At 58.1% G+C, this 57671-nt stretch carries 51 protein-coding genes and 2 tRNA genes (2 of these 53 running past the window's edge); 36 read left to right on the top strand and 17 right to left on the bottom strand.

What is annotated here, in order from left to right; translation table 11 throughout:
* Positions 1–2051, top strand: the 3' portion of a protein-coding gene (locus G6N80_RS08650; RefSeq protein WP_165133074.1) for a ligase-associated DNA damage response DEXH box helicase. Its footprint begins 472 nt before the window's first position; the window shows 2051 of its 2523 coding nt (coding positions 473–2523); its start codon lies off the left edge, out of view; the stop codon is at positions 2049–2051.
* A 39-nt stretch (positions 2052–2090) separates the two neighbouring features.
* Positions 2091–2804: a ligase-associated DNA damage response endonuclease PdeM gene (pdeM, locus tag G6N80_RS08645; protein WP_246251528.1), complete on the top strand. Its 714-nt coding sequence runs from the start codon at positions 2091–2093 to the stop codon at positions 2802–2804.
* Here pdeM and G6N80_RS08640 read toward each other — a convergent pair whose 3' ends face one another.
* Both G6N80_RS08640 and G6N80_RS08635 read right to left on the bottom strand, forming a co-directional pair.
* On the bottom strand, positions 2805–3524 hold the full coding sequence (locus G6N80_RS08640) for an anti-sigma factor (protein ID WP_165133068.1): 720 nt from the start codon (positions 3522–3524) through the stop codon (positions 2805–2807).
* Entirely contained in the window at positions 3521–4066 is a 546-nt protein-coding gene (locus G6N80_RS08635) for a sigma-70 family RNA polymerase sigma factor (protein ID WP_062555487.1), read from the bottom strand. Before G6N80_RS08635 ends, G6N80_RS08640 begins: the two co-directional genes overlap by 4 nt.
* Before the next feature lie 189 nt (positions 4067–4255).
* On the opposite strand from G6N80_RS08635, the gene G6N80_RS08630 reads away from it, so the two are divergent.
* A complete protein-coding gene (locus G6N80_RS08630) occupies positions 4256–5044 on the top strand; it encodes a DUF4394 domain-containing protein (protein WP_165133065.1) in 789 nt (262 codons plus the stop codon).
* 9 nt (positions 5045–5053) lie between these two features.
* On the opposite strand, the gene G6N80_RS08625 is transcribed toward G6N80_RS08630, so the two are convergent.
* The 3 genes from G6N80_RS08625 to G6N80_RS08615 all read right to left on the bottom strand — a co-directional run bounded on the left by G6N80_RS08625 (position 5054) and on the right by G6N80_RS08615 (position 10949).
* The gene (locus tag G6N80_RS08625) at positions 5054–5872 is read right to left on the bottom strand and encodes a TIGR02186 family protein (protein WP_082547215.1); all 819 of its coding nucleotides are present in this window, start codon (positions 5870–5872) and stop codon (positions 5054–5056) included.
* Entirely contained in the window at positions 5869–6795 is a 927-nt protein-coding gene (locus tag G6N80_RS08620) for a sulfite exporter TauE/SafE family protein (RefSeq protein WP_137135947.1), read from the bottom strand. Before G6N80_RS08620 ends, G6N80_RS08625 begins: the two co-directional genes overlap by 4 nt.
* 254 nt (positions 6796–7049) lie before the next feature.
* A complete protein-coding gene (locus G6N80_RS08615; RefSeq protein WP_165133062.1) occupies positions 7050–10949 on the bottom strand; it encodes a peptidoglycan-binding protein in 3900 nt (1299 codons plus the stop codon).
* 562 nt (positions 10950–11511) lie between these two features.
* Here G6N80_RS08615 and G6N80_RS08610 point away from each other — a divergent pair.
* From G6N80_RS08610 to G6N80_RS08590, 5 genes are all read left to right on the top strand, one after another.
* Entirely contained in the window at positions 11512–13305 is a 1794-nt protein-coding gene (locus G6N80_RS08610; RefSeq protein WP_062555285.1) for an acyl-CoA dehydrogenase C-terminal domain-containing protein, read from the top strand.
* Positions 13306–13430: 125 nt separating this feature from the next.
* Positions 13431–14639 (top strand): acetyl-CoA C-acetyltransferase, encoded by a 1209-nt coding sequence (locus G6N80_RS08605; protein ID WP_062555286.1) that lies wholly within the window; start codon positions 13431–13433, stop codon positions 14637–14639.
* A 14-nt stretch (positions 14640–14653) separates the two neighbouring features.
* Positions 14654–16867, top strand: a complete 2214-nt coding sequence (locus tag G6N80_RS08600; RefSeq protein ID WP_062555287.1) for a 3-hydroxyacyl-CoA dehydrogenase NAD-binding domain-containing protein — start codon at positions 14654–14656, stop codon at positions 16865–16867.
* A gap of 240 nt (positions 16868–17107) precedes the next feature.
* Entirely contained in the window at positions 17108–17602 is a 495-nt protein-coding gene (locus tag G6N80_RS08595) for a hypothetical protein (protein ID WP_062555288.1), read from the top strand.
* Positions 17603–17728: 126 nt separating this feature from the next.
* Positions 17729–18862: a sensor histidine kinase gene (locus tag G6N80_RS08590; RefSeq protein WP_062555289.1), complete on the top strand. Its 1134-nt coding sequence runs from the start codon at positions 17729–17731 to the stop codon at positions 18860–18862.
* 55 nt (positions 18863–18917) lie between these two features.
* On the opposite strand, the gene G6N80_RS08585 is transcribed toward G6N80_RS08590, so the two are convergent.
* The gene (locus tag G6N80_RS08585; RefSeq protein ID WP_062555290.1) at positions 18918–20129 is read right to left on the bottom strand and encodes an OpgC family protein; all 1212 of its coding nucleotides are present in this window, start codon (positions 20127–20129) and stop codon (positions 18918–18920) included.
* Between the two features lie 175 nt (positions 20130–20304).
* Positions 20305–23808 carry a PAS domain-containing hybrid sensor histidine kinase/response regulator gene (locus tag G6N80_RS08580; RefSeq protein WP_062555291.1) on the bottom strand — a complete coding sequence of 1168 codons (3504 nt, stop codon included), beginning with the start codon at positions 23806–23808 and terminating at the stop codon, positions 20305–20307.
* 199 nt (positions 23809–24007) lie between these two features.
* Here G6N80_RS08580 and mscL point away from each other — a divergent pair, with 199 nt between their 5' ends.
* From mscL to galE, 3 genes are all read left to right on the top strand, one after another.
* Complete coding sequence (mscL, locus tag G6N80_RS08575) at positions 24008–24433, top strand: large conductance mechanosensitive channel protein MscL (RefSeq protein ID WP_062555292.1); 426 nt, start codon at positions 24008–24010, stop codon at positions 24431–24433.
* A 99-nt stretch (positions 24434–24532) separates the two neighbouring features.
* On the top strand, positions 24533–25699 hold the full coding sequence (locus G6N80_RS08570; RefSeq protein ID WP_165133059.1) for a pyridoxal phosphate-dependent aminotransferase: 1167 nt from the start codon (positions 24533–24535) through the stop codon (positions 25697–25699).
* A 158-nt stretch (positions 25700–25857) separates the two neighbouring features.
* Entirely contained in the window at positions 25858–26889 is a 1032-nt protein-coding gene (gene galE / locus G6N80_RS08565) for a UDP-glucose 4-epimerase GalE (protein WP_165133056.1), read from the top strand.
* A 19-nt stretch (positions 26890–26908) separates the two neighbouring features.
* On the opposite strand, the gene G6N80_RS08560 is transcribed toward galE, so the two are convergent.
* Both G6N80_RS08560 and G6N80_RS08555 read right to left on the bottom strand, forming a co-directional pair.
* Entirely contained in the window at positions 26909–27379 is a 471-nt protein-coding gene (locus G6N80_RS08560) for a chemotaxis protein CheW (protein WP_062555294.1), read from the bottom strand.
* A 215-nt stretch (positions 27380–27594) separates the two neighbouring features.
* Positions 27595–27669, bottom strand: a tRNA-Thr gene (locus G6N80_RS08555).
* Positions 27670–27821: 152 nt separating this feature from the next.
* Between G6N80_RS08555 and G6N80_RS08550 the strand changes: the two genes are divergently transcribed.
* From G6N80_RS08550 to G6N80_RS08495, 12 genes are all read left to right on the top strand, one after another.
* The gene (locus G6N80_RS08550) at positions 27822–28022 is read left to right on the top strand and encodes a hypothetical protein (RefSeq protein ID WP_165133053.1); all 201 of its coding nucleotides are present in this window, start codon (positions 27822–27824) and stop codon (positions 28020–28022) included.
* Positions 28023–28256: 234 nt separating this feature from the next.
* Positions 28257–29549: a UDP-N-acetylglucosamine 1-carboxyvinyltransferase gene (gene murA / locus G6N80_RS08545; RefSeq protein ID WP_165133050.1), complete on the top strand. Its 1293-nt coding sequence runs from the start codon at positions 28257–28259 to the stop codon at positions 29547–29549.
* A gap of 105 nt (positions 29550–29654) precedes the next feature.
* Positions 29655–30089: a DUF2948 family protein gene (locus G6N80_RS08540; RefSeq protein WP_062555493.1), complete on the top strand. Its 435-nt coding sequence runs from the start codon at positions 29655–29657 to the stop codon at positions 30087–30089.
* A 45-nt stretch (positions 30090–30134) separates the two neighbouring features.
* Positions 30135–31430, top strand: a complete 1296-nt coding sequence (hisD, locus tag G6N80_RS08535; protein WP_165133019.1) for a histidinol dehydrogenase — start codon at positions 30135–30137, stop codon at positions 31428–31430.
* A 6-nt stretch (positions 31431–31436) separates the two neighbouring features.
* Entirely contained in the window at positions 31437–31910 is a 474-nt protein-coding gene (locus tag G6N80_RS08530) for a UPF0262 family protein (RefSeq protein WP_062555320.1), read from the top strand.
* A gap of 2 nt (positions 31911–31912) precedes the next feature.
* Entirely contained in the window at positions 31913–32389 is a 477-nt protein-coding gene (locus tag G6N80_RS08525; protein WP_062555321.1) for an arsenate-mycothiol transferase ArsC, read from the top strand.
* Positions 32390–32540: 151 nt separating this feature from the next.
* Entirely contained in the window at positions 32541–32759 is a 219-nt protein-coding gene (gene infA, locus G6N80_RS08520; RefSeq protein ID WP_007759621.1) for a translation initiation factor IF-1, read from the top strand.
* Positions 32760–32807: 48 nt separating this feature from the next.
* The gene (locus G6N80_RS08515) at positions 32808–33428 is read left to right on the top strand and encodes a Maf-like protein (protein WP_062555322.1); all 621 of its coding nucleotides are present in this window, start codon (positions 32808–32810) and stop codon (positions 33426–33428) included.
* 1 nt (position 33429) lies between these two features.
* On the top strand, positions 33430–33639 hold the full coding sequence (gene yacG / locus G6N80_RS08510) for a DNA gyrase inhibitor YacG (protein WP_165133016.1): 210 nt from the start codon (positions 33430–33432) through the stop codon (positions 33637–33639).
* A gap of 195 nt (positions 33640–33834) precedes the next feature.
* Positions 33835–33910: transfer RNA gene (locus tag G6N80_RS08505), tRNA-Phe, on the top strand.
* 121 nt (positions 33911–34031) lie between these two features.
* Positions 34032–35129 (top strand): DUF4214 domain-containing protein, encoded by a 1098-nt coding sequence (locus G6N80_RS08500; RefSeq protein ID WP_062555324.1) that lies wholly within the window; start codon positions 34032–34034, stop codon positions 35127–35129.
* A 100-nt stretch (positions 35130–35229) separates the two neighbouring features.
* The gene (locus G6N80_RS08495; protein ID WP_165133013.1) at positions 35230–35394 is read left to right on the top strand and encodes a hypothetical protein; all 165 of its coding nucleotides are present in this window, start codon (positions 35230–35232) and stop codon (positions 35392–35394) included.
* Between the two features lie 43 nt (positions 35395–35437).
* On the opposite strand, the gene G6N80_RS08490 is transcribed toward G6N80_RS08495, so the two are convergent.
* From G6N80_RS08490 to mprF, 4 genes are all read right to left on the bottom strand, one after another.
* The gene (locus G6N80_RS08490) at positions 35438–36664 is read right to left on the bottom strand and encodes a TIGR03862 family flavoprotein (RefSeq protein ID WP_165133010.1); all 1227 of its coding nucleotides are present in this window, start codon (positions 36662–36664) and stop codon (positions 35438–35440) included.
* A 48-nt stretch (positions 36665–36712) separates the two neighbouring features.
* Positions 36713–37345, bottom strand: coding sequence for a TerC family protein (locus G6N80_RS08485; RefSeq protein WP_062555327.1), 633 nt, complete (start codon positions 37343–37345; stop codon positions 36713–36715).
* 142 nt (positions 37346–37487) lie between these two features.
* Entirely contained in the window at positions 37488–38861 is a 1374-nt protein-coding gene (locus G6N80_RS08480; RefSeq protein WP_165133008.1) for a virulence factor family protein, read from the bottom strand.
* Entirely contained in the window at positions 38858–41458 is a 2601-nt protein-coding gene (mprF, locus tag G6N80_RS08475; protein ID WP_165133006.1) for a bifunctional lysylphosphatidylglycerol flippase/synthetase MprF, read from the bottom strand. Before mprF ends, G6N80_RS08480 begins: the two co-directional genes overlap by 4 nt.
* A gap of 855 nt (positions 41459–42313) precedes the next feature.
* Between mprF and G6N80_RS08470 the strand changes: the two genes are divergently transcribed.
* The 13 genes from G6N80_RS08470 to visR all read left to right on the top strand — a co-directional run bounded on the left by G6N80_RS08470 (position 42314) and on the right by visR (position 54415).
* On the top strand, positions 42314–43933 hold the full coding sequence (locus G6N80_RS08470; RefSeq protein ID WP_165133004.1) for a globin-coupled sensor protein: 1620 nt from the start codon (positions 42314–42316) through the stop codon (positions 43931–43933).
* An 84-nt stretch (positions 43934–44017) separates the two neighbouring features.
* Positions 44018–44317, top strand: a complete 300-nt coding sequence (locus G6N80_RS08465; protein ID WP_062555330.1) for an STAS domain-containing protein — start codon at positions 44018–44020, stop codon at positions 44315–44317.
* Entirely contained in the window at positions 44314–44679 is a 366-nt protein-coding gene (gene cheY1 / locus G6N80_RS08460; protein WP_062555331.1) for a chemotaxis response regulator CheY1, read from the top strand. The genes G6N80_RS08465 and cheY1 overlap by 4 nt, the downstream gene beginning before the upstream one ends.
* Positions 44680–44695: 16 nt before the next feature.
* A complete protein-coding gene (locus G6N80_RS08455) occupies positions 44696–46999 on the top strand; it encodes a chemotaxis protein CheA (protein ID WP_062555332.1) in 2304 nt (767 codons plus the stop codon).
* A 4-nt stretch (positions 47000–47003) separates the two neighbouring features.
* A complete protein-coding gene (locus G6N80_RS08450) occupies positions 47004–47471 on the top strand; it encodes a chemotaxis protein CheW (RefSeq protein ID WP_062555333.1) in 468 nt (155 codons plus the stop codon).
* Positions 47468–48376 (top strand): protein-glutamate O-methyltransferase CheR, encoded by a 909-nt coding sequence (cheR, locus tag G6N80_RS08445; RefSeq protein WP_062555334.1) that lies wholly within the window; start codon positions 47468–47470, stop codon positions 48374–48376. The genes G6N80_RS08450 and cheR overlap by 4 nt, the downstream gene beginning before the upstream one ends.
* Positions 48373–49413 carry a protein-glutamate O-methylesterase CheB gene (gene cheB, locus G6N80_RS08440; RefSeq protein WP_062555335.1) on the top strand — a complete coding sequence of 347 codons (1041 nt, stop codon included), beginning with the start codon at positions 48373–48375 and terminating at the stop codon, positions 49411–49413. Before cheR ends, cheB begins: the two co-directional genes overlap by 4 nt.
* A complete protein-coding gene (locus G6N80_RS08435; protein ID WP_062555336.1) occupies positions 49414–49803 on the top strand; it encodes a response regulator in 390 nt (129 codons plus the stop codon).
* Complete coding sequence (gene cheD, locus G6N80_RS08430) at positions 49800–50354, top strand: chemoreceptor glutamine deamidase CheD (RefSeq protein WP_062555337.1); 555 nt, start codon at positions 49800–49802, stop codon at positions 50352–50354. The genes G6N80_RS08435 and cheD overlap by 4 nt, the downstream gene beginning before the upstream one ends.
* A gap of 11 nt (positions 50355–50365) precedes the next feature.
* The gene (gene cheT / locus G6N80_RS08425; RefSeq protein ID WP_062555338.1) at positions 50366–50755 is read left to right on the top strand and encodes a chemotaxis protein CheT; all 390 of its coding nucleotides are present in this window, start codon (positions 50366–50368) and stop codon (positions 50753–50755) included.
* 116 nt (positions 50756–50871) lie between these two features.
* On the top strand, positions 50872–52566 hold the full coding sequence (gene fliF / locus G6N80_RS08420; RefSeq protein WP_062555339.1) for a flagellar basal-body MS-ring/collar protein FliF: 1695 nt from the start codon (positions 50872–50874) through the stop codon (positions 52564–52566).
* Between the two features lie 396 nt (positions 52567–52962).
* Positions 52963–53664, top strand: a complete 702-nt coding sequence (visN, locus tag G6N80_RS08415) for a transcriptional regulator VisN (protein ID WP_244484767.1) — start codon at positions 52963–52965, stop codon at positions 53662–53664.
* 109 nt (positions 53665–53773) lie between these two features.
* Complete coding sequence (visR, locus tag G6N80_RS08410; protein WP_165136981.1) at positions 53774–54415, top strand: transcriptional regulator VisR; 642 nt, start codon at positions 53774–53776, stop codon at positions 54413–54415.
* Between the two features lie 122 nt (positions 54416–54537).
* Here the strand turns inward: visR and G6N80_RS08405 are convergent, their stop codons facing one another.
* The 4 genes from G6N80_RS08405 to fliN form a co-directional block, all read right to left on the bottom strand.
* Positions 54538–54975 carry a hypothetical protein gene (locus G6N80_RS08405; RefSeq protein ID WP_062555342.1) on the bottom strand — a complete coding sequence of 146 codons (438 nt, stop codon included), beginning with the start codon at positions 54973–54975 and terminating at the stop codon, positions 54538–54540.
* 5 nt (positions 54976–54980) lie between these two features.
* Positions 54981–56057, bottom strand: coding sequence for a flagellar biosynthesis protein FlhB (gene flhB, locus G6N80_RS08400; protein ID WP_062555343.1), 1077 nt, complete (start codon positions 56055–56057; stop codon positions 54981–54983).
* A 104-nt stretch (positions 56058–56161) separates the two neighbouring features.
* Entirely contained in the window at positions 56162–57205 is a 1044-nt protein-coding gene (fliG, locus tag G6N80_RS08395; RefSeq protein ID WP_165133002.1) for a flagellar motor switch protein FliG, read from the bottom strand.
* Between the two features lie 27 nt (positions 57206–57232).
* Positions 57233–57671, bottom strand: the 3' portion of a protein-coding gene (fliN, locus tag G6N80_RS08390; RefSeq protein ID WP_062555345.1) for a flagellar motor switch protein FliN. It continues 140 nt past the right edge of the window; the window shows 439 of its 579 coding nt (coding positions 141–579); its start codon lies off the right edge, out of view; the stop codon is at positions 57233–57235.

Here is a 57671-nt window from a genome sequence, read left to right as displayed (position 1 = left end):
ATCTGAAATATGTGGTCCTTGATGAACTGCACTCGCTTGTCACATCGAAGCGAGGCCACCTGCTGTCGCTTGGTCTGGCCCGGTTGAGACGACATGCGCCTGGTCTTCGCACCATCGGGCTCTCGGCCACGGTTTCCGATCCCATGGATCTGAGGCGTTGGCTTGTCCCGCAGAATACGCCGCAGGATGATGGGCCGGAAGCACCGGCCGGTCTTGTGCATGTGACGGGCGGCGCGGCACCGGACATCACCATCATGACGACGGAGGACCGCATACCCTGGTCCGGGCATGTAGCCACCTATGCCATTCCGGCCGTCTATGAAGAGATCCGGAAGCACAAGACGACGCTGATTTTCGTCAATACGCGCTTTCAGGCTGAGCTCCTGTTTCAGGAGCTTTGGACCATCAACGAAGATAATTTGCCGATCGCGTTGCATCATGGCTCTCTCGATGCGGGACAGAGGCGCAAAGTGGAAGCTGCCATGAGCGCGAACAGACTGCGCGCGGTGGTGGCGACCTCGACGCTAGACATGGGACTTGATTGGGGCGATGTGGATCTGGTGGTGCATGTCGGCGCGCCAAAGGGTGCATCCCGTCTGGCGCAGCGCATCGGTCGTTCAAACCACCGGATGGACGAGCCGTCAAAAGCGATCCTTGTGCCTGCCAATCGTTTCGAGGTCATGGAATGTCAGGCCGCGCTCGATGCCAATTATCTGGGCGCACAGGATACGCCGCCCGTTGGGGAAGGCGCGCTTGATGTTCTGGCCCAGCACGTTCTTGGCATGGCCTGCGCCGAACCCTTCGATGCCTTGGAGCTCTACGGCGAAATCACCAGCGCTTCACCCTATTCCGGGCTCACCTGGGAGCTGTTCGAGCGTATCGTCGATTTCGTTGCGACCGGCGGCTATGCGCTGCGCACCTATGAACGCTATGCCAAGATCCGCAAGACAAAGGAGGGCCGCTGGCGGGTTTCCAATCCGCAGGTCGCCCAGCAGTATCGGATGAACCTCGGTACGATTGTGGAGGCGACGGAACTGAACGTGCGCCTCGTCAAGCGCAACCAGCTGGGTTCAGTCGGGCGCGGCGGTATGTCGCTTGGCAAGGTCGAGGAATATTTTCTGGAGCAATTGGTGCAGGGCGATACCTTCCTGTTTGCGGGCAAGGTACTGCGCTTCGAGGGTATTCGGGAGAACGAATGCCTTGTCACCAATGCCTTTTCGCTGGATCCCAAGATCCCTGCCTATGCCGGCGGCAGGTTCCCCTTGTCCACCTATCTTGCCGATCAGGTGCGGGCCATGCTGGCTGATCCGTCCCGCTGGCATGTGCTTCCTGATCAGGTGCGGGACTGGCTGGCAATCCAGCGCGACAAATCCATGCTTCCGGCGCGTGACGAGCTTCTGATCGAGACCTTCCCACGCGGAAACCGCTTCTTCATGGTCGCCTACTGCTTCGAGGGGCGGCTTGCGCACCAGACGCTGGGCATGCTTTTGACACGGCGGCTGGAACGGGCAGGGGCAAGACCGCTCGGCTTCGTGGCGAATGACTATGCGCTGGCCATCTGGTCGTTGAACGATATGGGCGGCATGATCGAGAGCCGTCGTCTCTCGCTGGGTGATTTGTTCGACGAGGACATGCTGGGCGATGATCTGGAGGCATGGCTGGACGAGAGCTTCATGCTGAAGCGCACGTTCCGGCAATGCGCGGTGATTTCAGGCCTGATCGAGCGCCGGCATCCGGGCAAGGAAAAGACGGGGCGGCAGGTCACCGTTTCGACCGATCTCATCTATGATGTTTTGCGCAGCCATGAGCCGGATCACATTCTGCTGGAGGCGACGCGGCGCGATGCCGCATCGGGTCTTTTGGATATCGGGCGTCTTGGCGCTATGCTGGCACGAATCAAGGGGCATGTGATTCACCGCCCGCTGGAGCGCGTATCCCCGCTCGCCATTCCGGTGATGCTGGAAATCGGCCGCGAGCCGGTTGCTGGCGAGGCGCAGGACTACGTGCTGGAAGAGGCGGCGGATGACCTGATTGCCGAGGCCATGGCGTGAGGCAACCCTCACGGGTAGATGAGAATGATGAATTATAGAATGGCGCTCGCCGCGTCACAGACAGCCGGTCCGGTGGCCAGCGCGGAAATCATGGTCAATGGCGTCGCCGCGCATTGCGACCCGCTGGGCGCGCTGTATCTGCCGGATCTATCCTGCCTTGTCGTCTCGGATCTGCATCTGGAGAAAGGCGCTGCCTTCGCGCGTCGCGGCATGATGCTGCCGCCTTATGATACGCTGGCAACTCTCAATCTGCTCTCCGCCGTCATCGCTAGATATGATCCCAAAACAGTGATTTCGCTGGGGGATAACTTTCACGACAGGCGTGGCTCGGAACTCATGCCCGCAGCATTCCGCGAAACGATCGGCGCTCTCGCCCGCGGACGTGACTGGATCTGGATCAATGGCAACCATGATCCGGACGGCATTTTCGATCTGCCCGGCCAGTCCCTGGATGAGCTTTTGCTGTCCGGGCTTGTTTTCCGGCACGAGCCAAGCCTGATTGCAGGACGGGGCGAAGTGGCTGGTCACCTGCACCCTTCCGCCACTGTCGCGCGTCGCGGCAAATATGTCCGCCGCGCATGCTTTGCCACCGACGGCGCGCGTCTCGTCATGCCTGCCTTCGGCGTGCTCACAGGCGGGCTGGATCTCAAGCACCGTGCCATGCACGGCCTGTTCGATCATGCGGCACTGATCGCACACCTCTTGGGACGCGATCGCATCTACTCGGTCCGTTTCGGCAATCTCATCGGCTGATTACCGCGTTACTTTCGCAAAGCCCTTGGCGAGAATTGGACCCGTGGGTCGACCGGTCGGCGATCCGCCTGCCGGCTCAAGCGTGATCTCGTACAACTGCGCATCCTTGGGCGTGGGGAGGCTTGGCGGAACCAGCCTTGCAGACCGGGCCTGGGGCAGTAACCCCATGGAAACGGGTCCGGTCTCCTTGCTCGGGAGTGTCCAGACCTGCATCGTCCGGTCTCCTGGCACGGAAACATCCGCCAGAAGGCGCACCACGGCTCGCTCGGTGCCGAAATCTTCGACAACGGCCTGAACCTCGCCTGTTTCATTCACCAGCACTGCGACGACCAGCGGCTCGGCTGTTCGTGTCAGGTTCCAGCCAAGGGCAACCGCCAGAACCAGGCTGGCAGCGAGGCCTGCAAAACTTGTGACACGCCAGAAACCGGCATTCTGGATTGAGCGATTGTCGTTGGCGACAACTGGCTCAACCTCTTTCTTCTGCTCCGGCACCTCCTGTTGTTGAAGATCTTTCTCGATCCTTGTCCAAAGATCGTGCGAAATCTCAGCAGGTTCGGCTGTCATATCCAGCGGAAGAAAACGCTCTCGCGATTGTGCCACAGCTTGTCGCAGAGCGGCGTTACGCTCCAGCTCGGCCTCCACGGTCTGTATGTCAGCTTGCTCCAGAAGCCCCAGAACATAGTCGTCGGCAACAGCATCCGGCTTTGTCAGATCAATCATGCCATGCACTCCCGCAGGGAGGCGAGCCCTCGGCGTATCCAGCTCTTTGTCGTGCCGAGCGGGAGTGAAAGCCGCCCGGCAATTTCGCCATGGCTGTAGCCGCCGACATAGGCCATCAGAATGCTTTGTCGCTTTGGTTGATCGAGACCCTCAAGGCAGGAGCGCAGCCGCGACGTACGATCGAGCGCCGCCCAGGCGGTCAGAACGCTTTCAGGTTGGTCGGCTTCCTGCAGGCTCTGGATCGCGTCTTCGCTGAGGAGATCCTCGCGGCTTCCGTCTCTCAGCATGTTGAGGGCGCGGTTGCGAATAATGGCATGGATCCAACCGCGTGCGCTGCCGCGATCCGGCGCATACTGATGCGCCTTGGTCCAGATGGCAATGAAACCGTCCTGGACAACTTCTTCTGCGAGGTCGCGTCGCTTCACGATTCTCTGGGCAATGGCAACGAGGCGGCCTGCTTCCGCGTCGAAGATACGCTTCAAGGCCTGCCGGTCGCCGCGCGCACATGCGCCAAGCTCTGTCCCCAAAGGATCTGCCGTCATATCCGCCAAGGTGTTCGTACTCCTAATCTCTTTGTATCCTAATATGGTTCTGCTGAAGATTTGGATGCGAGAGGACAAAAATTTGAAAAATATTTTTTGGCTCTGCATCCAAAGCGCTCACCTCCCGTGTCTCATGGTCAGGAAGCGCAAAGTGAAGCGTCTTCCCCAACCGTTGAATGGGAGAACGAGATGACGATGTTCAAGACACTGATGGCAGCGACTGCACTTCTCGGTGCGTCGGCTGCACCATCTCTCGCGGCGCAGGCTGTTGGCCTTGTCGGAGACAAAACGCTGGTCATGTTCGATACGGAGAAGCCCGCTGTTTCCAAGACGGTGGAAGTTCAGGGCGTGACGAAGCTTGCGGGCATCGATCTTCGCCCGTCGAACAAGATGCTGGTTGGCGTTACCTCCGAGAACGTCATCGTCACCATTGACCCGGCCACCGGCAAGGCAACCGAAGTTGCCAAGATGGACAAGCCGCTGATGATGGGCGAGACGCCAGTTGTCGTGGACTTCAATCCCGCCGCCGATCGTCTGCGCTATATGACCGGTACGACAAATCATCGCGTCCATCCGGATACCGGCGCTGTGACCGTGGATGGCAGCCTTGCCTTCGAAGAGGGCGATATGCACAAGGGCGAAAAGCCGAACATTGTCGGTGCTGCCTATACGAATTCATTCGGCAAGCCCGAAAAAACGGCCATGTACAACATCGATGCCACCATTGGCGGGCTGATCCAGCAGACGAAGCCGAATGATGGAACGCTGAAGGCCGTCGGCAAGCTGGGCGCCGAAAAGAAGGCGGCAAGCTATGCCTTCGATGTTCACACCTCTGCAGAAGGAAAGAACACGGCCTGGCTGGTCGCAGACAATGTGCTGCACACAGTCGATCTTGAAACCGGCAAGGCGATGAAGACGGCAGAAGTCACCGGGACCAAAGGCATGATCCGCGACATCACCTTCATGCCTGCCATGTAATGCTTGCCGTCAGTCCTTGCGGAACAACAGGCTGGCCCCCCAGCCTGTAACGACCGCGACCATGACACAGAACAGGCCATAGGCCAGCGGCTTCTCATGCGCCGCATCGGTAATGGCCTGTTCGAGACCAGTCTTGACCACGCGAAGGGGAAGATCCTTCTGCGCGATCAGCACGCCGCTCTTGAACAGATATGCATGCACCAGATGGACGCCGTCCGGTACATTGGCAGGTAGCCGGAGCGAAGCACGGAAAAGACTGGAGCTGACGAAGCGAACACCGGTCGTATCGTTCTGGTAGAGCCCCCCGCCAACTTTCAGGCGTCGATAGGCTTCACGAAAATCCGTCAGCTGCGCCGCATTCCCGAGATAGCCGGTTGGTGAAAGCGTCAGATGGCTGATACCGAGACCAAGCCGGTTGAGTTGTGCGACAGGCTGAATGTCGGCCAGCGGCTTTGTACTGGCGATCGAGTAAGATTCGGGCGTCTGCTCGAAGGTCATCGATTGCGTGTTCATCCAGATGCCGAAGACGCGCTCCTTGCGCCGAACGGTGGCATAGTCCCGCGGTCCCTCAAGCGTTACCACCACGTCATACTGCCCGATGGCTAGGAACAGTTCGTCGGCATTGGTCAGGGCGCCGAAGACTGTGAGATCTGCACCGCGAAAATCGGACGTGATCGCGATTTCCGTTGTGGATGTGCCGATTTCCAATCCTTCTTTCACCGGAGGCAGCGCTCCCGGCAATCCCTGGGCTTTTGCTGTTGTGAATGGCAGAGCCAGCAGGCCAGCCATCAACAGGTGTCGGACGAGCGGAAGGAGGAACTGTCTCATCCGCGGCCTCCGCCTATCTGCAGCGAATAGAGATCGGCTGGGGTTATGATGAGATCGATTGCGAGGCGCACGCCAACCGCCAGAACGAGAAGGGCAAGGAGGGCGCGCAATTGCTCGCCACGCAGCTTCTGGCCCACGCGAACACCATATTGTGCACCGATGACGCCTGCCACCATCAGAATGGTCGCCAGCACGATATCGACGGAATAGTTCGTCGCAGCCTGCACGATGGTCGTGTAGGCGGTCACGAAGATGATCTGAAACAGTGATGTTCCAACGACCACATTGGTTGGAATGCGCAGCAGATAGATCATGGCCGGAACCATGATGAAGCCGCCGCCCACACCCATCACGGATGTCAGGATGCCAATGCCGAACCCCAGGCCAATGACCGGGATCGCAGAAAGGTAGAGCTTGGATTTCTTAAACCGCATTTTCAGCGGCAATCGGTGCACCCAGTTGTGCTGGCCGGGTCGCTTCAAGGTTACCGGCTGGTTCTTGGCCGCCCGACGCATGGCTCGAAGGCTTTCCATCAGCATCAGGCTGCCGATGGTCCCGAGAAAGACGACATAGAGAAGCGAGATGATGAGGTCCAACTGGCCGAGTCGCCTGAGCCATGAAAAGATCCAGACGCCGACGGTCGCACCTGCCAGACCGCCGATCAAGAGCACGCTGCCGAGCTTCACATCCAGCGTTCCACGCCGGAAATGGCTGATTGCACCGGAGATCGACGAGGCGACGACCTGGTTTGCGCCGGTAGCGACAGCGACGACCGGAGGGATATTGTAGAAGATCAGAAGCGGGGTGATCAGGAAACCGCCGCCGACACCGAACATGCCGGACAGAAAGCCCACAGCTGCGCCCATGCCGAGTATGATGAAGATATTCACCGAAAGCTCTGCGATTGGCAGGTAGACTGTCACTGGAACGCCCCTGAAAACGAAAAAAGCTCCGCCGTCGCGGGCGGCTTCGCGTTAAAGCATAATCCGACCGGAGTGAACGAAGATCGACAAGATTATGCTTCACACACAGAAAGTGGAGCGCCCGCTGCGGCGTAGCGAAAAGTCCAAGTGGCCTGCGGCGCGATCTGGGCGCCGCTAGCCTTGTTCGTCATGCGTCCTGCCGGGTGGCAAGTCAAATCAAACAACTCAAAAAACTGAGATTTGTCGATTTGTCCTTAACCGGTCGATCCGCTGACCTTTGCCTGATGCTGTTCCAGCAGCTTTCGAACAAGTTCCTCGGTAATATTGCCGTCGTCAGACATGCCGTTGCTCTTCTGGAACGACTTGATGGCGGCAATCGTCTTCTTGCCCATAAGGCCATCCGGCTGTCCCGCATCATAGCCATTCTTGTTCAAGATAGCCTGAATGTTGCGGATAGCCTTGCCCATATCGATGGAGCCGGTCGAAGTCTGCGCGCCGCCGGACCATTCGGTGGGGATGTTCACGCTATTAGCGCGCTGGTCGAGAGGCTTGACCGTCCAGCTATCGGCAGCGGCTTTGGCCTTTGCAAGCTGATCCGGCTTCAGTGCCCGACCGACTTCTTCGCGCTTGTCCGCAGCATCCTTGTCTCCAGCTTTGGCCGCTACCGCAAACCACTTGTAGCTTTCCTCCAGGTTCTGGGACGTGCCGTTGCCGCGCGCAAAAAGAATGGCGAGGTTGAACTGGCTGTCCGCGATACCGAGATCGGCGGCCTTCGTGAACCAGTTGACGGCTGCCTTGTAGTCAGCGGTTCCCGTTGCGCCCGACGCATAGAGAACGGCGAGATTATGCATTGAGCTTGCATTTCCGGCGTTCGCGGCCTTCTGATACAGGCTCATCGCCTTCGCCAGATCGCGCTCGACGCCGGTGCCTTTTTCGTAAAGACTGCCAAGACGATATTCTGCAGGCGCAAAGCCACGTTCGGCCGCCATCTGGTACCAGCGCGCCGCTTCCTTCGGGTCCTGCGGGACGCCGTTGCGGCCCTCGGTGTAGCGGGCAGCGATCTCGAACAGAGCCTGAGGATCGCCAGCTGCCGCTGCGTCGGCCAGAGATTTCTGCGCAATGACGGTCGGCACTTCGATCAAGGCTGTTGATTTCGCAGGGGATGCAGTCTGCGTCATCGGCGAGGCCGGAACTGCCTCGACGGGTGTGGTCGGCGCCGCCTGTGCAAGTGCCGGGGCTGGTTCCGTCACCGGAGGGAGAGGCTTTTGCGCATTTTGCTGGAGCGCCGTGCCGTCGACTACGTTGCCCGCGCTCGCTCCACTCTCGGACGAAGCGACTGTGCTGCTGGTGGCAGGTGGCAGGCTCATCTGTGCCGATGGGGTTGTCTTTGTGACAGGTGGAGGTGGCGTAATGACCTTGTCCCCGCGGGTGAGGGTATTGATCAACGGTACGGTCATCAAGACGAGCAGAACCGCACCGATAGCCATAAGAATCGGACGGCGATGACGGGTGAAGGTGCTGCGCAAGCCGCCACTCGCGGCGGACGTCGGAACCGCGGATTTGCTGCGTGCTGTCTGGGCCGGCTTCGCTCTCGATTGACCCGCCTTGGCAGGATCGGTTTCCTGCGCCGCGGCCTTTGCCGCGCGCCGCGCAGCAGCGATATAGTCAATTCGCTCATTGTCGCCGCCGGATGACGCTGTGTTGACAGCCTGGCTTGCGCGCACCCGCTCAAGGATCTTGCGGACGTCCGGCTTGCCGGAGCCCGGCTCGAGAAGATCGTTCTCATGTTCCTGAGGTACGACATCGACCGGATCGATGGAGGGCGCGGGTTCAACGAAGGTGCGTTCCGGCTGGGCAGAACGCTTGCTTTCAGTCTTGGAAGCAGGCTTCAGGCGCTTGGAAAGACTGGAGAGAAAGCCGGACTTGCCTTTCGCTTTGCCGTCTGTTTCCACCGGCTCCAAGAGGTCGTCAGTCTCGGGCTCATGATAAACCGGCGCGGTTTCGCGCATCAGTTCTTCCGTATTGCGCGCAAGAACTCTGGGCTCTGGTTCCACCGGGGATGGCGCAGCCATTGGCGCACGGATAGCGGACTGCGGTTCGAAAGCCCCTGGCGACGAGTAGGAGGACGCCGCGCGCGAAGAGAAGTGGTCCTCCATCTTGTCCAGACGGCCCGCGATCTGAACCAGCGTGCGATGCAGGCTGTCGAACGTGGTTTGCGTGCGTTCATCCGAGGCGCGAGCAAGTTGTTCCAGATGCCGCAGATCCTCTGCCAGCCCCAGGAACTGCGCCGGGTCTGACCCAGTGCCTCCCGCCGTCGTTCCCGCGGGCGTTTTGCGATAGGCTTCCACCACTGTTTCTGCAGCCTGGCGGGCAGCCTCGAGAATGTATTCGTCGCTGGTCGCCAGATAATTCTCGATGGAGGCCATGCGCTGATCGAGATCGGCAGGCAAGCCGGCCTGCTCACGCGGAGCCCTCTGCATCATGCTGGTCAGATCGGCGATCTGCTTTTCAAGATGGGAAAGACCCCGCATGTCTCCAGCGGGACTGCGCGCAGTCTCGCTTAGACGCTCCGCGATTTCGTCCAGACGCTGCTCCAGCCGATCAATGGAGCTGCCGTCATTCAGCAGGCTCCGGTTACCGGATTGGGCGCGGTGCAGATGGTCTATGCGGGCGGCGAGATCGTCGAGGCGCGCCACCAGCTGATCCGCTGGCTGCTCGTGCATTGCATCGATGCGGCGGGAAAGATCGGCCAGGTAGCCGGTCAATTCGGTCTGGTTGTTACGGCCGAGGCTGGCAACCACTTCCTCCAGCTTTTCCTCGATCCGCTGGGTTTCCTGAACCTGCGAAAGGCTTTCAAATTTTTCCGTCAGGTAGCTCATTCGCTCTTCAAGACGACGGAAGGCAGCCTGTTCTTCAGCGCTATCGCGCACCCGACTGTTGCTGGCAACGGCCCGGCTGATTTCGTCCAGACGCTGGTCGACCTGCGAAAAATGATCATAGACCGTGTCCGGCAGCGGCGAGCGTGTGCCGAGATCCTCGATCACGGCTGCCAGCATCAGCACTTTGTCTTCCAGTGCGCGCAGGGCAGGGCTGTCCGACATCGTGCCGAGTTCGGCCTTGATGCCGTCGATGCGGTAAGCGAGCGCGATGAGCTCTTTCTGGATACCTTGCGTGTCGATGTCCTGGATACGATCCTCAAGCTCGTTCCAGCGGACTTCCATGCGGTGGACGCTTTCCTCGCGCGCCAGCCCATCCATCATAGCGCGAAGCTCATAGAGTTCGCCTTGAAGGCGCTGTGAACCTTCCGGCGCCTGATGATGCATGTCCTCTACGATCTGGGCCAGACGGGCCAGTTCGCTCCGCAGTTCATCGGGAAGGCGCCGATCGGCGGAGAGATCGCGGATCGCGTGGATTTCATGGCGCACATGCTCCATCTCGCGGGAAATTCCCTCGGAGATGTCCTGCTTCAAATCCTGACGCAGCATTTGCAGCGCACCGACAAGATCGCCCACGCTATACTCCGGTGCAGCCGCCGTACGATGACGACGGTGCTCTTCCGGGTGGTGAGCCTCAGAACGACGTTCCTCGGTCCGCCGCGGCTCGCGGTGCCGCTGCTCGGAGGGGGCTTCGCGGTAGGCCTGCGGTTCTCTGTAGTCGCGCTCGCTCGCTCGCTCGTCTAGATGTCTTGCGGGGCTGCGCATTGCCGGTGCTTCCGGCTGACGCTGAGCCTGCATGGACGGGCGGGGCGCCGGTCGGTCCGACGCAGGCAAATAGACGTTGCGGTTTTCTTGCAGCGATGCGTGGGCTGCCCGGTGTGCCGGAGCTCTTTGTTCCTGCCGGAGGCTTTCCTCACTGCGAGCAGTCTCCTGCCTGCGTTGCTGATCGCGCTCATCCTGTCGCTGGCGAGGCTGTTCGTGCGCAGGCTGATCGCCTCGCTGATCACGCGTGCGCTCGCCGCGCTCGTTGGGACGCTCATTGCCAAGGGAACGCTGGCGCTGACGAATTTCGTTCAGGAGATCCTTGTCGATCCGCGGCTCGCGGCCGGACGCCTTGAGCAAGCCTTCAATGCGCGCTTCCAGATTGTCGATGGTCTTGTTCAACGCATCGAGAGAGCGTTCCCCGCGCGGATTTTGATTCAGGCGTGATCCGTTCATGTCTAGCTCGCTCGCTTTCCGCTGCGCAACGTTCCGTCAGGTCTGCTGATCCTCACGTCCAGCATCCTGGTCGGCTGACGATAGACTTCGCGCGCATTCTAGGGCTTTAGCCGCCGAACCTTGTTCAGGGCTTGCCCGCGCGCGAAACTGCATTGCGCCGCAGACCGAAGCGCTGGATCTTCGGTCAGGATTCACCTTTCGCGAAACGTAGTTAATACTGTGTTAACAGGCAGGCGTATGAGGCTGGCAAGTTTGTGATTTGGCAGGAACAGTGCTCTGAAATGGCGAGCGGAATATGTGCCTGATATAATACATTCACTCATCGGTCCTTCACCTTTGCACGTGATGATCGACAGCGCTCGTCTGTCGCGAATCAGGCAATATGCGTTGGAGGCAGCGCGGGAGGCTGCGCAACCGCAAGGAGCCGTCGATCCAGGGCAAACCTCTGTCGAAGATTTTATCGCGCCGAGACACATTGCTGGATTGACGTTTACGCGCACGTCAATATTTTAGGAGCACAAATGCCGGTCAAGTCCGGCCGCTGATCTGGAGGAGTTCGCGAATGCCTGTCTTCAAGGCCCCTGTCGCCGATACACTGTTTATCCTGAATGACGTGCTCGGCATCGAGCGCTACAACAATCTACCGGGTTTTGCCGATGCGACCCCGGAAATGATCGACGCGATTGCGAGTGAAGCAGCCAAGCTTTCCGAGGAAGTGCTGTTTCCGGTCAACTATTCTGGCGACCAGGAAGGTTGTGTGCGTGCCGACGATGGCACGGTAAAGACCCCGAAGGGCTTCAAGCAGGCCTATGACGCCTATTGCGAAGGCGGCTGGATCGGTCTGGCCGTGCCGGAAGAGTTCGGCGGGCAGGGATTGCCCTATACGCTGCATGCGGCGGTTGGCGAATATACCTCCGCTGCCAACATGTCGCTCATGATGTATCCGGGCCTGACGCAAGGCGCGATTGCCGCAATCCTCGTTCACGGCAATGACGAGCAGAAGCAGACCTATCTGCCGAAGATGGTGGAGGGCAAATGGTCCGGTACCATGAACCTCACCGAACCCCATTGCGGCACCGATCTCGGCCTGCTGCGCACCAAGGCCGTGCCAAATGGCGATGGCACCTACAAGATATCCGGCCAGAAGATTTTCATCTCCGCTGGCGAACACGACATGACGGACAATATCGTCCATCTGGTTCTCGCCCGTATCGAAGGCGCACCTGCTGGCACCAAGGGTATTTCGCTGTTCATTGTGCCGAAGTACATCGTCAAGGAAGATGGCTCGCTCGGAGAGCGCAACAAGGTCGTCTGCGGTGCCATCGAGCACAAGATGGGTATTCACGGCAACGCCACCTGCGTAATGAATTATGACGAGGCGACCGGCTATCTCATCGGGGCGGAGAACAAGGGCCTCAACGCCATGTTCGTGATGATGAACGAAGCGCGTCTGGGCGTTGGCCTTCAGGGGCTGGCGATTTCCGAAATCGCCTATCAGAACGCCGTCGCCTACGCCAAGGACCGCATTCAGGGACGTTCGCTCTCCGGCCCCAAGGCTCCGGAAAAGGCTGCCGATCCGATTATCGTTCATCCGGATATTCGCCGGACCCTGATGACGATCAAGTCGTTCAACGAGGCCGGCCGCGCCTTCATGCTGTGGACCGCGCTGAAGTCGGACATTGCCCATCGTTCGTCTGACGCCAAGGAACGTCAGGATGCCGACGATCTGCTGGGTCTTGCCACGCCGATCCTGAAGGGCGTGCTGACCGACAAGGGCTTCGATCACGCCGTGATGGCGCAGCAGGTCTATGGCGGCCATGGCTACATCGAAGAATGGGGCATGAGCCAGTATGTGCGCGACGCCCGTATCGCCATGATCTACGAGGGCGCCAACGGCATCCAGGCGCTCGATCTGGTTGGCCGCAAGCTCGCCCTGAATGGTGGTCGCGCTGTGATGGCAGCCTTCAAGGAAATCGGCGATTTCTGCGAGGAAAACCGCTCGAACGAGGCGATGGCGCCCTACACCAAGGCCCTGAAAAAGGGCTTGAACGACCTGCAGGCCTCCACCATGTGGTTCATGCAGAACGCCATGGCAAAGCCCGATAACGCGGGTGCCGGATCGACGGACTACATGCACCTCTTCGGTCTGGTGATGCTGGGCTATATGTGGGCGAAGATGGCCAAGTCTGCGCAGGATCTTCTGGCCGCGGGCGATGAGCGCACGGATTTCCTCAACGCCAAGCTCGTTACCGCCCGGTTCTACATGGACAAGATCATGCCGGAAACGGCCCTGCGCAAGGTTCGTATCGAAGCAGGCAGCGACACGCTGATGGAACTGGCCGCCGAAGCGTTCTAAGCTCGCGACCGGCAAGATGCGCTCTCCCCGTTGCGGGGAGGGCAGCTTCAATAATGCTCCATAGGCCATGACCCCCTGTCATGGCAAAAAATGACAGGCGCCCGAGCGCCCAAGGGAGAGAGACAATGACCGAAGTCTATATCTATGACCATGTGCGCACCCCGCGTGGCCGTGGCAAGAAGGACGGTTCGCTGCATGAAGTGCCGTCCGTCCGTCTGGCAGCCAAGACACTGGAAGCCATTCGTGACCGAAACGGCCTGGACACTGCCAATGTCGACGACATCATCATGGGTTGCGTCGATCCAGTCATGGATGCTGGCGCCGTTATCCCGAAGGCTGCGGCATTCGAGGCTGGCTACTCGACCAAGGCTCCCGGCATGCAGATCTCGCGCTTTTGCGCGTCCGGTCTCGATGCTGTGAACTTTGCCGCTGGAAAAGTGGCAGCAGGCTCGGATGACATCGTTATCGCCGGTGGCGTTGAAAGCATGTCGCGTGTTGGCATGGGCATGTCCGGCGGTAGCTGGTACATGGACCCCTCGGTCAACTTTCCCGGCTATTTCATGCCGCAGGGCGTATCTGCCGATCTGATCGCCACCAAATACGGCTTCTCCCGCGATGACGTCGATGCCTATGCGGTGGAAAGCCAGAAGCGCGCCGCGCACGCCTGGGAGCAGGGCTATTTCAAGAATTCCGTCATCCCCGTGAAGGATCAGAACGGACTCATCATTCTGGATCGTGACGAGCACATGCGTCCCGGCACCGATATGCAGGCGCTGGCTTCGCTGAACGCATCCTTCCAGATGCCGGGCGAAATGGGTGGCTTCGAGGCGGTTGGTCTGCAGGCCCACCCCGAAGTCGAGCGGATCAATTACGTTCACCATGCGGGCAACTCTTCCGGGATCGTTGATGGCGCCGCCGCCGTTCTTGTCGGCTCGAAGGCTGGTGGCCAGACGATGGGCTTGAAGCCGCGCGCGCGCATCCGTGCCTTCGCCAATATCGGTTCCGATCCGGCTCTCATGCTGACCGGTCCGGTCGATGTGACCGAGAAGCTTCTGAAAAAGACCGGCATGTCGATTTCCGATATCGACCTTTTCGAACTGAACGAAGCCTTCGCCGCCGTCGTGCTGCGTTATCTTCAGGCTTTCGAGATCGATCACGCCAAGATGAACGTCAATGGCGGTGCGATCGCCATGGGTCATCCGCTGGGCGCGACCGGTGCGATGATCCTTGGCACGGTTCTGGATGAGCTGGAGCGCCGCGATCTGAACACCGCGCTAGTCACCCTCTGCATCGGTGCAGGTATGGGTACGGCAACGGTTATCGAACGCGTTTGAGAGGGGGAACGGCCATGACTTACAAGAATTTCACCATCGAAACCGATGCAGATGGCATTGCTCTCATCACCTGGGACATGCCGGACAAGAGCATGAACGTGTTCACCGAAGAGGTGATGAACGAAATTGATGCCATCGTCGATCAGGTGGTTGCCGATGCCGCAGTCAAAGGCGTTGTCTTCACCTCCGGCAAGTCGACCTTTTCGGGCGGCGCAGACCTCACCATGATCCGCAGCATGTTCAGCCTTCTTCAGGAGGAACAGGCAAAGAACCCGGATACGGCGATGCAAAAGCTGTTCGACGTTGCAGGCCGCATGAACTGGCTGTGGCGCAAGATCGAAACCTGCGGCAAGCCGTGGGTCTCGGCTATCAACGGCGTCTGCATGGGCGGCGCATTCGAACTGTCGCTCGCCTGCCATGGCCGCGTGGCGTCCAATGCCAAGTCGGTCAAGCTGGCGCTGCCGGAAGTCAAGGTCGGCATCTTCCCCGGTGCCGGTGGCACGCAGCGCGTCGCGCGTCTTGCCAACACGCAGGATGCGCTTCAGATGATGACGACCGGCCAGACTTTGACGCCGCAGCGCGCCAAGGCCATGAACCTCGTGCATCAGGTGGTAGAGCCCGATCAGCTGATCCCGGCGGCCAAGCAGATGATCAAGGATGGCCTGAAGCCGGTTGCCCCTTGGGATGAAAAGGGCTTCAAGGTTCCCGGCGGTGGCATCTGGACGCCTGCCGCAGCCCAGCTCTGGCCAGCCGCTCCGGCGATCCTGCGTCGCGAAACCGCGGGCAACTATCCGGGTGCTCTCGCCATCCTGAAGTGCGTTTATGAAGGCCTGCAGGTTCCCTTCGACACGGGCCTGAAGATCGAACAGCGCTATTTCACGCAGGTGCTGCGCTCCACCGAAGCCTTCTCGATGATCCGCTCGCTTTTCATTTCCATGCAGGAACTGGGCAAGGGTGCCCGTCGTCCGGCAGGCGTGGAAAAGAAGAAGCTCGAAAAGATCGGCGTCGTCGGCGCTGGCTTCATGGGCGCTTCCATCGCCTATGTGTCGGCTGCGGCTGGTATTGCCGTCTCGCTGATCGACCGCGATGACGAGGCAGCAGCCAAGGGCAAGGCCGTTTCCGAAAAGCTGGTGGCCGATAGCGTCGCAAAGGGCCGTATGTCGAAGGAAGATGGCGAAAAGCTGCTTTCCCTCATCACGCCCACGGCTGACTATTCCACGCTTTCGGATGTCTCGCTTGTCGTGGAGGCGGTGTTCGAAGATCGTCAGGTCAAGAAGGACGTGATCGAGAAGGTTGAGGCCGTGCTGCCGGAAACGGCAATCTTCGCCTCGAATACGTCGACACTGCCGATTACGGGTCTGGCGAAGAATTCGAAGCGTCCGAAGCAGTTCATCGGCGTCCACTTCTTCTCGCCGGTCGAGAAGATGATGTTGACGGAAGTCATCGTCGGGGAAGAAACCGGTGACGAGGCGCTTGCTGTTGCTCTGGATTACGTATCGCAGATCAAGAAGACGCCCATCGTCGTCAACGATACGCGTGGCTTCTACGTCAACCGCTGCGTCTTCCGCTACATCAACGAAGCCTATGACATGCTGATCGAGGGTGTTCCGGCAACGATGATCGAAAACGCCGCCAAGATGGCTGGCATGCCGGTTGGCCCGCTGTCTCTCAACGACGAAGTGGCTGTCGATCTTTCCCAGAAGATCATGAAGGCCTCGATTGCGGATCTCGGCGAAGCATCGGTGAAGCCGGAGCATATGGCGCTGGTCAACAAGCTCGTGGATGATCTCGATCGCCGCGGTCGCAAGAACGGCAAGGGCTTTTACGAATACCCCGCCAAGCCTGCGAAGAAGTTCCTGTGGCCGGGCCTGAAGGATCTCTACAGCCAAAAGCATGCCTCCGAAGTGGATGTAAATGTGCTGAAGCAGCGCCTGTTGGTCACCATCGCGCTTGAGGCTGCGCGCACGGTGGAAGAGGGCATCGTGACCGATCCGCGTGAGGCAGACGTGGGCTCCATTCTCGGCTTCGGTTTTGCCCCTTATACCGGCGGTACCCTGTCCTATATCGACGGTATGGGCGTGAAGACTTTCGTTGCTCTCTGCGAGAAGCTTGCCGCTCAATATGGCGATCACTTCAAGCCGACGCCGCTGCTGCTCGATATGGCCGCCAAGGGCGAGACCTTCTACACGCGCTTCAACCCTTATGGAGCCGAACAAAAGGCTGCGTAATACTAGCGACAGTCGTCTTGCGAATAGGCCTCCTCGTGGGGCCTATTTTTTTGCCCAGGTTGTAGTTACGCTGAAATTGATACTTAATCGCAAATAGCGTTTCTATGGATATTTGTTGATCTTGAAGAAATTGTTCATCTTGCTGACAGCATCGATGTTATAGCAATAAGACGAACGAGCATCATCGGCACCAAGAGGTTCTCGTCCCCGCCAGTTATATTTCCACGAAGGAACCATCCCGTGAAGAAGCTTTTCGCTGCTGCCGCTGTGGCCGCTCTGTTGTTCCCTGCTGCTTCGTTCGCCGAGACGCTCGCTTTCCCAAGCGACAAGCCTGTTGCCAGCATTACCATTCCTGATAGCTGGAACCCGGAAGAAACAGACACCGGTATCCAGGCAACCTCTTCGGATGAAGCAATCTATCTCGCAATCGACGTAGCGGACGCGGCAGATGCAGGCAAGGTGGTCGATGAGGCCATCAAGTTCCTGGACAAGAACGGCGTCAAGGTCGATGAATCCACCCAGAAGCAGTCTGAAGACACCATCAACGGCATGAAGATGATGAACTTCGATTGGTCGGGCAAGGACAAGGACGGTCCGGTCAACATCGGTCTGTCCGTTCTCGCGCCGTCTGCAAACAAGGTTCTTCTCATCACCTACTGGGGCACCAAGGGCGAGCAGGAAAAGCATGCGCAGGATCTGATCGGTATCATTTCTTCGCTGAAGCCAGCCAAGTAATCGATGATCGATTGATAGTGAAGTCTCTCCCCTCTGCCTTGCGGCGGAGGGGTTTTTCTTTGGGATGCCGCTTACGCCCATCCTTAAAATCGGATACATGACAGAGGGTGACAGCAGGAAGCGTAAATGAGTAATCTTGCCGACGAGCAGTATGGTCCTGACCCATCGTCCTTGCCTGTAACGGACGACCCCAATCTGCGCTTTGCTGCCAGGGATGGCCGTTTGGTGCGATTGCTGTCACAGCTTCCAGCCTTCCGTTCCACTCTGAAAACGCCGGAACCGAGAGAAATTGCGATTGCCTATGTGGCATCCCTAGTCATCGAGGCAGTCGCTGTCTGGGCGCGTTTCGCGGTGGATTCCTATCTGCCCGCAGGTTTCCCTTACCTCACATTTTTCCCGGCAGTGATCCTGACTGGTTTTGTCTTTGGAATGCTGCCGGCCATATTGAATGCTTGCATCTCGGCTTTCGTAGCCTGGTACTTTTTCATTCCGCCAATTGAAAGTTTTGGCTTGAATGCCCAGTCCTTCACCGCGCTGGCATTCTTCTTTCTTGTCATAGCGATTGACCTGGGTCTTCTGCGGCTCCTGCTATCGGCCTATGCTGAACAACAGCGAGCCAAGGAGGATCTGACCCGGCACCTGCAGATGCAGCAATTGATCTCCGATGAAGTTGATCATCGGCTCAAGAACCTCTTGGCTACAACAAGTGGCCTCATCACGCTTTCGCAACGCTACGCTACAACTCCGCAGGAACTGGGTACGCAATTGAGAAAGCGCATTCAGGCCATGGGGCATTCGATCTCGCTGTTGCGCGGTTCTCTTTCCGGCGAGACGACATCAATGCGGGATACGATCCTCTCTGCAGTGGAGCCGCTCGGCCTGACCTCTGGCGATCGACTGTCGCTAGAGGGGCCAACCCTCAAGCTCAATGCTTCTTCCATTATTTCGCTGAGCCTCATCCTGCATGAACTTGGTACCAACGCCTTCAAATATGGAGCGTTGGCGCAGGAGAGGGGTTCGATCAAGGTCAGCTGGGAGTTTTGTGAGGCTCCGAAACAGGCAGACCGTGAAGAGCGCTGGCTGCAATTGATCTGGGAAGAGCAGGGGGCAACCGGGGTTGAAGCTCCCACGCGTAGTGGCTTTGGCACGGACCTGGTGCGACGGCTTGCAACGGGTTTTGGTGCTCCCTGTACCCTCGACTATCGTCCGGAGGGGCTGCGCGCAGTCTTTCCGATGCGAAGAGACTCAGTGCTTGCGTGATAACAGGAAAAGGCGGCATTCGCCGCCTTGACCAGTTTCGCAGGGTTCGCGGCGGTCAGGCCTTCTTGCCAGCTGCGACCTTCACAGGCGCCGTAGAGCCGCCCATCGGAAGCCATTTGTCGCGCTCGCGCCAGAGCGCAGGTATTGCCAGGAGTCCGATGCACGAGAAGGCGATAGCCGTTTTCGTCAGTTCGGACAGTTCCGGTGTACGACCGTCGAAATAGTAGACGGCATAGACGATACCGACATGCCAGACGTAGACATAAAGCGAGTGACGTCCGAGCAACTGCAGAAATTTCAGCGACAGAACCCAGATGATGCCATTCGCGATGCGGCGTACCCACAGGGCCGGATGCTTGGGTCCGGCAATGATCATCCATGTCATCAGCGTGGCAGCCGCGACAAAGTTGATCAGATAGACTGGGCCGAAATCAGCACGAATTTCCATTGTCGCGAACTTGGCCACGAGGTCGCCTGGCATCAGGCCATGGGCGGTCATGATGCGAAGCGGCAGGAAGAAGGCGCAGATCAGCACGCAGATCGTCGGGATGAACGTATTCTTCGGAGAGAAGATGCCCGTCCAGTTGATCTTGTTCAGAGACGTCATGGCGCCGAGAACAAGACCGGAATAGAAGACGATCTGCCAGCCAAACAGGTTGAAGGACGCGCGGATGCCCTGTTCATCAGGACGCAGGAAAAATTCGTTGATCGGGCCTGTCACCAGCTTCTGCAGGCCGAGCTGTCCGGCCATCCACAGGATGAGCGAACCAGCCATCACATGGGCCCACTTGCCGTCGATAACGAGCTTCACCAGCATCGGCGCAAACAGCATGTAGATGATGTATTGCGGCAGGATATCCATGAAGGTCGGCTGGAACACGAAGGTGGCGATTGCCGCAAGGCGTAGCGGGTCGTCGAATGTCGTGTAGCCTAGCCAGTTGTACCAGACATAGTAAGCGCCGGGCAGGAACATTTGTGCTGCCAGCACGCAGATTACGATCCCCATCGCATACCGATAGAGCTCGAAAGCGCGTGAATAGATCGCCTGACGTCCAGCTGCATAGCCGTTCTTGACCATCTTTCGCACGTAGACCATGCCGATCAAAAGACCAGATAGAAAGACAAAGCCTTGCGCGTCTTCCACGAAGGCCAACTGGTTGTGATTGATGTTCACCAGCCAATAGCCGCCGGCGAATACGAGGTGATTGATCAGCATGAAGACGAGGAAATATCCTCGCATTCCATCGATGAGATCATAGCGTTTCATCGTTCGCATTCTCCTTGGGCGGCACTGATCGCTTTTGCAATCGGTCCGGTGGGCCTCTTCGGGCTGGATGATGAGGCTCTTAACGCACACTCGGTGGAGCGGTTCCCCGGTGCGGCGTCTATTGTGATTTGGAGATTGTCACAAGTGTCTCATGAACCGTGAGTGAATGTCACGTTCACTCTGCAGCAGCTCGGCGCAAGCCGGCGATCTGCGTGATATACGCGCGCAACGCGGCAGGCTTCACAGGCTTGTGCTGAAGACCAAGACCATATTTTTCGGCTTCTGCGCGCACTTCCGGGGTTCGATCCGCGGTGATCACCAGTCCAGGAACGGCAGCCCCCAGGAGCTTTCGCAGCGTCAGGATTGCATCAATTCCTGTCTCGTCGTCGAGATGATAATCCGCAATCACGATATCGGGAGGGGAACTGCGGTCCGGATACAGTGTGTCCAGATCCGAGACGCTTTTGGCGGTCAGCACTGTACATCCCCAGCCGGACAACAGGAGCTGCATTCCTTCCAGAATACGAGGTTCGTTGTCGATGCAGAGGATTCGCAAACCAGACAACGGCTGTGCCGCGACACGAGATACGGCATCTTTGCGTGGCTTTGCCAGGGTCACCAGTTCACGCGGCATTCTGACCCGAAAGATGGTGCCACGCCCGGGTGTCGATGCGAGCTCGACCGGATGCGACAGCACTCGGGAAATTCGATCGACGATGGAAAGTCCAAGACCGAGGCCGGTCGCTGTTCTTGCACCTTCGTCCAGCCGGGTGAACTCCTTGAACACGGTTTTGAACTTCGAGGAAGGAATGCCGATGCCGGAATCGACGACATCGATGACGACCTCGTTTCCGCGCCGACGGGCACCCACGAGAACCTTGCCGCTGACCGTGTATTTGATCGCATTGGAAACGAGGTTCTGGACGAGGCGCCGCAAAAGATTTGGATCAGTTCGTACCGAAAGGCTGGTAGGCAGAACCTTGAACTTCAGGTTCTTCTCTCGCGCGATCGGTGCAAAGTCCGTTTCGATTTTCTGGAAAAGCTCGCCAAGAGCAACCGTCGCCATTCGCGGCTTCATGGCACCCGTATCCAGTCTCGAGATGTCGAGGACAGCGCCAAGAATACTTTCGACGGACTCCAGCGCTGAGTCGATGTTTCGAACCATCTGGCTGTTTTCCGATTCGCCCAGTCTTTCGACAAGCGAGGAGGAGTAGAGGCGCGCGGCATTGAGCGGCTGCAAGATGTCATGGCCAGCCGCCGCAAAGAAGCGCGTCTTGCCGAGATTGGCTTCGTCGGCGGCAGCTCTGGCCTCGGCCAGCGCGCGATTCACGCGCGTGAGTTCTGCCGTACGCTCCTCCACGCGCTGCTCCAGCGTTTCATTTGCCTGCTTCAGGGCCTGCGCTGCGGCAACCCGTTCCGTCATATCCGTGAAGGTCGCAACGATGCCGTGGTCGGGCATCGTGTTCGAGCGCACTTCGATAATGCGCTCTCCGCCTCGCAATACCAGCGAGAACGGCATGTCGAGCGTCTTGATCCGTGCAATCACCGTATCGACATCGTCACCGGCGATGTGGCCGCGCTCAGCCAGAATGTCGATGATGTCCCGCAGAGGATATCCCACCTGTCCTACCTGTTCCGGCAGGTCCAGCAGAATCCGGAAGCGACGATTCCAGATCGCCAGCTTGTCGGAACTGTCGAAGACGGCAACACCTTGATCCATCTGCGAGAGAGCAGTCTGAAGAATGTCCTGATTGTATTGCAGCGCTTCGGACGCCTGATCCAGCAGCCATGCCGTATCGGCATTCGCGTCTTCCGCCTTCTGCATCAGAATGGAAAGAACCAGTCTTGCGGAAGAGGAGCCGATCGCGCTTCCCAGAAGCTGCTCCGAAAAATGGATCAAGGCCATATCGGCAGCCGTGTCGTCCGATAGCTTGCGCCCAAGCGTGTTCTCGTAGTTGGCAAATGAGCGCCGCATACGCTCGTTACCGAGATAGCGCGCAATCGCCGCCTTCAGATCTCCCACGCTGACGCGTGTCTTCCAGCCTCGTGTCGCAAACTGCGAGCGCGACTGACGCTTGACGAATATGCCCGCCTGGATCCGCTCGACGGGTCGTGGATTGCGCGACAAGGAACCGACGACGAAGGCAAGACAGTTGATCAGCAGGCTGAGCACGACGCCATTGACCAGCGGATCGGAATGCGAGCCGGAGAACAGGTTGGTTCCGGGGACAAGAAAATTGAGGATGGTGGCCGCAAGCTGCGAGTTGTCCGTTCCTCCCAGGCTCGGCAGGAACAGAAGGTAGGCCCAGGCCAGAAAGCCCAGTGACATTCCAACGATCGCACCCCGAGCATTTGCTCGTCGCCAGAACAGGCCGCCAAGCAGGGAGGGCGCAATCTGTGCCGTTGCGGCAAAGGCCAGCAGACCGATGGAAGCCAGACCCGTCTCGCTGTCTCCCGCCCGATAATAGGCATAACCTAGTAGAAGGACGGCGAAGATGGCGGTCCGGCGTATGCGCAAGAGCGGTTTGGCGAAATCCGCCCGGTCGTCGCTTGATACCATCAGCTTTCGACGCAGGAAGATCGGCAAGACAATATCGTTGGAGATCATGATCGAGAGGGCAACGGACTCGACGATGACCATCGCGGTGGCGGCGCTGAAGCCGCCGATGAAGGCAATCAGGGTAATGATCGGCAGATGGTTGGAGAGTGGCAGCTGCAGGACGTAGAGGTCCATATTGCCCGTGCCGCCGAAAGTAATCAGGCCGCCGATGGCCACAGGCAGCACGAAGATATTGATCGCGATTAGATAGAGTGGCAGCAGCCAGCTGGCGCGCCGCATTTCGCCAGCTGTGCGGTTTTCGACCACCGTGACATGGAACTGTCGCGGCAGCATGATGATGGCAAAGGCGGAAAGTCCAATCAGGAGAAGCCAGCGCGACAGCGGCGTCTCATACTGAAGCGCGGCCTCCACCAGCATGCTTTCCGATGCCTTGTGCCATAGATCCAGTGGCCCATCAAAGATGAGAAAAATCACCGCCAGACCGATGGTGAGAAAAGCAATGAGCTTCACCACCGATTCCATGGCGACGGCCAGGATCAAGCCATCCTGATGTTCTGTCGCATCCGTATGCCGTGTACCGAACATCACTGCGAACACGGCCATCAGCAGAGTAACGACCAGTGCCAGATCGATGAAATGAAGATTGCCGCTGCCAAGGCCGAAGGCGGACGGATCCACCATGGCGGCAACGGAACTCGACACCGCCTTGAGCTGGAGCGCGATGTAGGGGATCGCGCCAATCAGCGAGATGAGTGCGACGAGAAGAGCGACGCCGGAATTCTTGCCATAGCGCGCGGCGATGAAGTCCGCCACCGATGTCAGCTTCTCCGCCTTCGCCAGTTCGACGATGCGGCGAACGAGTGGCATGAGAAGCGTGAAAGCGATGATGGGACCAATATAGATCCCGGTGAATTCGAGGCCCTTCTGAGCTGCCAGTCCAACGCCGCCGAAATAGGTCCAGGATGTACAATAGACTGCAAGGCTCAACGCGTAGACCGCAGGCCGTCCGCCGGAGCGTGTACCCAAGCGTCTGCTCCTGCGGTCACCATAGCTTGCTACGGCAAACAGCAGGAGAATATAGCCGCATGCGGACAGAACGATGATCCAGCCGGGCAGCATTGCACCTCCGCCTTGGCATGACGCCAACCTCTTGAGCGACGATACTAGGCGAAAAGCGGCGGCTTGGAAATGAATGCGACCTTGGCAAAAAGTACTAGACCGGAGATGCTCATCGTCCATTGCACCTTCCCAAGGCGGAAGTCGTCGCTATAGTAGAAACAGCGCATGTCATTGAAAACTGAGGGGAACAGTCATGTCTATGGTTAGCGAATTCCGATCTTTCATCGCCAAGGGCAATGTTGTGGATCTTGCCGTCGGTATTATCATCGGCGGCGCCTTTACCGGCATCGTCAATTCGCTGGTCAATGATGTCGTCATGCCCGTCGTGGGCGTGGTCATCGGAGGCATCGATTTCTCCGATTATTTCTTCGCCCTGAGCTCGACCGTTACGGCGCCGACCCTTGAGGCCGCGAAGGCGCAGGGGCCGGTCTTTGCCTACGGCAAGTTCCTGACCGTGATCATCAACTTCCTCATTCTGGCCTGGATCATCTTCCTGATGGTAAAGGGCGTGAACCGCATCCGTGCGGCCGAGGAAAAGAAGCCGGCGGACGCGACCCCGGCGCCGCCACCGGCCGATGTGCAACTGCTGACCGAGATCCGCGATCTTCTCAAGACCCGCGCCTGATCGCGATCCATCAAATCAATCGAATGTTCGTACACTGAAACGAATGGGATTTTGCTCGCGCTTTCCTTTATGAACATGCAACCGTTGGAGATCGATTGCATGACCTTGAAGGAAAGCCTGAGCGCCCGTGCGCTCGCCGCGCCGCAAAGCGGTATCGTTGAACTGGTGAACTATGCACGAGGACGTCAGGGCCTTATCCCGCTCTGGGCAGGTGAAGGCGATCTGCCAAGCCCCGATTTCATCAATCGTGCCACCAAAGACGCGCTGGACGCCGGGGAAACATTCTACACCTGGCAGCGTGGTCTGCCGGAACTGCGCCAGGCTCTCTCGCGCTACTACCAGCGTCATTTTGGCGTTGAGCGGCCATTCGAACATTTCTTCGCCACCAGTTCAGGCATGCACGCCATCAATCTGTGCGTGCAGGCAGTTGCCTCGCCCGGCGACGAGATCGTCTATCTGACGCCGAGCTGGCCGAACATCGTCGCCGCCGTTGGCATTTCGGGGGCTAATCCGGTGCCGGTCGAGGTGGACTATGTCAACGGTGGCTGGTCGCTGGACGTGACAAAGATTGAAAAGGCGATCACGCCACGCACGAGGGCGCTCTTCATCAATACGCCCTCTAACCCGACGGGCTGGACCGCAACGCAGGACGATCTGCAGGCGATTCTGGCGCTTGCCCGTAAGCATGGGCTCTGGATCATCGCGGATGAGATCTACGCCCTTTATTACTACCATGGTGCTCGCGCGCCGTCCTTCATGGATATACAGGCACCTGAAGACCGCATTCTCTACGCCAATTCCTTTTCCAAGAACTGGTCGATGACCGGCTGGCGTGTCGGCTGGATCGTTGCGCCGCCTGAAATCGGTCAGGTGCTCGAAAATCTGATCCAGTATTCCAGCTCAGGGCTGACACCGTTCATGCAACGCGGAGCCATTGCTGCGCTGGAACAGGGGGATGAATTCGTGCGCTCAAATATCGAACGCGCCCGCACGTCGCGGGATATCCTGTGCGACGCGCTGATCGCAACAAACCGCGTGCAGACCCGCAAGCCCGATGGTGCACTTTATGCGTTTTTGAAGATCGACGGCATCGACGACCCTCGTGCAGCAGCCTTCGACATCGTGGACAAAACGCTTGTGGGGCTTGCGCCGGGAACCGCTTTTGGTCCTGGCGGCGGTGCGTTTCTGCGTGCCTGCTTCCTGCGCGATCCCAAGCAGATCACTGAAGCGGCGGGGCGTCTGGCCGAGTATATCGCCAAGCTCTGAGTGCCTTCATGGCGCAGTTGGGTAAAATTGTAGCGAAACTATAGACGCTTCGTTTTCCACTGCCAGAACAATACCTTACCGTTAAGCTCCGCGGTAAGGTCTCCTGAAGCGGAACATGTTTCCATGCTGCCAGAACAAAATTGGCAGGAGCATCGGACATGGCTGTTCTGGTGACAGGTGGAGCGGGCTACATTGGTAGCCATATGGTTTGGGCATTGCTGGATGCTGGCGAAGAGGTTGTTGTTCTCGATCGCCTCTCCACTGGTTTCCGCTGGGCGGTGCCGGATGCGGCGCGCTTTTATTTCGGGGATGTCGGTGACCGCGAAACCCTGAAACGGGTCTTTGCCGAACACAGCATCGATGCGATCCTGCATTTCGCGGGCTCCATCGTTGTACCTCAGTCTGTCGCCCATCCGCTTGAATATTACGAGAACAACACCTCTAAGACCGGCGTTCTGGCCGCTGCGGCCATCGAGGCTGGCATCAAGCACTTTGTCTTTTCATCGACGGCGGCTGTCTACGGCGACGAGGCCGGCGAGGGCCTGGTGCGGGAAACAAATCCCACCGTGCCGAAGAACCCCTACGGACAGTCCAAGCTGATGTCGGAGATGATGCTACGGGATGCCGCGCGTGCGCATGATTTCCGCTATGTCGTGCTTCGTTATTTCAACGTCGCCGGAGCCGATCCGAAGGGACGCACGGGTCTCTCGACGGAAGGGGCAACGCATCTCATCAAGCTCGCCTGCGAAGCAGCACTTGGTCGGCGGCCCTCGATTGACGTCTACGGTACCGATTATTCGACACCGGATGGCACGGGCGTTCGTGACTACATCCACGTCAGCGATCTGGTTGCCGCGCATCTCAATGCCCTGTCATACCTGCGGCGTGGCGGGGACCCGATCGTCGCCAATTGCGGCTATGGCGAAGGCTATTCCGTGTTGCAGGTTATTGAATCGGTGAAGCGTGTACATGGAACGGACTTCCCGGTTCGCTTCTGTCCACGCCGTCCAGGAGATGCAGGAGCCGTGGTTGCGGATTCCACCCTTGCTCGGCGTTTGCTTGGTTGGAAGCCGAAATACAATTCGCTCGACCGTATTGTCACGACTGCGCTCGAATGGGAATCCAATCTCTGGGCGAGACGCGAGGGCGATCTTGCGGCGATCCACCGCAAGCTTGTGGCAAACTTCTGATCCGGAGCCGAAATTCGGCTCAGGCCACCATGCCCCAATCATCGTCGCCTGCGTCGAACATGCGCTCGAGATTGAGGAAGCAGATCATGCCGCTGTCATGGGCAATGAGACCGTCGGAGAAGGTGCCGCTGGAGCCTGCGGCAGCCGGAACCGGCTGAAGGCGGCTCGACGGGATCGTCATGATATCCGATACGCGGTCAACCAGCAGGCCCACGGTCATGCCCTTGATGTCGGCCACAACGATGGCGCTGCGCTCATTGACCTCGGTATTGTGCATGCCGAGTTTGACGGCCAGATCGACGATCGGGATGACCGTGCCGCGAAGGTTCATCACGCCGATAACTTCATAAGGCGAATGGGGAATCGGCGTCACCGGCGCCCAGCCGCGAATTTCGCGGATAGAGGTGGTGCGCACGCAAAATTCTTGGGAGTGCAGGCGAAACGCAATGATTTCGAGCACTTCTTCGCCGCTCATCTGTACCGTGTTCATGACGTCAACCCCTTGGAATGATCCATGATCGACCCGAATGAGCTCCCGGCGACAGGCTGAGACTTAACCTGTTCAGGTGCAATCCGAATCAGATCGCGTATTCAGCCGAGTATTGTCTGAGAACCTTGATGCTTTGCTAATTTCTGAACACAGAAAGCAGCCAATGATTAACCATCACCCGTTTCGGCAAACTAATTGAGTTTGTCTTGGTAGAATGGTGCTGCAGAGGAGGATTGAACTCCCGACCTCTCCCTTACCAAGGGAGTGCTCTACCACTGAGCTACTGCAGCAGGAGCGCGTCGATGTGTTGCCGCGCTGCAAGTGAGCGGCCTATTGCCATAGCTTGACCGGCAGCGCAAGCCGCAACTTCTACAAATTTGCCAAAACTCATCAAAACCTGTTTCTCTTCAGCAATCCCTCGTGATCGGCTATGGAGTTCTGCATGAGCGACAAGAACGAATCGGACCCTTCAATCGTGCAGCGCCGCCAGCCTACCGAGGCTGAGTTGCGGCGTGCGCGTGCAGCCCAGAAGCTGCGCGAAAATCTGCAACGTCGCAAACAGCAGGCCCGCGCCCGCCGCGATGGAGAGGCCGACCTGACAGATGGACTACCTGCCGCAAAACCGCACCAATCAGACGATTGAATGCCGCGGGCTTGTTACCGAGACGAGCGAAGAATTGAAGGATTTCTCGATTTCGTTTATGCACGCCCCACTTCTATGACTGGATATTCATCCAGACGGACCGGATCAGGAGAGTGGTCTGAGTCGCGACTTGCAGGCAAGATGATTTGGTTTGGATTGGCGGGACGGCCCAAAAGGCGGCCACTGCCAAACCCCGCAACAGGAAAGGCGGACTTCGCTGTCCGTAAAGATTGAATGGATCGCATCAGAATTTCGGGTGGCAATCGGCTGCATGGAATCATCCCCATTTCGGGCGCGAAGAATGCGGCGCTGCCGTTGATGATCGCATCGCTCCTCACAAGCGATACGCTGACGCTCGAAAACGTGCCGCATCTGGCAGATGTCGAAGGTCTGATGCGTATCCTTGGCAACCACGGTGTCGATATTGCCGTGAACGGTCGCCGCGAGCGGCAGGAGGATGGCTATTCCCGCACCATCCATTTCACCTGCCGCACGATTGCAGACACCACAGCACCTTACGAACTCGTGTCGAAGATGCGGGCCAGCTTTTGGGTCATCGGGCCGCTTCTTGCGCGTGAAGGCAAGGCTCGCGTTTCGTTGCCGGGTGGCTGCGCCATCGGAACGCGCCCCGTCGATCTCTTCCTCGAAGGTTTGCAGGCCCTTGGCGCCGACATCGAAATCGACGGTGGTTATGTCAATGCGACAGCGCCGTCCGGTGGGCTCGTCGGTGCAAAGTACACTTTCCCCAAGGTCTCTGTCGGCGCAACCCACGTCATGATGATGGCGGCGACCCTGGCCAAGGGAACCACGATCATCGATAATGCTGCGCGTGAGCCAGAGGTCGAGGATCTTGCAAACTGCCTGAATGCAATGGGCGCAAGAATTACCGGCGCAGGCACCCGGACCATCACGGTCGAGGGTGTGACGAACCTCTCCGGCGCCCGTCACCGCGTGCTGCCCGATCGCATCGAAACCGGAACCTACGCCATGGCCGTTGCCATGACGGGCGGTGATGTGACGCTCGAAGGCACCAGCGCCGCCCTGCTGGAGAATGCGCTGGATGTTCTGCGCCAGACGGGGGCTGAAATCACGGCAACTGAAACTGGCCTGCGCGTGGTACGAAATGGCCACGGCATTCACCCCGTCGATATCGTGACAGAACCTTTCCCCGGCTTCCCGACGGATCTTCAAGCGCAGTTCATGGCGCTGATGACCCGTTCCAGCGGCGTGTCGCACATCACTGAAACCATCTTCGAAAATCGTTTCATGCATGTGCAGGAACTGGCACGTCTGGGCGCCCGTATTTCGCTCTCCGGTCAGATGGCGCGCGTTGAAGGCGTCCAGCGCCTTAAGGGCGCTCCGGTCATGGCAACGGATTTGCGCGCTTCCGTCTCGCTTGTCATTGCAGGTCTGGCAGCCGAAGGTGAAACCATCGTCAACCGCGTCTATCATCTGGACCGCGGCTTCGAGCGGCTGGAAGAAAAGCTCACCCGCTGCGGCGCGGTCGTGGAGCGCGTCAGCGAGTGACAGCTTGCGGCGGTGACGGGTTGTTTCCTGTCGCCGCTCATCCTATCTCCAGAGCCAGATGAACAAGCCGGTTTCGGCGCGATGAAGAGGCTCTCCATGGCAGAGATGACAGAACTGAAACTGCTTGCGCTTGATGATGAAGATCTGCAAATCATCTCGGCCCATATGCAGGATAGTGTGTTCAAGGCATCGGATCTCGAATGGCACGGAAAACGCGGCCATTTCTCTCTGGTGGTAAACCGCTTTGTGTGGGAAAAGGCGGCGCGGGCGAGCGAAGGTTACGAGCGGCGCAAGGCTGCCTTGAGCTTCAAGCGCGTGCAAGCGGTGCGCACTTTGGGTATTGATCGGCGGGACGACCAGGCTGTCTACTCCCTTCTGGCGATACGGTTCTCTCGAAAGGATGAGGGGCCGGATGGCACGATCGAGTTGACCTTGGCGGGTGGCTCTGCGATCAGCCTGGATGTGGAATGTATTGAGGCGCAACTGGCAGATACCGGTGGCGTCTGGGGAACGGAAAACCGGCCGAAGCACGACGCCTGACGGCGGCCTCGCCATTTTCGTTCTGAATGATAGAGGGATGAAACGGTGGCAATCTGGCTGGATCAGACGGCAGGGGACTTTGAAGCGCGGTTCGCGGCATTCTTGACCACGAAGCGCGAAGTTTCTGAAGATGTAAATGCGACCGTGCGGGCGATTGTGGATGATGTCCGCATTCGCGGCGATGAGGCCCTGATCGACTATTCTAGCCGCTTTGATCGCGTCGATCTTAAGCAGGTGGGTTTGCGGGTAACGGACGCAGAGATTGAAGCCGCTTTCGCCGCAGTCGATGATGCCGTCATCGAGGCTCTGAAACTTGCCGCCCATCGGATCGAGAAACATCACGCCCGCCAGATGCCGAAGGACGACATCTACGAGGATGCACTCGGCGTTGGTCTGGGGTCGCGCTGGACCGCCATCGAAGCGGTAGGTCTCTACGTTCCAGGCGGTACGGCAAGCTATCCGAGTTCGGTTCTCATGAACGCGGTTCCCGCGCGCGTGGCCGGTGTCGAGCGTGTCGTCATGGTCTGCCCTGCCTCCGGCGGAGAGATCAACCCCGCCGTTCTGGTTGCCGCCAGGATTGCCGGTGTCTCGGAGATCTATCGCATTGGCGGTGCGCAGGCCGTGGCAGCGCTTGCCTATGGAACGCAATCCATCGCGCCGGTCTACAAGATCGTCGGTCCCGGCAATGCCTATGTCGCCGCAGCAAAGCGGCAGGTCTTCGGCACGGTCGGTATCGATATGATTGCCGGACCTTCGGAGGTGCTGGTGATTGCCGATGGCGAAAACAATCCGGACTGGCTGGCGGCTGATCTTCTGGCCCAGGCCGAGCATGACGCGGGCGCTCAGGCGATCCTCATTACCGATGACAGAGCACTCGGTCTTGCTGTCGAGCAGGCCGTCGAGCGTCAGTTGAAGACGCTTTCCCGCTCCGAAACCGCGGCCCTGAGCTGGCGCGATTTTGGTGCGATTATCCAGGTCCCCGATCTGCAGGCAGCATTGCCGCTCGCCAATCGCATCGCCGCGGAGCATCTGGAGCTTGCCGTTGCCGATCCGGACAGGCTGCTTGCCGGCATCCGCAATGCAGGCGCTATCTTCGTGGGGCGTCATACGCCGGAAGTCATCGGCGACTATGTCGGCGGCTCGAACCATGTTCTGCCGACTGCGCGTTCTGCGCGCTTTTCCTCCGGCCTGTCCGTGCTGGATTTCGTGAAAAGGACCTCCATCCTTCGGCTGGGTCCCGAACAGTTGCGAGAGCTTGGACCGGCCGCCATCACGCTTGCACAATCAGAGGGGCTTGATGCGCACGCCCGTTCGGTTTCTATTCGCCTGAACCAGGGGTGATGATTGATGGCAAATGGGGACTTTCGGCTGTTCGACGTGGTGCTGGACGACAGCATCGGCCGATCGACGCCGGATGTCGAACATGAACGAGCCGTCGCTATCTTTGACCTGATCGAGGAAAACCGATTCGAGCCCGTTGGCCATGCTGGTGGTCCTTACCGACTTCAGCTTTCGCTGATGGATTCCAAACTGGTTTTTTCAATCTCGACTGAAAGCGGGGAGGCGGTTGCCACGCATATCCTTTCGCTGACGCCGCTGCGGCGGATCATCAAGGACTACTTCATGATCTGCGAAAGCTATTATGAAGCCATCCGAAGCTCCACGCCGTCACAGATTGAAGCGATCGATATGGGAAGACGGGGCATTCACAACGAAGGCTCTGAAATCCTGCAAGACCGATTGAAGGGCAAGATCCTCTTGGATTTCGACACGTCGCGGCGTCTGTTCACGCTGGTCTGTGTACTCTATTGGCGGGGGTGAGCATGGAGACCACCGCAGGGTCGAGCCAATCCAAACGCCCGGGCGCAATCCTGTTCATGTGCGGCATGAATGCGATCCGATCTCCCATGGCGGAGGCTATTGCAAAACGTCTCTTGCCTCCCGATATCTATGTCAGATCGGCTGGCGTAAAGGCAGGCGAGGCAGATCCGTTCGTCGATGTCGTACTGGAGGAGATCGGCCTATCGCTGCCCAAACATCCGCCGCAGACGCTGGATGAGCTTGAAGACGATTATTTCGACATCATCGTGACGCTGTCGCCTGAGGCCCATCATCGGGCTCTTGAAGCGACACGAGCCCAGGCAATTGATGTTGAATATTGGCAGACGGCGGATCCGACGCTTGAGACCGGCACCCGTGAGCGCATTCTGGATGCCTATCGCGGGGTGCGCGATGAGCTTTTGAAACGGATCGAGGCGCGTTTCGCCCTGCCACTGCTGCAGGGGCGCCAGACAATCTGAACGGCATCTGACATAAGACCTTGCAAGCTGCGAGATTCGCCTACCTTCGAGGTTCACAAACGTGCGGCGAACGTGTAGTTTCCGCGCAATTTTAAAGCTGCGGCCAAACTGTGGCTGCACATCCAGGACAACACAGGAAGAAAAGCTCTCCATGGCGAAAGAAGAAGTTCTCGAATTTCCGGGCATCGTAACCGAATTGCTGCCGAACGCGACATTCCGCGTGAAGCTGGAAAACGAGCATGAGATCATCGCGCATACGGCAGGTCGTATGCGCAAGAACCGCATCCGCGTTCTGGCCGGTGACAAGGTGCTGGTGGAAATGACCCCCTATGACCTGACCAAGGGTCGCATCACCTATCGCTTCAAGTAAAAAGCGAACCTCTGGGTCTCTACCCGGAAGGCTAGTCCGAGGATCTCCATGCCGCTGGATCAAAAGTTCATTCTCGCCTCGGGTTCTCCCAGGCGCCTTGATCTTCTCAACCAGGTGGGGATCAAGCCATCCCGGCTGATGCCGATGGATATTGATGAGACGCCCAAGAAGTCGGAGCATCCGCGTTCGCTTGCGCGCCGCCTGTCGCTGGAAAAAGCGGAGGCGGCATTTGCAGCCGTGAAGGATGATCTGGCCTGGCGGCAAAGCTATATCCTGTCAGCCGATACGGTCGTGGCCGTTGGCCGCCGCATTCTCGGAAAGACAGAATATATGGATGAGGCTTCGGCGGCACTCCATCTCCTCTCTGGCCGTGGGCACTGGGTTTACACAGGCATTTGCCTGGTGACGCCCGGTGGTCAGTTTCGACAGAAGGTTGTCGAGACGAAGGTGCGCTTCAAGCGGCTGTCGACGCGGGAAATTGAAGCCTACCTCGCGTCCGATCAGTGGCGCGGCAAGGCGGGAGCCTATGCCATCCAGGGCATAGCCGGCAGTTTTGTCCAGAAGCTTGTCGGTTCCTATACGAATGTCGTTGGCTTGCCGCTTTACGAAACAGCCTTGCTGCTGAATGGCGAAGGCTACGAACTGGCTGGATTGTGGCCGGAGAACTGAAATGACCGATACCTCGAAAACGACAGGCGCAAAGGTTGAGCCCTTGCGCAAGGCGCGGCCTTGTCCGGAATGCGGCAAGCCATCGGTTCGCGATCATTACCCCTTCTGCTCGGATCGATGCCGCACGCTCGACCTCTCGCGTTGGCTGAACGGTTCCTATGCCATTCCTGTGGCCGACGATGAAGCAAAGGCGGATGGCGACGAGCGCTGACTGCGATAGGTTACGGCAAAATTACCGAATGAAATCAATTTCTTGGACCAGCGCAGGGACTATTTTTCACAGAAGGTTCAAAAAAGTTGGCAAAGCCGCTTGCCATGTCCGAACAAGATGTTATAACCCCGCTCGCTCCCGGGGGAAACGCCCGGAGGCTTCGAGAGAAGCCTGAAGGTTTGTAAAAACCCAGATGCCCGGATAGCTCAGTTGGTAGAGCAGCGGATTGAAAATCCGCGTGTCGGTGGTTCAAATCCGCCTCCGGGCACCATTAAACTTCATTACTTTGATAAATGGTTCTCTATCGGCCTCGCTTGTATCTTGCGCGGCTAACCGAATGTTGATGACATCCAGATACACTCCGGGCAGGTGTACCGTCCCAGAGTGAGTTCATGGCAAGTCGAGGCTCCTACAGCGATTTTTTTGCGGCTTTGCGCGCACGGGAATCCGGTGGCGACTATTCCGTCGTCAACCGTTTTGGATATGCAGGTGCTTATCAATTCGGCGAAGCCGCGCTGATCGATCTGGGTTACGCGCCCCGCGATTCCAACGTCTACGATAACATCTACAGCAAAGGTTTCCTCGGCAAGAACGGCATCGGCTCGCTGGCTGAGTTCCTACGCAGTCCCGCAGAGCAGGACAAGGCGGCAGGCGCCTGGTTCACGCTGCTCTGGAGCCGTGTGCGCTATTTTGATCTGGAGTTCTACGCCGGTCAGACGTTGAACGGTATTGCGCTCACCAAAACCGGAATGATTGCCGCAACCCATCTTCTGGGCACGCAAAAGCTTATCGATTTCGTCAAGTCCGGGGGCGTTGTTACCTCCAGCGATGCAAACGGGACGACACTGGTGGATTATCTTCGACAGTTCGCCGGATACGACACGCCAGATAGTTTCGTCGATAACCTCGACAAGGCAAACCGCTTTGTTGCCGGTGGTGGCAATGATGTCTTCAATGGTGGAGCAGGCGTCGATACGGTCGTTTATGCACTGAAACGTGCTGATGTGTCTCTTGTTCAGGATGGCGGCGCATGGATGCTGAGCGCCAGCGGCACCGGGCGTGACCAGTTGATCGCCGTTGAGCGTCTCTCCTTCGCGGATGGCACTCTTGCGCTTGATACGGCAGGCAATGCCGGACAGGCCTATCGGCTTTATCAGGCGGCCTTTGATCGAAAGCCGGATATGATTGGTCTAGGTTATTGGATCCAACTGCTGGACGGCGGCAAGACATTGAAGGATGCGGCAACCGGGTTTCTCGCCTCGGCGGAATTCATGTCAGTTTACGGCAGTTCCGTTTCAAACACTGATTATGTCGCAAAGCTTTATCAGAACGTGTTGCATCGGGCAGGCGAAGCGGCTGGCATGGCCTATTGGATTGGCCAGTTGCAAGCCGGTACGACCAAGGCGTCCGTTCTGGCGGATTTCGCCGAGAGCGTCGAAAACGTCGCCAATGTCAGCGCGGATATCAAAGATGGAATCTGGTACGTGTAGCCGATGCCCGTCCCGCTTCGTTGTTCTGCCCGATCTGACATGATAGGTAGCGGATATATTCGGCGGTTGGAGAATGCAGGTGGACGAGGAGCGGGGAAAAGTGGAGATTTATCCACCCGGTCACGTGGAGCCGCTGCCTGACGAGGAAACGCCCGCGCAGCAACGCAAGCGACGGCTTTCCAACATAGGACTGTTCCTGTTGACGATTGCCGCTTTGGCAAGCGAAGTCGTCCCGTTCGTTCTGGCAATCTGGCTGTGGCAGTAACATCGACAGCTTGCAAGATGTGACGCCGGCCAGAGTACCGGCTTCAGAGTACCGGCTTCAGATAATTCAGAATTCCGTTCGCCGCCGCTTTGCCCGTCGCCAGGCAGGCCGTCAGCAGATAACCGCCAGTCGGAGCCTCCCAGTCGATCATCTCGCCAGCGGCAAACAGGCCAGGCTGTTTCGTCAGCATGAAATTCTCATCCAGCTCCGCCCAGGAAATTCCGCCTGCCGAAGAGATCGCCTCTTCGATTGGGCGCGGGCGAACGAGCGGAATATGCAGGCTTTTGATCTGCCGGGATAGCGACGCAGCGCTGGAGAAGGCATCGGCGGGCGCACACTCTCTCAACAGAGCGATCTTTACCGGAGACAGTCCTGCCGCCTTTCTGAGCCGGTTTGAAAGGCTCTGCGTCGTCGGCTGTCTCTCCAGGGCTGTGGTCAGTTGCGCCTCGCTACGGCCAGGTGCGAGATCCACAACCATTTCCGCGCGACCGATGGACACGAGATCGTCCCGCAGAGCCTGAGCATGGGCGTAGACAAGGCTTCCTTCCACGCCATGGCGCGAAATCACGAATTCACCCTGCGTCGTGCCGGCGCGGGATGTGATGCTGACGGATTTAAGCGGTTCTCCCGCGAACTTCGCCAGGAAGTAATCGGAGAACGCCACGTCGAAACCGCAGTTGGCCGGGCGCAGTTTCGGGATTTCAACGCCCAGAGAGGCAAGCATGGGCACCCAGGCCGCATCCGATCCAAGTCGGGGCCAACTTGCCCCGCCCATGGCAAGAAGCATTGCACGGCCGGATGAGCGCACTTCACCACTGGGCGTATCGAAGACTGCAGTTCTCCCCTCAAGAGATATCAACCTGTGCCGGCTGTGGAAGCGAACGCCCTGCATCTGCAAGCGTGCAAGCCAGGATCTGAGCAAAGGTGAGGCTTTCATCGCAACCGGAAAGACCCGGCCAGAGCTTCCAACGAAAGTCTTCGTTCCCAGGCCGTTGCACCACCCTCGCAGATCTGTCGGCGTGAACGCGTCGAGGGCAGTGGAAAGGCGTTCAGTTGATGTTCCGAAGCGGTGCCTGAAGACGGTGTAGTCTTCGGAATGCGTGATGTTGAGCCCCGATTTTCCTGCCAGCAGAAATTTGCGCGCAAACGTAGGCATGGAATCGTAGACCGAAACGCTGACGCCACGGAGGCTGAGTACCTCCGCGGCCATAAGGCCTGCCGGGCCACCGCCTACGATGATGACGTCGCTTTGCTGGCTGGACTCTGTCATTTTACATGCCTTGAGGGGAGCCGGATAGCTCCCCGCTTTCAAGGTTGGTCAGGCAAGCCACTGCTGGATGTAGGGCCAGACTTCGACGCTGCCATGATAGATCATGTTTGCCGTGACATAGACAATGACGGCGAGGCCGAGATAGGCGATCCAGCGATAGCGGTGGAGAATGCGCGCAACCAGATTTGCCGCCAGGCCCATGAGAGCAATGGAAACCACCAGGCCGATGATCAGAACGGTGGTGTGGTCCTGCGCCGCGCCCGCAACCGCAAGCACGTTGTCCAGCGACATGGAAACATCGGCGATGACGATCTGGGTCGCTGCCTGTGCGAACGTCTTGTCGACCTTCGTCTTCTCGGCATCCGCATCCGTCATTGCGTCTTCTGCATTGTGATCGGCAGAGCGTAGCTCAACCCACATTTTCCAGCAGACCCAGGCGAGCAGCAGTCCACCCAGGAGTTGAAGACCAACAATTCCCAGCAGGTAGGCCGTTATGGTGGCGAAGCCGATACGCAGCACGGTTGCTGCGATGATGCCGACCAGAATTGCCTTGTTGCGCTGGTGGGCCGGAAGGCCTGCAGCAGCCAGCCCGATGACGATGGCATTGTCGCCCGCAAGCACAAGATCGATCGCAATGACCTGGAATAAGGCAGCCAGGCCAGCGGCGGTAAAAATTTCCATGACGCTTTGTCCCTTATCGCGCACCTGCCCCCCGGCGTGCGCGCCTAATCACTCTTGATGATTGGCTACATAAGATTTTCCGCCGCAAGGCAAGTGTTAAGTGCCGTGCGGCATGAAAATCAGCGGGGAAGATGCGTTCTCATCATGAATTGATGCGCTTCTTGAGGGATGCCACAATCTTCTTGGCGAGCGCTTCATAATCCTCGTCGAAGTGATGACCGCCTGCAATGCCAATGGTTTCGATGCCACGCGGCGCAAGCGCCTTGCAGGCATCTTCATCATCTTCCGTGCCATAGACGCATTGAACCTTCTTGGGATCGATCTTTTGCAGGTCCACAGTCGGATCTCCACCTTCGCCGCTGCCGGATCCACCAAGCCAGCCGGAAACGGAGATTTCGAATTCTGCGGAATTCGAGAGAGCAAGCAGGCTCAGCATTGCAACCCGGCTGCGGTCAGCTTCCGGAAGCTGGTTATAGGTCGCAGGCAGAAGGTCTGCCCCGAAGGAATATCCGATCAGGAGAACGTTCTGAACGCCCCACTGCTTGCGGTAGGCGCGGATGACGCGGCTCAGGTCCGCCGCTGTCGAGACCGCGTCCTTCTTGCTCCAGAAGTAGCGTAGAGCGTCCAACCCTACGACCGGGATCCCGTCTTCCTGCAGAGCGTCGCCAAGGTCCGCATCGATATCGCGCCAGCCACCGTCGCCGGAAATGATGATTGCCATCGTGTTGAGTGTCGGCCTGGTATCGAGGATCGTGAGTGGCAATCCGAGCGGAGAATTATCCTGGCTCGCTGCATCGATTCGGTCGGAAAGCGCCTGGATCAGCGTCTCCTGTGCAGATCGGTCAGATTGTTCGAGGTCGATATCAGGCTGTTCCTTCTTCAGGGCCTCAGCATGCGCCGTCCCATCTGCGGTCGCCGATTTGGTCAGGAATATGCTGGTCGGCGCCGGCAGTGATCCGTCCGACAGCCCATATTGAATGCCGCCTGCAACGGTCTTCTTTTCTGCCGGAGTGCAGAGAACCTTCGGAAGCGCAATCGCAGCACCCGGATCGACGGCAACGGCTTCACCGATCGTGGCCGGAGGGCTTTGTGACATCATGCCCAGCACGTAAGTCGCGCCGGCGCCGATCCCGGCAATGATGGGTGTCCGGTAACTGCCGTTGCCGAGCGAGCGCTGTACCTGCTGGGCAAGCGACTCGATGTCGGAAATCGTGTAAATGCAGTCATCCGGATCCTTGCCCAGCGATGTGATGTACGTCGGCAGATCGATTCCGATGACAACGGCGCCCTTTTCGGTCAGCGCCTCTGCCTGCTTGTCTTCGTCAGCGTTCCAGCCATTCTCATCCGACAGGAGAAAGATGCTCGCCTTGACCTCTCCCTGGGGCATCAGGATGTGAGGGGAGGGAATCATGCCGGTATCGAACTTGGCCTCGACCCGTTGTGCCAGTGCAGGAACCGTAATGCCTTGCGCCAGAAGCAAAGTGCTGATGGCGACCGTCTTGAAGATAGATCTCATTTTCCGACCACGCCTCGCACTCCTCCGCTGATCAGCAGCGTCACGTCCATCAGAGCCAGCACGGCTCCAGTTCCCCCGGCCACGGCAAAATAGCGCGGCTCCCAACGGGGATGAAATTTCGATTTGAACGCTCTCAATCCCTTGAAGTTGTAAAAGCGTTCGCCGTGTTCAAATAGCGTGCTGCCGATCCGGTCCCAGACCGGAGCGACCTCCCGTCGCGACATGCCCGAGAGCGGTGCCATGCCGAGGTTGAACCATTGATATTCGGCATTTTTCAGATGCTCGATCAAACTCACGAACAAAAAGTCCATGGCACCCCGCGGCGCCTCGGGGGCGAACCGCATGAGATCGACGCTCGCTTCCGATTTTGTTTGTGTCAGGAAGACAGTAGCAAAGGCTATGATCTTCTCGTTCATGCGGATGGTCGCGACCGGCATGGAGGAGACATAGTCCTCGTCGAACGCGCCGAGAGAGAAGCCCTTCTCGCGCGTCTGGTGATGTGACAGCCAGGAATCCGAGACGGCTTTGAGTTCGGGCATCAGCGCGGCCACGTCCTCGACCTCGACAATCGAAAATTCCATGCCATCACGCTTGCCCTTGTTTAGAGCCTGCCGAAGGCCCGCAAGTCGCCCCCCCTTGAGGTCAAAGCCCGACATGTTCACGAGCGCCATCTCTCCAAGCTTGAAAGCGCGAAGACCCGCATCGGCGCAAAAGGAAAGCAGCGTAGGAGAGACCTGGTACAGCACAGCCCGACCGCCCGCATCGCGTGCGCGTTCGACAAAGCGCCAGATCATCTCGGCGGTCTCTTCCTTGTCCCCCACGGGATCACCGAGCGCAATCCAGGATCGACCCTGGATTCCGTACATGATGAAACTGCGCCCGCTCTCCGAGAACATCACGTGCTTGTCGCCCATGCGCACGAGGTTCGCATCGGCACTGTCCTGTGCCTGAACAATGCTGACCGCCTTGCTGATTTCGTCTGCGGTGACTTCGTCCGGCCGGTCGAATGCCGGTCGCAGGAGGCTGAAGATTGCAATTGCACCGGACAGGATGCTGACGCCGAGAAGCGCGCGCAGACCACGCGGCGCCTCGCTGAAGAATTCGAACTGCCACCATAGCTGATTGCTGTAATCCACGTCTCGATACACGAAGAACAGGATTGTTGTCGCACCGGCCAGAATGATGCCGAGCGTCACGATCCAGGGCGTACTCAGAACCTGATTGAACAGCGACGCGGGCCGGGTAAAGCGCTTTCCGTTCAGCAGCATCGCGATGATGAAGATCGCGAGGAACGTTGCCTCTCCCAGTGCCAGCGCCCGGATGAAGGAGAACAGGAAAGCGATTGTTCCCGCGACCAGCGCGACCCACCAGGCGCCATCCAGACGTTGCGCCAGTCCGCGCGACGTGATGACGAGGGCAAGGCCCAGCAGGCTCGAGATGAAGTGCGCAGCCTCGACCACCGGCAGAGGAACCAGTCTCTTCAGGAATTCCAGGTCCGAATCGGGGGTAGGGGTGACGCTGGAGAAGATCAGCATTGTACCCAGCAGCAATGCGAATGCAGACAGGAGAGGCGGGGACAGGCGTGCGGCAACATTGCCAATTTCTCCCGCAACCGGGTGCTTGGCAAGCGCGCGCGCCTCCGAGAAGACCACCATGACGATGGCGATCGTCAAAGGCAGGACGTGATAGACCATGCGGTAGAGCACCAGGCTACCCAGCAATTGATCCAAGCTGATGGAGCTTCCCAGAGCGCCGATGATGACCGCCTCGAACACGCCGAGGCCTGCCGGCACGTGGCTGAGGACGCCGAGACCAACCGCCGTCGAATAGATCGCGAAGAAAGATGGCCAGCCGATCGTGGTCGGGGGGAGCAGCACATAGAGCGCAGAGGCGGACACTGCGAGATCGAAAGCCGTAATCAGGAATTGTCGCGAAGAGGTCAGGGTATCGGGCAGACGAAGCCTGATGCCGGCGATTTGGACGCGACGGCCATTTCGCCCGACAAACAGGAGTGATGCCAGCATCAGCAGAATAACGACGGCGCCCACGCGGACATAGACGGGGTCGAAGCCGAGGATCGCCGACAGGCGAGGTGCGGTGACCAATGCAGTCAACGAACTGACCGCCAGCAATCCAAGGCCGAATGCAAAGGTCACAAAGGCGATGACCCGCGCCACATCCTCTGGCGTCAGTCCAAGCCTGCTGTAGGATCTGAAGCGAATTGCGCCGCCGCTCAACGCGCCGAAGCCAGCTGTGTTGCCGATTGCATAGGCGGTGAATGCCGTTGCGGCCACGGGCGCTATGCGCAGCTTCCTGCCGATATACTCCAGTGCATTGAGGTCATAGTAGATCAGAGAGACGAAGCTGAGCGCCGTGAAGATCACCGCGAGCACGATGTCTGTCCATGTCGTATCGGTTAGCGCATCGACGACTTCATCATAGCGAACTTCGTTCGTCAGTTTATAGACAGCAACAGCCATCATCGCGAAAACGATGAGCATGGCCAGCCAGGTCAGGTAGAACCGGAAACGCGCAAAGAAGGCTGCTACTCGGCTGCCTTGCGGAGTGGTGGGATCGTGTATGTCCTGACTATCCATCAATGTACCTGGCAATGCGTTATCTTGGTCAAGGGTCGCGCGCGTCACACACGGATGGCGGTCCAGACAAGGAAACCTAGGCTTCCCGACCGAAACCTCAACAATGTGCAAATAAGAGTTTGTTAACGGTATCCCTCTCGCGCCAACTTGGTCAAAAGTGCGGCGCTGGACAGCGCGCGCAGCCTTTGTGCCAGGACCGATCTATCAGGCCTAGATTGAGATTGTACGAAGACATGCCCCCATCCCGTAGCCCCCATCCGCCCCGGCTACGCATTTGTATGAATTAATCAGTTAAAATACGAGTAAACTGTTCCAATATATGTAAATCAACGCCGCCCGAATCCGAGGGATGATCAGTGATTGTCGTCAAAGCCCATTGCACGGTACTCGCGAGGAACCTCGGAAAAGTATCATATTCGGTAAGGCGTAACGGTTTTTATTTCGCCTCTTCATTGACTTGGCGCTAAAGCCTCGTGGCGTGGGCTATTTCAGCACTTTGGAAAAGCTTTGAAGGCTCGAAGCTATTAACCTTCAGGCAAGGAATTAACCATACAACTAGTTCTACAAGGCGAAGTGTGATGGGCCTATGCCCGCTCCTTCCTGGCATGATGCCGCGCCGACGTACCGGTTTTGGTCCGGTATGCTTTTCATCAAGCAGTGATTTTCATCAGGATCGTCTGGCAACAGCCGCGAGCCTTACCGGTTCGCCGCCCGTGAAAATCAGTGATCGGATGGAACGCGCAAGCCTGCATTCCTCCCTCAAGAGGGGCAGATAATGTTTTTAACCTCTGGATGCAGAGGGTTCGGTAACGATTTTCGCTGATCCTTGAGGGACAGCAGTGTTGGGGACGGGCTTTGGCTCACGAAACGGCAACGGATCAGGCAAGAAAGGCACAGGCGGGCAGCCTGCGCGAACGGCTTGCCTTTGCCGGCCTGGATGCAGAAAGCTGCGAGCTTTTGCGCCGGTTCCGCCCCACACTGGAAGGATGTCTGAAGGAAGGCCTTCGCGATTTCCTGCACAGACTGCAATCATCACCGGATGCGATGCGTCATTTCGAGAGCGATCTGCAGCTGGAAAGATTGCATGACCTGCAGGCTTCCCACTGGAGCGTTCTGACGGATGCACGCTTCGACGCGCTGTATGCGGAGCGCGTGAAGGTGCTCTCCGACGCCGAAGGACGGATGGGGCTTGATCCGCGCTGGCATATCGCTGGCCATGCAGTCATGCTCGAGGCCCTGATTGGCGGTCTCCTCGAACAGATCGGCGGCAGATCTCTGCTTCCTGCCGCTCGCAAGCGCGAGAAGGAAGTGACCGACGCCATCCAGGCGGTCATCCGCCTTGTGCTGGTCGATGTCGAGATTGCGGTGTCGCTTCGGATCAACGAAATCCGGCAGAAGCACCAGCGTTCTCTGGCAACCCAGAGAGAACGTGACCAGGCACAGGCAAACGACCTGTTCGGCCCCGTGGCAGCAGCGCTTGCGAATAAAGATCTGACCGTTGCGGTCAGCGACGAACGTCCGGAAGTCTATGCCGAGCTTTCCTCGTTGCTCGATCAGGCGCAGGACGCCATGTGCGCCTCACTCAAATCGGCCTCCGACAAGCTGCTGCGAGCCGAAACGCTTGCCGGATCAATTGCTGGCCAGACGCTTGAGATCGCGACGGAGGTTGACGCGCAGGCTGAGGCGCTTTCTGCTGCCTTCCAGGAAATCTCGCATCTGACACAGAAGGTGCGTGACAGCGCCGCTGAGTCGGCAGTAGCGGAAAAGGCGACGTCCGACGCTCGCCGCGCGGCCGAAGAAAGTGGTGAGGTTGTCGGACGTGCGATCAATGCCATGTCCGATATCGAGCAGTCGGCAGAAAAGATCGGGCAAATCATTGGCGTGATCGATGAGATTGCGTTCCAGACGAACCTTCTTGCCCTGAATGCCGGCATAGAAGCGGCACGCGCCGGGGATTCGGGCCGGGGTTTCGCCGTCGTTGCTCAGGAAGTTCGGGCTCTCGCACAGCGTTCCGCTGATGCGGCCCGGGAAATCAAGCAACTCGTCAGCGGTACCAAGTCGCAGGTCGAGGCAGGTGTGAAGATGGTCCACCAGACGCAGAATGCGATTGGTGGTCTCGTGCAACAGGTTTCCAGCATCAACGAAACGGTGTCCGGCCTTGCGCGTGCGACAGACGAACAGGTCCGCTCGCTTGAGAAGATGAGCCTCGATGTCGAGGTGCTGGATCAGCGTCTGGCCCGCAGTGCCGAGCGTGCGCGCGCTTTGGGCCAGGAAGGCGATGAACTCAAGACGGTTATCGTGGAACTGGGACGGACAGTGCGGGAGTTCCGGATTGAACGCAGTTCCGACAAGAGCCGCATCTGGGAAGCCAGAAAAACTATGCCGACGAAGGACGCAACGATCGAAGACACCGAGATTTCGTCCGGTGGAATGATGGCGTTCCTGTCGTCTCAGGCAGTTGCGTTGACGGGTTGAGTGGGGGACCGGCGCAGGCCGGACAATTGGATTTCAGCGCGATGTCGCGCTTTGCAAGAAGTTTCGAGAGACGAGGGTCCTGGAATGGCAGTCAACAATAAATCGGCCGAGACGCTCAAGCTGGCAAAGATTCTGGACCTCAACGAGGCGTCCAATCTGCACGGCACATTGACCTCCCTGCGAGGCAAGGATGTCGCGATCGATGCATCCGGCGTCGAACGGGTGGGCGTTCAATGTGTTCAGGTCCTGCTGGCTGCGGCCAATGCCTGGGAGAAAGATAGCAAGAGCCTCGTCATCGACAAGGTTTCCGATGCTTTTCGCAAGACCATGCAGCTCATCGGCATCAACATAGATCACCTGCTCGCGAAGGAGATTCGGCAGTGAAAAAGAAAGTACTTACCGTGGATGACTCGCGGACGATCCGGAACATGCTTCTGGTGACTCTTAACAATGCGGGCTTCGAAACCATTCAGGCTGAAGACGGTGTGGAAGGTCTGGAAGTTCTCGAAGAATGCAATCCGGATGTCATCGTCACCGATATCAACATGCCCCGCCTGGATGGCTTTGGCTTCATCGAGGGTGTGCGTCGGAACGAGCGTTATCGTGCGGTGCCGATCCTGGTGCTGACCACGGAAAGTGACGCGGAAAAGAAGAATCGTGCACGACAGGCCGGAGCGACCGGCTGGATCGTCAAGCCTTTTGATCCCGCGAAATTGATTGATGCGATCGAGCGTGTAACCGCCTGAACCGGGAATTCCTGCGATGGATATGAACGAAATCAAAGAGATCTTCTTCCAGGAGTGCGAGGAGCAGCTCGCCGAACTGGAATCTGGTCTTCTCAAGCTGAATGATGGCGACCGAGACCCGGAAACGGTAAATGCCGTCTTCCGCGCGGTTCACTCGATCAAGGGTGGTGCAGGCGCGTTTGGCCTTGATGACCTGGTTTCGTTCGCACACGTGTTTGAAACGACGCTCGATTGCGTTCGCTCGAACAAGCTCGAACCTTCGCAGGATGTCCTGAAAGTCATGCTGAAGTCAGCTGACGTGCTGGCAGACCTTGTGACCGCCGCCCGCGATGGCGGCGGCGTGGACGAGGGACGAAGCAGGGGTCTTGTCAAGGAACTCGAAGCCCTGGCCCGCGGCGAACTGCCAAGCGGCGGCGCTTCGGAAGCACCCAAGCCACAGGCGAAACCGGCCCCGGCCCCGGCTGCAGTAGCAGTGGCCCCGGCCCCTGCGCCGACAGATGACAGCGGCTTCCAGCCGATCCCCTTCACGTTCGATGAATTCGGCGATGAAGAAGCGACAATCGAGCCGTCCTCCTTCGAAGTGGTCTTCAAGCCGCGGCGCGAGTTGTACAGCAAGGGCAACGAAGCAGCTCTGCTCCTGCGTGATCTCTCCCGCGTTGGCGAGATGAGCATCAATTGCGATATCGACAGTCTTCCCGCCTTCGAGAAGATGGATCCGGAAGCGGCCTACTTCAGCTGGACTATCAACGTAAAGACGACGAAATCCGAGCAGGATATCCGCTCCGTCTTCGAATTCGCGGAATGGGATTGCGATCTCGACGTCAAGCTTGCCGAAAGCACGGACGAAGAGTTGCCGATGATCCCGGTACCGTTCGATCTCGATTTTCTCAGCGATCACGGTGCCGATGACGAGCCGGCTGTCGAGCATCATTCTTCCGAGCAGGCCGCTGCTGTTGCGGCCGCCGAAACGGCAAGCAATGTCAGCAAGATGGCTGCCGCTGCGGCCCGCGTAGAGAAGAAAGAGAGCCAGTCGTCCGCTGCAGCTGCTGCTGCAGCCGCAGCAAGTGCCAATGCGGCGAACGCTGCGGCCGGTGCCGGTCAGACGATCCGCGTTGATCTTGATCGCGTCGATCGCCTCATCAACCTTGTGGGCGAGCTTGTCATCAATCAGGCCATGCTTTCCCAGAGCGTCATCGAAAACGATACGACCGGAACATCGTCCATCAATATGGGACTGGAAGAGCTTCAGCAGCTCACCCGCGAGATCCAGGACTCGGTGATGGCGATCCGCGCACAGCCTGTGAAGCCGGTCTTCCAGCGCATGTCCCGTATCGTCCGCGAAGTTGCCGACATGGTCGGAAAGTCGATCCGCCTCGTTACTGAAGGTGAAAACACCGAAGTCGACAAGACCGTTATCGACAAGCTGGCCGAGCCGCTGACGCACATGATCCGTAACGCGGTCGACCATGGTATCGAGACGCCCGAAAAGCGTGAGGCTGCTGGCAAGAATCCGGAAGGCACGGTCAAGCTGACTGCAAAGCACCGCTCTGGCCGAATCCTGATCGAACTCCAGGACGATGGCGCAGGCATCAACCGTGAACGTGTTCGCCAGAAGGCGATCGACAACGATCTCATTCCGGCAGATGCCAATCTGACCGACGAGGAAATCGACAACCTGATCTTCATGCCCGGCTTCTCGACCGCCGACAAGATCTCGGACATTTCCGGCCGAGGCGTTGGTATGGACGTCGTCAAGCGGTCCATTCAGGCTCTCGGTGGGCGCATTTCCATCAGCTCACGGCCAGGTCAGGGCTCCACCTTTACCATGAGCTTGCCGCTGACGCTCGCCGTTCTCGACGGCATGGTCGTCACGGTGGCCGGACAGACGCTCGTCGTTCCGTTGACGGCGATTGTCGAAACCCTTCAGCCGGAAGCCGCAGCGATCCATTCCTTCGGCGCGAACCAGCGATTGATCTCGATCCGCAACTCCTTCTGCCCGCTGGTGGATGTGGGCCGGATCCTGAATTTCCGCTCGATGCAGGCAAATCCTGTCGAGGGTGTGGCTCTGCTGGTCGAATCCGAAGGCGGCGGCCAGCGCGCACTGATGGTGGATGCAATCCAGGGTCAGCGCCAGGTCGTCATCAAGTCGCTCGAAGCAAACTACACGCATGTTCCGGGCATCGCCGCTGCCACCATTCTGGGTGACGGTCGCGTGGCGCTCATTCTCGATGTCGATGCAGTGGTGGCGGCTTCCCGCGGCCAGTCGCTGCGCGGCGATGGTGCCCTGAAGTCGGATATGTCTTTGGCAGCAACGGGTTAAGTATATGTCGTACGCCGTGAAAAATCTTGCTCAAGGTAGCCGGGAGCTGATCGCTTTCCGTATCGGCGATCAGGAATTTTGCGTCAATATCATGTCTGTACGGGAAATCCGCGGATGGACGAAAGCAACGTCCCTTCCTCATTCCCCGTCCTACGTCATGGGTGTCATCAACCTGCGTGGCGCTGTCCTGCCGATCGTCGATCTCTCGGCGCGGCTGGGCATGCGCAGGGCAGAGCCGACCCCCCGCCATGTCATCATTGTCGCCCAGGTGAAAAGCCGCGTGGTGGGCATGCTTGTCGAGGCGGTGTCGGACATCCTGACGGTAACGGATGAAAACATCCAACCCGTGCCTGAAGTCTCGTCCGATCTCGAAAAACAGTATGCCAGAGGCATCCTGGCGATCGACAAACGCATGATCTGTCTCATCGAACTCGATGCCCTTTTCCCCGATACTGAAAGCGAAGCTGCATGAGAGCCACTGGTCTCAGCGATAGCCGGCAATCGCCGGATGAAGTTCTGGCAAGCGGAGAATATCCGCTGACACGCCGGGACTTGTCCGAAATTGCGGCCATGATTTATGCGGATGCCGGGATCTTCCTGAACGACACGAAGGCGTCTCTCGTCTATTCGCGTCTGTCCAAGCATATCCGCAATCTGGGCCTGAGTGGCTTTCCGGAATATTGCGCCCTCGTCGCTTCGCCGGAAGGAGCGCCGGTTCGGCGTGAGATGTTGTCGCATCTCACAACAAACTTCACTCGGTTCTTCCGCGAAAACCATCATTTCGAACACCTTCGTGACGAAGTGCTGCCGGGCCTGATTGCCCGTGCCAAAAGCGGTGGCCGCGTCCGTATCTGGTCGGCGGCGTCTTCTGATGGCCAGGAACCGTATTCGATCGCGTTGACGGTCATGTCGCTCTTGCCGAACGCGGCCGATTACGATTTCCGAATTCTGGCAACCGATATAGACCCGAAGATTCTGGCTCTGGCCCGGGCCGGGGCCTATGACGAGAATTCGCTGGAAACGGTTACGCCTGCCATGCGCAAGCAGTATTTCCGTGAGGTCACGATCGATGGCCGGCGCAAATTCCAGATCGATGACAAGGTCAAGAAACTGATCACCTACAATGAATTGAACCTGATGGCCCAGTGGCCGTTCAAGGGTCAGTTCGACGTCATCTTCTGCCGCAACGTGGTGATCTATTTCGACGAACCCACCCAGATGAAAATCTGGTCCCGTTTTTCCGAGCTCCTGCCGGTCGGCGGACATCTCTACATCGGACATTCCGAGCGTGTGACGGGAGATGCAAAAAATCTCTTCGATAACATTGGAATAACCACCTACCGCTACACTGGCAAAAGTGGGGGGAGGAAAGGATGAGCATGCCAGCAAGAGTTCTTGTCGTTGACGATAGTCCCACGATGCGCGGCCTCATCACGGCTGTGCTGAACAAGGATCCGGACGTAAGCGTCATCGGTCAGGCTGGTGATGCGCATGAAGCACGCGCTGCGATCAAGCAGTTGAATCCGGACGTCGTGACGCTGGATATCGAGATGCCCAACATGAATGGGCTGGAGTTTCTTGAAAAGATCATGCGTCTGCGCCCTATGCCTGTGATCATGGTTTCGACCATGACGCATCAGGGTGCGAATGCAACGCTGGCGGCGCTGGAAATCGGCGCCTTCGATTGTGTTTCCAAACCGGTACCTGGGGATGTTCGTCCGTTCGGCGATCTGGCTGAGAAAGTCAAGGCTGCGGCTCGATCCAATCGCGGACGGGTGCAGACCATGCACGCGCCTTCCGTGTCTCCGGCGGCAGAATACAGGGTCGGGCGCAAGATCGTCGCCATCGGTTCGTCGACCGGTGGGGTCGAAGCACTGATCACGGTCCTGCAAAAATTCCCTCAAAATTGCCCGCCGACGGTAATAACGCAGCATATGCCGCCGACGTTTACCAAAAGTTTTGCAGAACGGCTTAATCGTATCTGTGCCCCTGTTGTGCAGGAAGCAACCGACGGAGCCAGATTGGAGATCGGCAAGATCTATCTGGCGCCCGGTGGCGACCGGCATCTGCAGGTCGTCAATCCGTCAGCCCCGAGCTGTCGTCTTGTCGAGCGCGAACCGGTCAATGGCCACAGGCCATCGGTCGACGTTCTCTTCGATTCGGTCGCTGAACTGGCGGGACGCAATGCCGTTGGCGTCATCCTCACCGGAATGGGACGGGATGGGGCTTCCGGCCTGCTCAAGATGCGCAATGCTGGCGCACGCACGCTTGGGCAGAACGAGAGAACCTGTGTCGTTTACGGCATGCCTCGTGTTGCGAACGACATCGGTGCCGTCGAGCAGCAATTGCCGCTCGGCGCTATCGGTGAGGAAATCTTGAAATTAACTGCTGCCCGAAAAGAAGGTACCGAATAAATGTCTCTCGCTGAAAAAATCAAAGTTCTGATCGTCGATGATCAGGTAACGAGCCGTTTGCTTCTCAGCGACGCCCTGACACAGCTTGGCTTCAAGCAGATCACTGCGGCCGGCGATGGCGAGCAAGGCATGAAGATCATGGCCGAGCAGCCACACCATCTCGTCATCTCGGATTTCAACATGCCGAAGATGGATGGTCTGGGTCTGCTGCAGGCCGTGCGGACCAATCCTAACACCAAGAAGGCGGCATTCATTATTCTGACGGCGCAGGGCGACCGCGCGCTGGTGCAGAAAGCAGCCCAATTGGGTGCCAATAACGTACTCGCAAAGCCATTTACCATCGAAAAAATGAAAGCTGCCATCGAGGCAGTATTCGGAGCTCTTAAATGAACGAACTGGCCGCAGCCAAGCGGATGAATATCATCCAAGGCGAATTTAAAGTGACGGATGATCCCAACGCCGTAATTACGACGATCCTGGGTTCTTGCGTGGCTGCGTGCCTCAGGGACCCCGTGGCCGGAGTAGGGGGGATGAATCACTTTCTTCTTCCCGGAAACGGTCCGGGAGGCATGTCCGGGGGGGATATGTCTCGCTACGGCGTTCATTTGATGGAATTGTTGATCAACGGCATCCTGAAGCGCGGCGGGCGGCGTGACAGACTGGAAGCCAAGATCTTTGGTGGTGCCAAGACCATCGCGAGTTTCTCCAATGTCGGAGAGCAGAACGCGACCTTCGCCACACAATTCCTGCGGGATGAAGGCATAGCGATCGTGGGATCGTCTACAGGCGGTGAATTCGGGCGAAAGCTCGAATATTGGCCCGTCAGCGGTCGCGCTCGAACCTACCCTCTGACAGGCGCGGAAACACAGAAAACCGTGGCCCAGGAACAGCGCCCCGCGCGTCCTGCAAAGCCAGTGGAAAGTTCAATCGAATTCTTCTGATCGGAGAAGCAATGACCGATTTGCATGTTCAGCCATCGCTCTCCGAGGACGAAAAGCTCCCGGACGTTCTGATGCGCGTCGTGACCGAGTTGCACGACGTTGCCTACCTTATCGAACGTATCGAACCGCAACTGCTTGAGCTTGGCGGTGAGTCCGTCCTGCAATCTCCCGATAGCATGAAGGTGCTGCAGGGGATTGATCTGGCCGTTCAGAAAACGCGCGGGCTTGCCGAGTTCATCGACACGATCACAGCGGATATTCCCGACAACTGGACAGTCGACCTCACAACCGCTTTGAGTCTCGTCAAGCTGGCGGAAATGCACAAGGCGTTGAGCAGCGGCATGCGTCATGGTCATTCACAGCCTCTTTCCAAGGCGGCAGGAGATTTTGATTTCTTCTAATTTATAACTGTCTCCACCGTCTCGATGGGGCTTTGCGAAACGCTCGCACAAGCTTCGCCGCGTAGGTTGTGTGAGGGCAAAGGCCTACATGACCTATTAGACGGTGCGGGAACAGAATGAATCTGTTAGCTCAATTTAATCAAATAATGAAGAATTTCGGGTCGTTAGGCCAAACCAAACTGCTGACTTTGGCAGGGGTTGGCCTCGTATCCATGGCGATTGTCATCGCTGCCGCCCTCTATGTAAACAAACCGGCCTTCGAAACACTCTATGTGGGACTGGAACAGGCAGACCTGAACAAGGTCAGCGTTGCGCTGGCCGAAGCAGGTATCAACTTTGCAGTCGGCCAGGACGGTTCAAGCATACAGGTGCCGGTTGGTATGACCAGCCGTGCGCGTCTTCTGCTTGCCGAGCGTGGCCTGCCAAACAGCAGCAATGCCGGCTACGAACTGTTCGACAAGGTTGGCTCGCTCGGCCTGACCTCCTTCATGCAGGAAGTCACGCGAGTGAGGGCGCTGGAAGGCGAAATCGCTCGCTCGATCCAGCAGATCAGTGGCGTTGCAGCCGCACGCGTGCACATCGTCATGCCAGACGTCGGCAACTTCCGCCGCGCCGGTCAAAAGCCGACGGCCTCCGTCATGATCCGCGCCTCGACGGAAGCTGGTCGCAAGGCGGCTTCATCCATCCGCCATCTTGTCGCCTCTGCCGTTCCCGGGCTTGAGGTCGACGATGTGACAATTCTCGATTCGACTGGCCAGTTGCTGGCCTCCGGCGATGAAAGCGGCAATAGCAGCCTTTCGCGCTCTATGAATGCCGTTCAGTCGGTCCAGCAGGAACTCGAAAGCAATATCGACAAGGCACTCGCACCCTTCCTCGGCATGGACAATTTCCGTTCCAGTGCAACTGTGGTGCTGAACACCGATACCCAGCAGATCCAGGAAACCGTGTTCGATCCTGAATCGCGTGTCGAACGTTCGGTGAAGATCACGAAGGAAGCGCAAAAGTCTCAGCAGAAGCAATCCGACTCTGCGGCAACAGTCGAGCAGAATATCCCGCAAGCCGCGCCGCAGGCCGGCGGTGCTGGTGGTCCGGAATCGTCCGACCAGTCGGACAAGAAGGAAGAGCAGACCAACTACGAAATTAACTCGAAGACGACGGCAACGACAAGGAACGGCTATCGCCTCGAGAAGCTTTCCATCGCGGTCGTCGTCAATCGTGGCCGCATTGCGCAGATGGTTGGCGAACCGGTCGACCAGCAGAAGATTGATGCTTACCTGGAAAAGATGAAGCAGATCGTTTCGACGGCTGCGGGGCTTAGTGCGGATCGGGGCGACGTCGTAACAGTCACGGCAATGGATTTCCTCGAAAACCAGTTGCTTGACCAGTCTGCTGCAAGTGGTCCGGGCTTCGGCGAAATGCTGACGCGCAACATGGGCGGCATCATCAACTCCGCGGCTTTCGTCCTTGTCGCCTTCCTCGTCGTCTGGTTCGGCCTGCGCCCGGTCGTCCGCAGCGTCACCGGTACGGCCGTCAGCACGGAGACCGCTGGCGAGGCTGCCGGACTGGAACTGCCGGACTTCTCACCTGCCGGCGCCAACCCCGCCCTCGCAGAAGGCTTCGGAGCCGACTTCGGTTCGGACTTCGGGTTCGACAGCTCGAACGATCTTTTCGGTGCCGAGGACGATCCGAACGGCGGCTTCAACCGGCGCGTCAAGGAAGGCCCGGAGAAGCGCTTGGCCCGCATGGTGGAAATCAGCGAAGAGCGCGCTGCCAAGATCCTGCGCAAATGGGCTGTGGATCGCGCCGCCTGATCAGGCAAAGACAGATAAACCAGAACGCGAGAGGGTCGGCGAAATGCCGGCCCTTTTTGCTTTTGTGCCCTCAATTCAGACAGGCGCTGATCCTGCAAGCCTCGGCGTAAGACATTGGTTCAGCGCCGTGTTCCATACTTCAGGCGTCACAATATAATTTTGTCAGACGGCCCGGCTTGTGTGTATAAGGGAAAGGGAATTCGAAAACGTGCTCAAGGTTATGGCAATTCTACGATCCCCGCCTACAATGTAGATGATTCGACGTGCCGATGCGGGAACGGAAGAGGAGTTCGCCCTGACCGACGACTGATCGACCACTGTTGACCGGAGAGATGATCTCGCCGGAAGGAGAAAGGCGGAATGGAGTTGCGAGCCCCGGAACAGTTTGCGGGTAACATGGTGCAGCCCGAAGTGCTGGCCTCCACAACCTTTAGCCGTGAACAATTTCTCGCTAAGCTGTCAGCCAGCGGGTCATCCGGTCAGATTCAGAGCGCCATGGCGCAACTGACGGACTATGTCGGTGCCTCTCACTACCTCCTGGCGCGCTACGACCTTATTCAGGAAAATGGGCTTGATTTCATCGTCGCGTCAAATTGGCCGTTCGATCTGGTGCGCCGCATGGGCAGCGATCTTGCGCGCAGCTATGGGCGTTCCACCGAAATCGAAAAATGCCTGAGCCTGCTGACACCGCAATTCGCTCTTCTTCCGGATGATTTGAGCCTGCCGAAACATGTCAGTCAGCAATACTGTTCGTTGACTTTTTGCGTCGGGCGAACCCGCTTCTCGGTCATGCTCCTGTTTTCGGAAGGACTAATCCTGTCGCAGGATCGTCTGCGCGAGGTGGGGCTGCTGGCGGCCTATGTCCTGAGCCTTGGCGACACGCGAGAACTGCGGACCGAGCGAGACTTCGAATTGACCGACCGGGAACTTGAATGTCTTTTCTGGATCGCCGAGGGCAAGACCAGCGACGAGATTGCCGTAATTCTCGGCATCTCCCGCAATACGATCAATAACTATATCACGAGCGTGATGCGCAAGACGGCAACCAAAACCAGGTCGGAGGCGATCGCCTACGCTGTTCGCAATAATCTGGTTTAGGCAGTATCGATAACTCATGTGAGTTGTCTGCGGAACAAAAACGGGAGTTCTCTTGACAATCGGTCAGCGCGTTTCGAGCCGCTCGGATATCTTCCCAAAGCTCATCAACATGCAGCGGGCGCTGAATGCGCGGAACTTTGCCGTGTTTCGCGTTTCAGGATCCGGCTTGCCCAACAAGCGCAAGCTGGTTTGCGAAATGGAGAACTGGGGCGTTTCTGCCGCCGAGCATTGCGGCGCCTTCCTGCAGGCCTATGGCGACCGCCTGCTGAACCACATCGAGCTGTCACTTCTCCCGATGATCTGGAAGTCCAGGGGTCACACCGAGACCAGGCTTTCGATCAAGGTTTCGGGCATGACTGTCCTGCTGGATGGTCAGCAGCTTTCCTTCGAAGGGATCGCCTTCCCGGTTCGGCTGGGCGCCTTAGGCAATGGTTATGTCGCCTTTGCCGGGTCTGCAATGGACCTCTCGAACGACCTTGTCATTGACCAGCACGTGCGCAGTTGCCACGTCATGATGGACCTGCTCGCTATGGACGAGCGGCGGTCCATCCCTGCCGAGTCACTGAGCGAAAGAGAAGTGGCCTGTCTTCAGCTTGCAGGCGATGGGCAGATCAGCGAAGAGATCGCCGAACGGCTTGGTCTCTCCGTTCATACGGTCAATGCCTATCTCGGTTCCGCCACCATTAAGCTCGATGCCGTGAACCGGATACAGGCTATCGCCAAGGCCATACGCCTTGGCTTCATTCACTAAAGCATGGCGCGCAAAAGTGTGCAGCGGTTTTGCGACAACGACATGCGATAAACAAAGAGATTAAGCGTCAGGAGCGAATCTGAAAGATCGCGAGACGCTTTAAATGGCTACGAAGATTGAGTTCAGCCGGCCAGCGCGGTTGGCGTTCTGATGAACCGCGCCGCATGCAGGCTGCGCGAAAGGAAGCGCGTATTTTCCTCCGGGTCGTCAGAGGGGTTCTGGAAGGAAATATGGTCGATCTCTATGCCGGCGGTCTTGTCCGTCAGCATCAGTCTTGCATAGACGGAAAGGCCCTGCGGCTTGATCTCAAGATCCAGGATGACTTCCGGTCGACCGTCCCATTCCAGCTTGTAGTCGCCACCGGAACCGAAACTTACAGTGCCTGGATGGAAATACAGTTCTGCAGCCGAGGAAACCAGGTCGGCAATGCTGCCATAGCATTCGAGGCGCAGCAGCGAAATCAGGTCGGCCGCATCCAGCATTCTTAATTCTGTTGCAACTGGGCTGATCGCCTGAGCCAGGATTTTTTCACGTTCAAGCGAATAGTTGCATTTTTTCATGGCGTTCAGCGTATCCGTTTTTGAGGCGATCGCGAGGCGTAGACTCGATGAATCAGTTCGGCCACTGCCTTGTAAAAGGCTGGTGGAATGACACTATCCACCGAGACTTGCGCAAACATGGAGCGAGCGAGCGGCGGATCCTCAAAAACAGGAATGTTATTCTGCTCTGCGATTTCGCGAATTTTCAATGCGATCAGGTCACTGCCCTTGGCAACAACCACCGGCGCATCGCTTTCTTCGCGCACATAGCGCAGGGCCACGGCATAGTGGGTCGGGTTTGCAATCACGAGGGTTGCGCGCGGGACATTGTTGATCATGCGCTGGCGGGCGCGGCTGCGCATGACGGCACGCTGGCGTCCCTTGACCATCGGGTCACCCTGCGACTGCTTGTGCTCGTCCTTGATTTCCTGCTGCGACATCTTCAGTTCGCTGTACCAGTGATGCCGCGTCCAGAAAAAGTCAGCTGCCGCAAGCACACCGGTCGACAGCAGAATCACCACCATCATTTTCGTTGCGGCCACATAGAGCATGTCCGGCACCACTTTCGGGTCGGCGAACATGGCATCCAGCGAATGCATGAAGTCACCACGCATCGCAAAGAACATGCAGATGCTGACGACAACGATCTTGAAGAGCGATTTCCCGAATTCCACCAGGCCAGGTACGCTGAAGATACGCTCCAGCCCTTTCATGGGAGACACGCGGGAAATCTGCGGACGTACGCGTTCGAGAACGGCGGAGGGCAGGTTCTGTGCAAAAGAGGAAGCCAGACCGAACAGGCTGAACATCAGCATGGCAGGCAGCAGGAAAGAAGCCGTTGCCCAGCCGATATGCACACCGATCGACACGATATCCGAGGCGTTTTCCAACTGCCACTGATCCGGCTGTGCGATGATGTCCTTGAGCGTTTCCCCGAGGTCGAGTGTCCGGCCCGGCAGGAAGAAGATGAGGTAACAATAAAACGCAAGAGATGACGCGAAGAGCGTCACCTCTTTCGAAAACGGAACGTTACCTTTTTCAGCCGCGTCACGAAGTTTTTTCTCGGTCGGGCTTTCTGTTTTACTTTCTTTATCCTCAGACAAGGCTTCATCCCTGTGTCAGAGCGCCAGGTGCTTGACGCTCTTTCAACCGAAGATCGTCATGATCTCCGGAAAGCGACGGAATGAACCTTTCGAGTTCACTCCGCTTATGCGGCCGCCGGAGCCTCGCCAGTTGGCGCGGCCTCCTTGAGCTGTATCTGGCCCGCATTGGCCAGACGAATGGCTTCCTGCGCCACGGCGCGCCGTGCGATAGCCACTTCGCGCGGATTGATGGCCGCGTTGGAGCCGAGATCGGACTCGATCATGCGACGCTGGCGCGGGCTGATGGCAGACAGAACGGCTTCCTTGATTTCCGCCGAGGCCCCACGCAGGGCCATCGTCAGGATATCGCCGGCAATGTCGTTCAGCAGCATCACGCGGCTGCGCTGCGGCATGGCCAGAAGATCGTCGAACAGGAAGATCTTCGGACGTACCTTGTTGACCGATTCTTTGCTGATTGTCTCCAGCGACGTGAGCAAATTGTCGACCTGTGGCTTTTCCAACTCGTTCATGAGTTCCGCAACCTTGTTGGAACCGTTCGAGTTGCGCTCGGCTTCGATCAGCTGGATCAGCTCGATGACGCGGTTCTCGATGATCTGCGCCGCCTTCGGGCTCACATCCTTCATGTTGACCGTACGGTTCATGATGTCGGCCCGCTGGGCGTCGGGAAGCTGCATCAGGAGCTTCGCACCGAAGGACGAGGGCAGCATGGAGAGGATGTAGGCGATGGTCTGAGGATGTTCCTTCAGCATGAAGCGACCGACAAAGGCCGGGTCGGCATCCTGCAGGCGGTCCCAGATCGACGTCTCGTAAGCCTGGAAGGCGGTACGGCGACCCAGCAGCCCGTCCACTTCTTCCGGTGTCAGGCCCTCTTCGAGGATGCTTTCGATGGCGCGTGCGTTGTCCATGAGACCCGCACCTTCGGTGAACAGGTCCTCAAATTCATTGACCAGCTGCAAAAGTTCATCCGGCGGGATTTCGCGCAGTGTCTGCGCAGCTGCAATGATTGTTTGCAGCTCGCTCTGGGTAAAAAACTTCAACAGCTTGCCAGCAACCCCCTTGCCCATCGCAAGAAGGACGGCGGCGGCCTTTTCAGCTTGGGATAACGGTTTCTTGGAGACTGGGCCTCCGAAATCGTCAAAGTCCATCATGGTCTTCCCTCACTGTCCCTCATGGGATCAGACTTTGTTTGTACTCAACACTTCCGTTAGCTTGACGCCGAACCGTGTGTCGTCATTTTCGAGCACCGTGATCTCACCCTTGGCAATCCTGCGGCCATTGACGGTGATTTCGACCGGTTCTCCGATCTTCTTGTCCAGCGCGATAATGGCGCCTTCCTCAAGACCCATAAGCCCCGAAACTTGCATCTTGCTTGTGCCCAGGACGATTTCGACCGTAATCGGAATATCCATGATCAGGTCGAGGTTCGAATTGAGCGCGCTCCCTGGCTCCGGCATGGATGATGACGCCGACGAACCGAAGGACGCACCTCCACCGAAGTCACCTCCGAGCGAGGCACCACCGAAATCAGAACCGCCGCCGAAATCGGAGCCACCAAAGGCAGTATCCGATCCAAGATCGGCACCGAACGGAGATTCGGAGGCCGATGCAGACATG

The sequence above is a fragment of the Rhizobium rhizoryzae genome, from assembly GCF_011046895.1.
In the GTDB taxonomy this organism is placed as follows: Bacteria; Pseudomonadota; Alphaproteobacteria; order Rhizobiales; family Rhizobiaceae; genus Neorhizobium; species Neorhizobium rhizoryzae.
The sequence above is the reverse complement of the archived record's forward strand: the minus strand, read 5'-3'. Positions and strand labels throughout refer to the sequence as shown.

Excerpts from the sequence above, each read along its gene's own strand:
- pdeM (WP_246251528.1), top strand. The coding sequence starts at position 2,091 with ATGGCGCTCGCCGCGTCACAGACAGCCGGTCCGGTGGCCAGCGCGGAA.
- G6N80_RS08640 (WP_165133068.1), bottom strand. The coding sequence starts at position 3,524 with ATGATTGATCTGACAAAGCCGGATGCTGTTGCCGACGACTATGTTCTG.
- G6N80_RS08635 (WP_062555487.1), bottom strand. The coding sequence starts at position 4,066 with ATGACGGCAGATCCTTTGGGGACAGAGCTTGGCGCATGTGCGCGCGGC.
- G6N80_RS08630 (WP_165133065.1), top strand. The coding sequence starts at position 4,256 with ATGACGATGTTCAAGACACTGATGGCAGCGACTGCACTTCTCGGTGCG.
- G6N80_RS08625 (WP_082547215.1), bottom strand. The coding sequence starts at position 5,872 with ATGAGACAGTTCCTCCTTCCGCTCGTCCGACACCTGTTGATGGCTGGC.
- G6N80_RS08615 (WP_165133062.1), bottom strand. The coding sequence starts at position 10,949 with ATGAACGGATCACGCCTGAATCAAAATCCGCGCGGGGAACGCTCTCTC.
- G6N80_RS08610 (WP_062555285.1), top strand. The coding sequence starts at position 11,512 with ATGCCTGTCTTCAAGGCCCCTGTCGCCGATACACTGTTTATCCTGAAT.
- G6N80_RS08605 (WP_062555286.1), top strand. The coding sequence starts at position 13,431 with ATGACCGAAGTCTATATCTATGACCATGTGCGCACCCCGCGTGGCCGT.
- G6N80_RS08600 (WP_062555287.1), top strand. The coding sequence starts at position 14,654 with ATGACTTACAAGAATTTCACCATCGAAACCGATGCAGATGGCATTGCT.
- G6N80_RS08590 (WP_062555289.1), top strand. The coding sequence starts at position 17,729 with ATGAGTAATCTTGCCGACGAGCAGTATGGTCCTGACCCATCGTCCTTG.
- G6N80_RS08585 (WP_062555290.1), bottom strand. The coding sequence starts at position 20,129 with ATGAAACGCTATGATCTCATCGATGGAATGCGAGGATATTTCCTCGTC.
- G6N80_RS08580 (WP_062555291.1), bottom strand. The coding sequence starts at position 23,808 with ATGCTGCCCGGCTGGATCATCGTTCTGTCCGCATGCGGCTATATTCTC.
- mscL (WP_062555292.1), top strand. The coding sequence starts at position 24,008 with ATGGTTAGCGAATTCCGATCTTTCATCGCCAAGGGCAATGTTGTGGAT.
- G6N80_RS08570 (WP_165133059.1), top strand. The coding sequence starts at position 24,533 with ATGACCTTGAAGGAAAGCCTGAGCGCCCGTGCGCTCGCCGCGCCGCAA.
- galE (WP_165133056.1), top strand. The coding sequence starts at position 25,858 with ATGGCTGTTCTGGTGACAGGTGGAGCGGGCTACATTGGTAGCCATATG.
- G6N80_RS08560 (WP_062555294.1), bottom strand. The coding sequence starts at position 27,379 with ATGAACACGGTACAGATGAGCGGCGAAGAAGTGCTCGAAATCATTGCG.
- G6N80_RS08550 (WP_165133053.1), top strand. The coding sequence starts at position 27,822 with ATGAGCGACAAGAACGAATCGGACCCTTCAATCGTGCAGCGCCGCCAG.
- murA (WP_165133050.1), top strand. The coding sequence starts at position 28,257 with ATGGATCGCATCAGAATTTCGGGTGGCAATCGGCTGCATGGAATCATC.
- G6N80_RS08540 (WP_062555493.1), top strand. The coding sequence starts at position 29,655 with ATGACAGAACTGAAACTGCTTGCGCTTGATGATGAAGATCTGCAAATC.
- G6N80_RS08530 (WP_062555320.1), top strand. The coding sequence starts at position 31,437 with ATGGCAAATGGGGACTTTCGGCTGTTCGACGTGGTGCTGGACGACAGC.
- G6N80_RS08525 (WP_062555321.1), top strand. The coding sequence starts at position 31,913 with ATGGAGACCACCGCAGGGTCGAGCCAATCCAAACGCCCGGGCGCAATC.
- infA (WP_007759621.1), top strand. The coding sequence starts at position 32,541 with ATGGCGAAAGAAGAAGTTCTCGAATTTCCGGGCATCGTAACCGAATTG.
- G6N80_RS08515 (WP_062555322.1), top strand. The coding sequence starts at position 32,808 with ATGCCGCTGGATCAAAAGTTCATTCTCGCCTCGGGTTCTCCCAGGCGC.
- yacG (WP_165133016.1), top strand. The coding sequence starts at position 33,430 with ATGACCGATACCTCGAAAACGACAGGCGCAAAGGTTGAGCCCTTGCGC.
- G6N80_RS08500 (WP_062555324.1), top strand. The coding sequence starts at position 34,032 with ATGGCAAGTCGAGGCTCCTACAGCGATTTTTTTGCGGCTTTGCGCGCA.
- G6N80_RS08490 (WP_165133010.1), bottom strand. The coding sequence starts at position 36,664 with ATGACAGAGTCCAGCCAGCAAAGCGACGTCATCATCGTAGGCGGTGGC.
- G6N80_RS08485 (WP_062555327.1), bottom strand. The coding sequence starts at position 37,345 with ATGGAAATTTTTACCGCCGCTGGCCTGGCTGCCTTATTCCAGGTCATT.
- G6N80_RS08480 (WP_165133008.1), bottom strand. The coding sequence starts at position 38,861 with ATGAGATCTATCTTCAAGACGGTCGCCATCAGCACTTTGCTTCTGGCG.
- mprF (WP_165133006.1), bottom strand. The coding sequence starts at position 41,458 with ATGGATAGTCAGGACATACACGATCCCACCACTCCGCAAGGCAGCCGA.
- G6N80_RS08465 (WP_062555330.1), top strand. The coding sequence starts at position 44,018 with ATGGCAGTCAACAATAAATCGGCCGAGACGCTCAAGCTGGCAAAGATT.
- G6N80_RS08455 (WP_062555332.1), top strand. The coding sequence starts at position 44,696 with ATGGATATGAACGAAATCAAAGAGATCTTCTTCCAGGAGTGCGAGGAG.
- G6N80_RS08450 (WP_062555333.1), top strand. The coding sequence starts at position 47,004 with ATGTCGTACGCCGTGAAAAATCTTGCTCAAGGTAGCCGGGAGCTGATC.
- cheR (WP_062555334.1), top strand. The coding sequence starts at position 47,468 with ATGAGAGCCACTGGTCTCAGCGATAGCCGGCAATCGCCGGATGAAGTT.
- cheB (WP_062555335.1), top strand. The coding sequence starts at position 48,373 with ATGAGCATGCCAGCAAGAGTTCTTGTCGTTGACGATAGTCCCACGATG.
- G6N80_RS08435 (WP_062555336.1), top strand. The coding sequence starts at position 49,414 with ATGTCTCTCGCTGAAAAAATCAAAGTTCTGATCGTCGATGATCAGGTA.
- cheD (WP_062555337.1), top strand. The coding sequence starts at position 49,800 with ATGAACGAACTGGCCGCAGCCAAGCGGATGAATATCATCCAAGGCGAA.
- cheT (WP_062555338.1), top strand. The coding sequence starts at position 50,366 with ATGACCGATTTGCATGTTCAGCCATCGCTCTCCGAGGACGAAAAGCTC.
- fliF (WP_062555339.1), top strand. The coding sequence starts at position 50,872 with ATGAATCTGTTAGCTCAATTTAATCAAATAATGAAGAATTTCGGGTCG.
- visN (WP_244484767.1), top strand. The coding sequence starts at position 52,963 with ATGGTGCAGCCCGAAGTGCTGGCCTCCACAACCTTTAGCCGTGAACAA.
- visR (WP_165136981.1), top strand. The coding sequence starts at position 53,774 with ATGCAGCGGGCGCTGAATGCGCGGAACTTTGCCGTGTTTCGCGTTTCA.
- G6N80_RS08405 (WP_062555342.1), bottom strand. The coding sequence starts at position 54,975 with ATGAAAAAATGCAACTATTCGCTTGAACGTGAAAAAATCCTGGCTCAG.
- fliG (WP_165133002.1), bottom strand. The coding sequence starts at position 57,205 with ATGATGGACTTTGACGATTTCGGAGGCCCAGTCTCCAAGAAACCGTTA.